Raw genomic sequence first — 45,656 nt, forward strand, 5'->3', positions numbered from 1 at the left:
AACGGCCCGGTGATCAGCCACGCGTATTCAGTCGAGCGGGGGCCGGTAAGGGGGCACGGGATGGCGGGTCGTGGCCCCACCGGCCCCCGCTCGACTGAATACGCGTGGCTGATCACCGGGCCGTTGGCCCTGATCGCCATCGTCTGCACGACGGCGGTCGGCTTGGTCGCGCCGCAGCCGTTCGGCGGGTGGTCGCTCGCGCTGCCACTTCTCGTGGCCATGGTGGCCGCCGGGATCCCGGTACTGAACTTCACCGTTCGGCGGCAGTCCCTCGGCGTGACGCTGACCGAGATCCCACTGGTCCTGGCGTTCTATCTCGTCGAACCGCTGACGGTTGTCATGATCTACACGGTCGCGTCGGCCGTGTCGCACCTCAGGCACCGGTTCGGCCCGACGAAGTTCTGGTTCAACGTGGGCCGCGCGGCCGCGGGTTCGTCCCTGGCCGTCCTCGTGCTCCAGGCCCTGCCGCCCGTCGAGGATGTCGGCCCGGCCACCTGGCTCAAGCTGTTCTTTGCGGCCAGCATGGTGAACCTGCTGAGCATGGCCTCGGTCGCCGGCGTGCACACACTGTTGCAGGGCTGGCAGGCGGGCCGGGGCGCGTTCCGGCAGTCGATGCCGGGGCTTCTGGCAGCGATGATCAATATTGCCATCGGCATCATCGTCCTCATCCTCATCGCGGCCACCTGGTGGTCGTTGCTGCTGCTGGGGGCGCTCCTCGTCGCGCTGGCCTTCGTCTACCGGGCGTACGCGCAGTTCTTCCGGCAGCACCGCACCCTCACCGACATGTACGAGCTGAGCCGCGCGGTCAGCGAGAGCGGTGAGTACGGCACGCTGCCCGACGCCCTCCTGGGCCGCGTACGGGCGCTCATGCAGGCCGAGTACGCGACGCTCTGGCTGCCCGCCCAGGGCCGGCACCCCGAGGTGCTGCTGACCGCGCGCAACGACGCCCCCGGCCTGCTCGACTTCGCCAAGACCCCGGCCGCCCTGCGGGAACGGGCCCGGGACGAGGGCCGCACCGTGGCCGTCGGTCGAGGACTGACGACCGACGGCGACCTGCGCGCCCCCCTCTCGACGCACCGGGTCAAGGACGTGATCGTCCTTCCACTGCGGTCCGGCCAGGCGGTCATCGGGACGCTGGAGGTGGCCAACCGGCTGGGGGACAGCAACTACTTCGTCCGCACCGACGTGCCGCTCTTCGAGACGGTGGCGGCGCACGCGGCGGTGGCGTTGGAAAACTCGCGGCTGGTCGACCGGCTCCGGCACGACGCCAGCCACGACACGCTGACCAGGCTGCCGAACCGGCGACGGATCACGGGCGCGCTGGAGGAGGCCGTCAAGATCCGGGCGCCCGGCGAGGTGGTGGCCCTGCTGCTGTTCGACGTCGACCGGCTGCGCCAGGTCAACGAGTCGCTCGGGCACGCCGCCGGCGACAAGGTCCTGGTGGAGGTCGCCAACCGGCTGCGCTCCTGCGTACCCTCGGCGGCCCTGGTCGGGCGGGCCGGCGGGGACGAGTTCCTGGTGACGCTGCGCCTGGAGAGCGCCGAGGCGGCGATGGAGCTGGCCGCGCAGCTGCGCGAGCAGATCCGCGACGAGATGGTCTTCGACGCGCTCACCCTCGACGTGGACACGGCCGTCGGTGTCGCCGTGCACCCCGACCACGGCAGCGACGCCGTCGCCCTGCTGCAACGGGTGGATCTGGCGGCGACGGCGGCCAAGTCCGTGCCGGGCAGCGTGCAGCTGTTCAGCCCGACGCTGGAGTCGCGGTCGCTGCGGCGGCTCGGCCTCGCCGGCGACCTGCGGCGCGCGCTGGACGCCGACGAGCTGGAGGTCTACTTCCAGCCCAAGGTGACGCTGCGCGACCGCCGGCTGGTCGGCGTGGAGTGCCTGGCCCGCTGGGAGCACCCGGCGCACGGCACGGTCGCCCCGGAGGACTTCGTCGCGGTGGCCGAGCACACCGGCCAGCTCGGCCGGTTCACCGAGTTCGTGCTCCGCGAGGGGCTGCGGCGCAGCCGGGACTGGACGCACGCCGGCCAGCCGCTCGCCGTCGCGGTCAACCTCTCCGCGCGTACGCTCACCGACCAGCACTTCCCGGCCCGCGTCAAGGAGCTGCTCGACGAGTACGGCGTGCCGCCGCAGCTGCTCACGCTGGAGATCAAGGAGGCCGGGGTGCTGGACGGCACCGACCGGCCCATCCCGACCCTGCGGCGACTGCGGGACCTCGGCGTACGGCTGTCGGTGGACGACTTCGGCACCGGCGACTCGTCCCTGGCCCACCTGCGCCGCCTGCCGGTGCACGAGGTGAAGGTCGACCGCTCCTTCGTGCAGGGCATGGCGACGGACCCGGGCGACCTGGCGATCGTCAACGCGGTGGTCACGCTCTCCCAGCAGTTCGGCCTGGCCGTGGTCGCCGAGGGCGTGGAGAGCGAGCTGACCCTGGAGCTGCTCCAGGACATCGGCTGCGAGATCGGCCAGGGCTTCCTGTTCAGCCGCCCGTTGCCGTACGAGCGGCTGGAGGCCTGGTTCGGCGCCCAGGTGGACCCGGAGACGATCTCCCCGGGGGAGCTGCCCCGGCTGCGGGCCGTGCCCTGAACTGCGGAGACGCGCCTGTGGGGGATCCGATTTCATCTCCGCCGCACGGCCGTGTAATGTATCCCCTGCGCGTCACCCCCGGGGAGATCGCGCAGGCCCCCTTAGCTCAGTCGGCAGAGCGTCTCCATGGTAAGGAGAAGGTCTACGGTTCGATTCCGTAAGGGGGCTCAGAGGGTCCGGCTGGACCCGCCACGGCGGTGTAGCTCAGATGGTAGAGCAAGCGGCTCATAATCGCTGTGTCGCCGGTTCAAGTCCGGCCACCGCTACTCTCGTCCACCGGGCCAGCTCCCGGCGGTCGGTGGGATGGGCGCCACTGGCGCCCACTTTGCATGTCCGCGCCGTCAGCGCGTAGGCTGATGCGCCGTAGTTGTTACCCGTAGCGAGGAAGGCACTCCGCCGTGGCGAAGGCGACCGATGTCCGGCCGAAGATCACTTTGGCGTGTGTGGAGTGCAAGGAGCGCAACTACATCACGCGCAAGAACCGTCGTAACGACCCCGACCGCATCGAGCTGAAGAAGTTCTGCCCGCGGGACGGCAAGCACACGGTCCACCGCGAGACCCGCTGACCCACGGCCGGCACCGCCGGCCCGGTCCTCAGGCACTTCCCGATCGCCGGTCCGTAGGGACGGCGCGGCTCCGGCCGCCGCCGACCGTACGGATCGGCGATCGGCGTTTGCGTGTAGGTTCGCGGCATGTCCCTGGACCCGTCCTTCGTCGGCCGGACGTATCCGCCGACCGCCCCCTACCAGGTGGGCCGAGAAAAGATCCGCGAGTTCGCCACGGCGATCGGCGCCGCCGATCCGGCCCACCACGATCCGGAGGCCGCCCGCGCGCTCGGCCACCCGGACGTGGTCGCCCCGCCGACCTTCCCCATCGTGCTCACGATGGCGGCCAACCAGCAGATCATCGACGACCCGGCCCTCGGCGTCGACTACAGCCGCGTCGTCCACGGCGACCAGCGCTTCGCCTACGCCCGGCCGGTGGTGGCGGGGGACGAGCTGGTCTGCGTCAGCGTCATCGACGACGTCAGCAGCCGTGGCGGGCACGGCTTCCTGACCACCCGCACCGAGGTCGCCACCCCGGCCGGTGAGCCGGTCGTGACCGTCTGGTCGAAGCTCGTCGTACGCGGGGAGGGCTGAGATGGAACTGCCAGCCAGGACGTTCCGGGTGACGCGCGCGGACCTGGTCCGCTACGCCGGCGCCTCGGGGGACTTCAACCCGATCCACTGGAACGACCGGACCGCCACGAAGGTGGGTCTGCCCGGCGTGATCGCCCACGGCATGTTCACCATGGCGCTGGTCGGCCGCGCGGTGGCGGAGTGGGCCGGGGCGCCCGACGCGATCGTCGACTACAACGTCCGCTTCACCCGGCCGGTGGTCGTCCCGGACGACGACGAGGGCACCGAGATCGAGGTCACGGCCGTGGTCCGGGAGGTCACCGAGGACGGCCTGACCAGGCTCGACGTGACCGCCGTCTGCCGGGGGGAGAAGGTGCTCTCGCAGGCTCGCGCGACCGTCCGGACGGCCCGCTGACCAGGCATCCGACGCGCGAGGGGCAGACCGGTTGGGAAAGTGGTGCCGCTACCCGTACACTGGTCCGCCGTGGGGCAAGTAACCCCTGCACGGTCGTGCATGACCGGGCGGGGTGAGCATTGCCGCACAGGGGTGTAGCTCAATTGGCAGAGCAGCGGTCTCCAAAACCGCAGGCTGCAGGTTCAAGTCCTGTCACCCCTGCGCCTCAGGCCTGACCGTTCCCGTGGGTCGCGCCGCCTTACGGCGGCGTCCGGCCCGTGGTGGTGGCATCGGCGGGGTGGCCCCGAGGCATTCGGGCCCTCCCGGCTGATCCGCCGGCCGCGGCCCGTCGCGGGACGGTTGGTCCGGCCGGCGTGACCAAGCGCCGCGCACGCCCGACAGCGTGCGACCCCGACATCCCGCGACGGAGGGCGAAGTGGCCGACAAGAAGCGGCGCGGCGAGGACGCCGGCGACGACCGTCTGCACGACGAGGTCGTTGACGACGTGGCCGATGACGACGCCACCGACGCCGAGGAGCCGGTATCCCGGGGCGGCACCGCGACGCGCTCGCGGGCGAAGGCGGATTCGGCGGACAGCAAGCCGAAGACCAAGGCGGAAACCGACCGGGTCGGTCTGTTCGGCCGCATCGCCCGATTCATCCGCGAGGTCGTGGCGGAACTGCGTAAGGTCATCTGGCCGACCCGCAAGGAACTGCTGACCTACACGGCCGTTGTGGTCGCCTTCGTCGCGGTGATGCTGACGATCGTGGCCGGCCTTGACTTCGCCTTCGCGAAGGGCGTGCTGTGGGTCTTCGGCAACCCCAGCTGACCGGCCGACTGAGCCGATAGTGACGGAAGTGAGCGAGCGTGCCTGAGTACGACGAGACCGCCGAGACCACGGACGAGCAGTCCACGGTGGCGACGGCGGCTGGTGACGAGTCGGTCGAGGCCGCCAGCGAGCCGGAGTTCCCCACCACCGAGCCCGCGCCGGACGAGGACTACGACCCGGTCGCCGAGCTGCGGCAGAAGCTGCGCTACGCGCCGGGCGACTGGTACGTGGTGCACTCGTACGCCGGCTACGAGAACAAGGTCAAGACCAACCTCGAGACCCGGATCACGAGCCTCGACATGGAGGACTACATCTACCAGGTCGAGGTGCCGACCCGGGAAGAGGTGGAGGTCAAGAACGGGAAGCGGTCGCAGATCCAGGCCAAGGTCTTCCCGGGCTACATCCTGGTCCGGATGGAGCTGACCGCCGAGTCCTACTCCTGCGTGCGCAACACGCCGGGTGTCACCGGCTTCGTGGGCGCGACGGACCGGGCCGACCGCCCGGCCCCGCTCTCCCTCGACGAGGTGCTGAAGTGGCTGGCGCCGGCCGTCGAGACCGAGCAGAAGAAGGCCAAGCCCGAGATCAAGGTCCTCGACTTCGAGGTCGGCGACTCGGTCACCGTCACCGACGGCGCCTTCGCCTCGCTGCCGGCGACGATCAGCGAGATCAACGCCGACCAGCAGAAGCTCAAGGTGCTGGTGTCGATCTTCGGTCGCGAGACGCCGGTGGAGCTGAACTTCAACCAGGTCGCCAAGATCTGACGTCGGGAGCGCCGGCGGTGGGCAGCGGCCGGCCGCCGGCGTACCTGTTCCGCCCCCCGCCCGACCTCGGCGCAGGCGGCGGCGGGACGCTGCGCTACTCTAGAACGTCGCCGCTGTCGCATCGCGCTGACCGTGCGCGCCTGCGGCCGGCACCTTTCCCAGTTCCAAGCCCCAGGAAGAGACATGCCTCCGAAGAAGAAGCTCGTCAAGACTTTCACGCTTCAGCTGAAGGCGGGCCAGGCCACGCCGGCGCCGCCGGTCGGCCCCGCGCTCGGCCAGCACGGCGTGAACATCATGGAGTTCTGCAAGTCCTACAACGCGCAGACCGAGGCTCAGCGGGGCGACATCGTCCCCGCCGAGATCAGCGTCTACGAGGACCGCAGCTTCACCTTCGTCCTGAAGACCCCGCCCGCCGCCCGGCTGCTGCTCAAGGCCGCCGGGGTGGAGAAGGGCTCGGGCGTCCCGCAGAAGGACAAGGTCGGCTCGGTGTCGCAGGCCCAGGTGCGTGAGATCGCCGAGAAGAAGATGGTCGACCTCAACGCCAACGACATCGACCAGGCTGCGAAGATCATCGCCGGCACCGCCCGGTCGATGGGCATTGTCGTCAACGACTGACCTCGGTCACCGCCAGATCCAGTTCGTGGGAGGGCGCGCGGGAAGCCGCGGCCCGCCATAGACCACAGGAGTACGTAGAAAATGCAGCGCAGCAAGAGCTACCGCAAGGCCGCCGAGGTCATCGACCGGTCGAAGCTCTACACCCCCGCCGAGGCCGTGAAGCTGGCCAAGGACACCACCTCCGCCAAGTTCGACGCCACGGTCGAGGTCGCCATGCGCCTCGGCGTCGACCCCCGCAAGGCGGACCAGATGGTCCGTGGCGTGGTCAACCTGCCGCACGGCACCGGTAAGACCGCCCGCGTGATCGTCTTCGCCGCCGGTGCGAAGGCCGAGGAGGCCGTCGCCGCCGGTGCGGACGAGGTGGGCACCGACGAGCTGGTCGCCCGGATCCAGGGCGGTTGGCTCGACTTCGACGCGGCGATCGCCACGCCGGACCAGATGGCCAAGATCGGCCGGATCGCGCGGATCCTGGGCCCGCGCGGTCTCATGCCGAACCCGAAGACCGGCACGGTGACCATGGACGTCACCAAGGCGGTCTCGGACATCAAGGGCGGTAAGATCACCTTCCGGGTGGACAAGCACTCCAACCTGCACCTGATCATCGGCAAGGCCTCGTTCTCCGAGACCCAGCTGATCGACAACTACGCGGCGGTCCTCGACGAGGTCCTGCGGGCCAAGCCGTCCGCCGCGAAGGGCAAGTACCTCAAGAAGGTCACCCTCACCACCACCATGGGCCCGGGCGTCCCGGTCGACCCCAACGTGGTGAAGAACCTGCAGGAGGCTCCGGCCGAGGCCTGAGCATCCGTACCCGTGACGGGGCGTCGCCACATCGTGGCGGCGCCCCGTTCCGTGTCGGTTGTGGCATGCTCGGCCGGTGCGCCTGGAGAACGTCTGGCTGCGCTACCGGCGGCGGGGCCCGTGGGTGCTGCGGGAAGCCGCGGTGCGGATCGGCCCCGGTGAGGTCGTGGTCGTCCTCGGCCGCAACGGTGTGGGCAAGTCGACCCTGCTCCAGGTGGCGGCCGGGGTGCTGCGGCCGAGCCGGGGGCGGGTCACCGGTCGACCCCGGCACGTCGGGTGGGTCCCGGAGCGCTTCCCGGCCGACCAACCCTTCACCGTCGAGCACTACCTGACCGCCATGGGACGTGTCGCCGGCCTCGACCCGGCGGCCGCCGGCCACGCGGTCGACCACTGGACCTCCCGGCTGGGCCTGTCCGGGTTCCGCCGGGTCCGCCTGCCGGAGCTGTCCAAGGGCACCGCCCAGAAGGTCGGCCTGGCCCAGGCGATGCTGCGTCCGCCCGGCCTGCTGGTCCTCGACGAGCCGTGGGAGGGCCTCGACGCCGCGACCCGGGACCTCGTGCCCGAGGTGATCGACGAGGTGGCGGCGGCGGGCGGTTCGGTGCTGGTCAGCGACCACCGGGGCGAGATCGCCCGGCTGCCGGGTGCCCGCCGGTGGACGGTGGCGGACGGCACGGTCACCGAGGCCGCCCCGTCGGCGGAGGCGGCGCTGGCGGTGGTCGAGGTCGCGGTCCCGGTGGCGCGGGTCGACGGCACCGTCGCCCGGCTGCGCGCCGAGGGGCACCGGATCCTTCGCGTACGCCGGCCCGCCCGACCCGGCGTGGCCGCCCCGGACGACGCCGAGGGGCCGCCGACGGCGACCGTGGACCCCGGCGCGCCGCCCGTCGCCTGGGCGCCAGAGGCCACGGGCGGGACCACCGGAGGGCCACGGTGACCGCACTGCTCCGGCTGCGGCTGGCGGGCTTCCTGCGTACGGGACGGGCGCTGGCCCCGCTGCTGGCCGGCCTGGTGGCTCTCGGCGTCCTCTACGGCGGCGGCCGGGCGCAGCCGGGGGAGGCGTACGGCGTCTCGGCGGTGGTGCTCTTCCCGGTGCTCGCCTGGCAGACCAAGGTGCTGCTGGACGTCGAGCCGGACGTGCAGCGCCGGCTGGCGCAGGCGCTCGTCGGGGTGCGCCGGGAGCGACTGGCCGGGCTGCTGGCGGCCGGCGTGGCCGGGCTCGGCACGGTGGCCGTCGCGCTGGTCTTCCCGTGGCTGGTGGGCGGGGTCGCCGGTCCGGTGGGACCGGGCGACCGGTCGGTGCCGGTGGGGATCGCCGTCGGGCTGTGGGCGCACCTGCTGGCCGTACCCGCGGCGGTGGCGCTCGGGGCGCTGGCCAGCCGCGCCTCCACGGGCAGCGCCGGCTACGGCGTCGCGGTGCTCGCGCTCGGCGGGGTCGGCGCGGTCACCCTCGGCCTGAGCGGCTCGGTGGCGCCGTGGCTGGCGCCGCCGGTGATGGCCACCGCGCGGGCCGCCGCCGACGGCCTGGCCGCGTCCACGGTGGGCCTGCTCACCGCCTGGGCCGTGGCCTGGAGCGCGGCGGCCGCAGCGGCGTACCTGTGGCGGCGGCGCCACCGACCCTGACCGTCGGCCCTCGGGTGTGGGGGAGTGACCCGGCCCACCGGGGGGCGATTTGGTGGTCGCGGGGCTCCTCGCGTAACCTAGGCCGCGAAGTTCCACCCAGAGACCGCTGGTCACCGTGCCCCGGCACGGTCGAAGGTCCCGCGACTACGGGCGACCCGCGCAGGGCGGTAAGCGAAAATCGGTGCTGAGCATGGTCCGCCGACCGTGTCCGTGTGCCGGCCCTCGCCCCGTGCGCCCTGCGCCGGGGCCTTTCTCGTTGTCGTGGCACCTGCGCCCCCGTCGAAAGCTCCGGCCGACGACGGTGACCGGCCTCGAGTAACGAGAGAGGAGGGACATGGCGGACAAGCCGATCCGGGCCGACAAGGCCACGGCCGTCGCTGAGCTGACCGAGAGCTTCCGCAACGCGGGTGCCACGGTGCTGACCGAGTACCGCGGTCTGACGGTTTCCCAGCTCACCCAGCTGCGGCGCTCGCTCGGCAAGGAGACCAGCTACACCGTTGCGAAGAACACGCTCGCGAAGCGTGCCGCGACCGACGCTGGTATCTCCGGCCTCGACGAGATGTTCTCCGGTCCTACCGCGCTGACTTTCGTTTCGGGCGACGTCGTCGAGGCGGCGAAGGGCCTTCGCGACTTCGCGAAGGCCAACCCGAAGCTCGTCATCAAGGGCGGTGTCTTCGAGGGCAAGGCCATTACCGCGGCCGAGGTCACGAAGCTCGCCGACCTGGAGTCCCGTGAGGTGCTGCTGGCCAAGCTGGCCGGCGCGATGAAGGGCAACCTGAGCAAGGCCGCGGCCCTGTTCCAGGCCCCGCTGTCGAAGACCGCCCGTCTGGCGGCCGCCCTGCAGGACAAGCGCGAGAAGGAGGGCGCCGAGGCGGCCTGAGGCCCCGCGGCGCACCCAGTTCTTACCTAACAGATTCAGGAAAGGACGCCAGACATGGCGAAGCTCAGCACCGACGAGCTGCTCGACGCGTTCAAGGAGATGACGCTGATCGAGCTCTCCGAGTTCGTGAAGCAGTTCGAGGAGACCTTCGAGGTCACCGCGGCCGCTCCGGTCGCCGTCGCCGGCCCGGCCGGCCCGGCCGCCGCCGCTCCGGTCGAGGAGGAGAAGGACGAGTTCGACGTCATCCTCGAGGCTGACGGCGGCAAGAAGATCCAGGTCATCAAGGTCGTGCGCGAGCTGACCGGCCTGGGCCTCAAGGAGGCCAAGGACCTGGTCGAGGCCGCTCCGAAGGCCGTCCTGGAGAAGGCCAACAAGGAGACCGCCGAGAAGGCGAAGACCAAGCTCGAGGGCGAGGGCGCCAAGGTCACCCTCAAGTGACCTGACGTACCACCAGGCGCGTGTCCGGCTCGGTGAGCCGGGGCACACCGCGTCACGGCGGGCGGTGATCCGACACTGGATCGCCGCCCGCCTTCGTGGTGGATCCGGCGACAGGGGCGGTGAGCAGGGCGTCGACGCGCCGCCACGGTCGGCGACCGGGGCCCGGGAGTAGCCCGTCGGTGGGAAAGAAGCGGCGACCCGGATGCCGGGCCTTGACGCGGCCCCGCACTGACAGGCACGCTGACACAGCAAGACCTTCCGCGCTTGCAACGGCCACCACTTGGGTAATGGCAGCGGCGACACCATCGGCCGCGGCACCTGAGCGGCCCGGCAGGAACGTCGCGTTCCGAGCGGCCCGGTTCGACCCCGGTTCAGGGGTCCCGAGGCACGTTCCGCGACGACCTGCGGGTTGGGCTGGACAGCGGTTAGCCTCTCGGCTACACTGCTAGTTTGCGCTGCCTTCCGACTTGACCCCTGCTCGGAAATGTCCGTTTACGGATATTTCTGGTGGGGTCATTGGAGTGCACGCGTACCAGCCGTTCTGCAGCACCGGTCCTCGGAAGGACGCATCTTGGCAGCTTCCCGCCCTGCGAAGACCAGTCGTACGTCGAGCGCATTCGCTCCCCGCCGAGTTTCATTCGGCAGGATCACCGAACACCTCGAGGTCCCCAACCTCCTCGCCATCCAGAACGAGTCCTTCGACTGGCTCGTCGGCAACGAGGCTTGGCAGGGCCGGTCGGCGGACGACCCGCACGCACGCTCGGGTCTCGCGGAGATCCTCGACGAGATCAGTCCCATTGAGGACTTCTCCGGCACCATGTCGCTCTCCTTCTCGGCTCCGCGCTTCGACGAGGTCAAGGCCTCGATCGAGGAGTGCAAGGAGAAGGACCTGACCTACTGCGCCCCGCTCTTCGTGACCGCGGAGTTCACCAACAACACCACCGGCGAGATCAAGAGCCAGACGGTGTTCATGGGTGACTTCCCGATGATGACGCCGAAGGGCACCTTCATCATCAACGGCACCGAGCGCGTCGTGGTCAGCCAGCTCGTCCGGTCCCCGGGCGTCTACTTCGACAAGCAGCCGGACAAGACCTCCGACCGCGACCTCACCAGCGTCAAGGTCATTCCCAGCCGGGGCGCCTGGCTGGAGTTCGACATCGACAAGCGCGACACGGTCGGCGTCCGCATCGACCGCAAGCGCCGGCAGGCCGTCACCGTCCTGCTCAAGGCCGTCGGTTGGTCGGCCGAGCGCATCCGCGAGCGGTTCGGCTGGTCCGAGCTGATGATGACCACGCTCGAGAAGGACCACATCGCCGGCGCGGACGAGGCGTTGCTCGACATCTACCGGAAGCTCCGCCCTGGCGAGCCGCCGACCCGCGAGAACGCCCAGACCCTGCTCGACAACCTCTTCTTCAACCCGAAGCGGTACGACGTCGCCAAGGTCGGTCGTTACAAGTTCAACAAGAAGCTCGAGCTGGAGGTGCCGATCACGACCGGCACCCTGACCGAGGACGACATCGTCGCCACCGTGGAGTACCTCTGCCGGCTGCACGCCGGTGAGGACGGCTACGAGGCCGACGACATCGACCACTTCGGCAACCGGCGCCTGCGTACCGTGGGTGAGCTGATCCAGAACCAGGTCCGGGTCGGTCTGTCCCGGATGGAGCGGGTCGTCCGCGAGCGGATGACCACCCAGGACGTCGAGGCGATCACGCCGCAGACCCTGATCAACATCCGTCCCGTGGTGGCGGCGATCAAGGAGTTCTTCGGCACGTCGCAGCTGTCCCAGTTCATGGACCAGACCAACCCGCTGGCGGGCCTGACCCACCGGCGCCGGCTGAGCGCGCTCGGCCCGGGTGGTCTGTCCCGGGAGCGGGCCGGCTTCGAGGTCCGCGACGTGCACCCGTCCCACTACGGCCGGATGTGCCCGATCGAGACGCCGGAAGGCCCGAACATCGGTCTGATCGGCGCGCTGTCCACCTTCGCCCGGGTCAACCCGTTCGGCTTCATCGAGACGCCGTACCGGAAGGTCGTCGACGGTCGGGTCACCGACCAGATCGACTACCTGACCGCGGACGAGGAGGACCGGTTCGTCAAGGCGCAGGCCAACGCGCCGCTGAAGGCCGACGGCACGTTCGCCGAGGACCGGGTCCTGTGCCGCCGTAAGGGCGGCGAGACCGAGGACGTGGTGCCGAGCGCCGTCGACTACATGGACGTGTCGCCGCGGCAGATGACCTCGGTCGCCACCGCGATGATCCCGTTCCTCGAGCACGACGACGCCAACCGGGCGCTGATGGGCGCCAACATGCAGCGCCAGGCGGTGCCGCTGGTCAAGGCCGAGTCCCCGCTCGTCGGCACCGGCATGGAATACCGTGCCGCGGTCGACGCCGGTGACGTGGTCGTCGCCGAGGTCGGCGGCGTCATCGAGGACCTCTGCGCCGACTACATCACCATCCACCAGGACGACGGCCACCGCCGCACGTACCTGCTGCACAAGTTCCGCCGCTCCAACGCCGGCTCCTGTGTCAACCAGAAGCCGGTCGTCTTCGAGGGCGACCGCGTCGAGGCCGGTCAGGTCATCGCCGACGGTCCGTGCACCGACGAGGGCGAGATGGCGCTCGGGCGCAACCTGCTCGTGGCGTTCATGTGCTGGGAGGGCCACAACTACGAGGACGCGATCATCCTGTCGCAGCGCCTCGTGCAGCAGGACGTGCTCACCTCGATCCACATCGAGGAGCACGAGGTCGACGCCCGGGACACCAAGCTGGGCCCGGAGGAGATCACCCGCGACATCCCGAACGTCAGCGAGGAGATGCTCGCCGACCTCGACGAGCGCGGCATCATCCGGATCGGCGCCGAGGTCGTCCCCGGCGACATCCTGGTCGGCAAGGTCACGCCCAAGGGCGAGACCGAGCTGACCCCGGAGGAGCGGCTGCTCCGCGCGATCTTCGGTGAGAAGGCGCGCGAGGTCCGCGACACCTCGCTGAAGGTGCCGCACGGCGAGACCGGCACGGTCATCGGCGTGCGTACCTTCTCCCGCGAGGACGGCGACGAGCTGCCGCCGGGCGTCAACGAGCTGGTCCGGGTCTACGTCGCCCAGAAGCGGAAGATCCAGGACGGCGACAAGCTCGCCGGCCGGCACGGCAACAAGGGCGTCATCTCCAAGATCCTGCCGATCGAGGACATGCCGTTCCTGGAGGACGGCACGCCCGTCGACATCGTGCTCAACCCGCTCGGTGTGCCGTCCCGGATGAACATCGGCCAGGTGCTGGAGACGCACCTTGGCTGGGTGGCGAAGACGGGCTGGAGCGTCGACGGCGACGACGCCGAGTGGAAGCGCCAGCTGCGCTCCATCGAGGCGCACGAGTCGGAGCCGGACACCAACGTGGCCACGCCGGTCTTCGACGGTGCCCGCGAGGAGGAGATCTCCGGCCTGCTGGCGTCGACCCTGCCCAACCGGGACGGCAAGCAGCTGATCGGTTCCACCGGCAAGGCGCAGCTGTTCGACGGTCGCTCCGGCGAGCCGCTGCCGGACCCGATCGCGGTCGGCTACATCTACATCCTGAAGCTCAACCACCTGGTCGACGACAAGATCCACGCCCGGTCGACCGGTCCGTACTCGATGATCACGCAGCAGCCGCTGGGTGGTAAGGCGCAGTTCGGTGGCCAGCGCTTCGGCGAGATGGAGTGCTGGGCGATGCAGGCGTACGGCGCCGCGTACGCCTTGCAGGAGCTGTTGACGATCAAGTCCGACGACGTCCTCGGCCGGGTCAAGGTCTACGAGGCCATCGTCAAGGGCGAGAACATCCCGGAGCCGGGCATCCCGGAGTCGTTCAAGGTGCTGCTCAAGGAGCTGCAGTCGCTGTGCCTCAACGTCGAGGTGCTGTCCAGCGACGGCGTGGCCCTGGAGATGCGCGAGACCGACGACGAGGTGTTCCGCGCCGCGGAGGAGCTGGGCATCGACCTGTCCCGGCGCGAGCCGAGCTCGGTCGAAGAGGTCTGAGGTGAGCGGTCGGGGGCCGGCTCGCCGGCTCCCGACCCCACCCACTAGCTAGCAGTACAGACGACGACATAGGGGACATAGTGCTCGACGTCAACTTCTTCGACGAGCTGCGCATCGGCCTCGCCACCGCTGACGACATCCGTCAGTGGTCGCACGGTGAGGTCAAGAAGCCTGAGACGATCAACTACCGCACCCTGAAGCCGGAAAAGGACGGGCTCTTCTGCGAGAAGATCTTCGGTCCGCAGCGGGACTGGGAGTGCTACTGCGGTAAGTACAAGCGGGTCCGGTTCAAGGGCATCATCTGCGAGCGCTGCGGCGTCGAGGTGACGCGGTCGAAGGTCCGCCGCGAGCGGATGGGGCACATCGAGCTCGCCGCGCCGGTGACCCACATCTGGTACTTCAAGGGCGTGCCGAGCCGGCTGGGCTACCTGCTGGACCTCGCCCCCAAGGACCTCGAAAAGATCATCTACTTCGCCTCGTACGTCGTGACGAGCGTGGACGCCGAGTCGCGTCACCGTGACCTCTCGACGATCGAGAACGAGATCCTGGCCGAGAAGCGGCAGGCCGAGAACAGCCGCGACTCGGAGATCGAGAAGCGGGCCACCAAGCTCGAGGCCGACCTGGCCGAGCTGGAGGCCGAGGGTGCCAAGGCGGACGTCCGGCGCAAGGTCAAGGAGGGCGGAGAGCGCGAGATGCGCCAGATCCGCGACCGGGCCCAGCGCGAGATCGACCGCCTGGACGAGGTGCTGGACACCTTCCGCAAGCTGGAGCCGAAGCAGCTCGTCACCGACGAACTGCTCTACCGCGAGTTGCGGGACCGGTTCGGCGAGTACTTCACCGGCGGCATGGGCGCCGAGGCCATCAAGGCGCTGGTCCAGAACATGGACCTCGACGCCGAGGCCGAGAACCTGCGCGAGACCATCCGCTCCGGCAAGGGCCAGCGGAAGATCCGGGCGCTCAAGCGGCTCAAGGTCGTCGCGGCGTTCCTGAACACCCGCAACTCGCCGCTCGGCATGGTGCTCGACTGCGTGCCGGTCATCCCGCCGGACCTGCGCCCGATGGTGCAGCTCGACGGTGGCCGCTTCGCGACCTCCGACCTGAACGACCTGTACCGCCGCGTGATCAACCGGAACAACCGCCTCAAGCGGCTGATCGACCTCGGCGCGCCCGAGATCATCGTCAACAACGAGAAGCGGATGCTCCAGGAGGCCGTCGACGCGCTGTTCGACAACGGCCGCCGCGGCCGGCCGGTCACCGGGCCGGGCAACCGCCCGCTGAAGTCGCTCTCCGACATGCTCAAGGGCAAGCAGGGCCGGTTCCGGCAGAACCTGCTGGGCAAGCGCGTCGACTACTCCGGCCGTTCGGTCATCGTCGTCGGCCCGAAGCTGAAGCTGCACCAGTGCGGCCTGCCCAAGCAGATGGCGCTGGAGCTGTTCAAGCCGTTCGTGATGAAGCGGCTGGTCGACCTCAACCACGCGCAGAACATCAAGTCCGCCAAGCGGATGGTCGAGCGGCAGCGCCCGGTCGTGTGGGACGTGCTCGAAGAGGTCATCGGCGAGCACCCGGTCCTGCTGAACCGGGCGCCGACCCTGCACCGCCTGGGCATCCAGGCCTTCGAGCCGCAGCTCGTCGAGGGCAAGGCCATCCAGATCCACCCGCTGGTCTGCACCGCGTTCAACGCCGACTTCGACGGTGACCAGATGGCGGTGCACGTGCCGCTGTCCGCCGAGGCCCAGGCCGAGGCGCGGATCCTGATGCTGTCGTCGAACAACATCCTCAAGCCGGCCGACGGCAAGCCCGTCACTATGCCCACCCAGGACATGGTCATCGGCCTCTACCACCTCACCCACCTCACGGCGGGCGAGAAGGGCGAGGGCCGGGCGTTCAGCTCGGACGCCGAGGCGCGGATGGCGTACGACAACGGCGAGCTGCACCTGCAGGCCCCGGTGAAGATCCGCCTGCGTGGCGTGGTCGGGGTCGACAACGGCGCCGGCGCCGAGGCGTGGACCGCCCCGGAGGGCTGGGTCGAGGGCGAGCCGCTGACCGTCGAGACGACCCTCGGTCGGGTGCTGTTCAACGAGACGCTGCCGCAGGGCTACCGCTTCGTGAACTACGAGATCCGCAAGGGTCAGCTCTCCGCGATCGTCAACGACCTCGCCGAGCGCTTCCCCAAGGTGGCGCTGGCCGCCACCCTGGACGGGCTCAAGGAGGCCGGCTTCCACTGGGCCACCTGGTCCGGCGTGACGATCGGCATGGAGGACGTCATCGCCCCGCCGCGCAAGCGGGAGATCCTGGAGCGGTACGAGAAGGAAGCCGACCAGATCGACAAGCAGTACCAGCGCGGTCTGATGACCCCGGAGGAGCGTCGCGGCGAGCTCATCCAGATCTGGACCAAGGCGACCAACGAGGTTGCCAAGGAGATGGACACCGCTCTGCCGCAGGAGAACCCGCTGTGGAAGATGATCAACTCGGGTGCTCGCGGTAACCTCCTCCAGCTCCGGCAGATCGCGGCGATCCGTGGTCTGGTGGCCAACCCGAAGGGCGAGATCATCCCGCGGCCGATCAAGGCCAGCTACCGGGAGGGTCTGTCCGTGCTGGAGTACTTCATCTCCACGCACGGTGCCCGTAAGGGTCTCGCGGACACCGCCCTGCGTACCGCCGACTCGGGTTACCTGACCCGTCGTCTGGTGGACGTCTCGCAGGACGTCATCATCCGCGAGGAGGACTGCGGCACCGACCGCGCCATCCCGATGCAGATCGGCGAGCGGATCGACGGCAAGCTGGTCGTGCACGAGCACGCCGAGACCAGCGTGCACGCCCGGACGCTGGCCGACGACATCAAGGGGCCGGACGGCGTCGTCGTCGCCGAGCGGGGTCAGGACATCAACTCGATCCTGGTCGACAAGATCGTCGCCGCCGGTACGGAGACGGTCCGGGTGCGCAGCGTGCTCACCTGCGAGTCGAAGCTGGGCGTCTGCGGTGCGTGCTACGGCCGCTCGCTGCCGACCGGCAAGACCGTGGACGTCGGCGAGGCGGTCGGCATCATCGCCGCCCAGTCGATCGGTGAGCCCGGTACGCAGCTGACGATGCGTACCTTCCACACCGGTGGCGTCGCGGGTGAGGACATCACCCAGGGTCTGCCCCGTGTCCAGGAGATCTTCGAGGCCCGGGTCCCGAAGGGCAAGGCGCCCATCGCCGACACCCCGGGTCGGATCCGGATCGAGGACGGCGAGCGCTCGCGGAAGATCATCGTGGTGCCGGACGACGGCAGCGACGAGATCGTCTACGACAAGATCTCCAAGCGGGTCCGGCTGCGGACCCACGACGGCGGTCACGTCGCGGTCGGCGAGAAGCTGACCGAGGGCACCATCGACCCGCACGAGCTGCTGCGGATCATGGGTCCGCGTGCGGTCCAGGTCCACCTGACCAGTGAGGTCCAGGAGGTCTACCGCTCGCAGGGTGTGCTCATCCACGACAAGCACATCGAGATCATCATCCGCCAGATGCTCAAGCGGGTGACGGTCATCGACTCCGGCTCGACCGAGTTCCTGCCGGGCGTGCTGGTCGACCGGGCGCTGTTCGAGTCGGAGAACCGCCGACTCGTCTCCGAGGGCGGCGAGCCCGCCGCCGGCCGTCCGGTGCTGATGGGTATCACCAAGGCCTCGCTGGCCACCGACTCCTGGCTCTCGGCGGCCTCCTTCCAGGAGACCACCCGGGTGCTGACCGACGCGGCGATCAACTCGCGCAGCGACTCGCTCGTCGGCCTCAAGGAGAACGTGATCATCGGTAAGCTCATCCCGGCCGGTACGGGCATCAGCAAGTACCGCAACGTCCGGGTCGAGCCGACCGAGGAGGCGAAGGCCAAGGTCTACTCGATGACCGGCTACCCGGAGACCGACTACGGCTTCGGGCCGGCCAGCGGCCAGGCGGTTCCGCTGGACGACTTCGACTTCGGGTCGTACCGCTAAGCAGCACGATCGACGAGGCCCCCGGCACGCGCCGGGGGCCTCGCCGCGTCCCGGGGCCTGGGTGGCCCGTGCGGGCGCCGCGGCGGAGCGCACCGGGGCATGATGGGGGCATGACGACCGCACCCGGGCAGGCGCCCGTCGCCCAGCCGGGGCTGCCCCGCCATCCGCTCGACCCGGACCCGGCCCGGGCCACCAAGGCGCGGGCGGTCTTCGCACTCGGCCTGATCGGCGCGCTGACCGGCCTGTTCATCGGCGGCGTGGTGCCGGCCACGGTGGCGCTCCAGCTCGCCCGCCAGGCGCGCCGGGAGGCGTACGCCTCGGGGGGTTTCCTGACCGGCTCCGCCTGGCTGCGGCGGGGGGAGCGGCTGGCCTGGACGGGCCTGGTGCTCGTCGCCGTCAGCGTGGTGGCCGCGGTGGTGCTCGGGGTGGTCCGGCTCGCCGACACGCCCTACGGGCAGGACTTCGCACCGAACATGGACTGACCGCCCGCCCGCGGGGAACGGGTCTCGCGCCGGGCGCGGGCCGTCAGGCCGGCGGCGGTAGCCTGGCCCGGTGTCCGTCGCGCGGCGGTGGACGCCGAGACGTCGACAGGAGGACCCGTGACGGAACCGGCGCGCTACCCGGGCGGCGATCCCGTGGCGCACCCCGCCGCGCATCCCGACGCCCCGCCCGGCGGGGCGCAGTGGGCGCGACCCGACGCGGGCACGCCGTCCGTCGCGCCGGGGTACCCGCCGTCGGTGGCGCCCATGAACGCCCCGTCCGGGGGAGGGGACCCGGGCCTGTCGCCGGCGTCGCCCTGGGGCGCCTCGCCCGGGGCAGGGGTCCCGGGCCCGTCGTCGGTGTCCCCGTGGGGCGCCTCGCCCGCGGCAGCGGGCCCGTCGCCGGCCCCGGGGTGGGGTCCGGGCCCGGTCGCCCCGCCACCGCCGCCGCGCGAGGCCGCCCGGCCGCCGAAGCGGGTCGACCCGGTCGCGGGCACGTCCTTCGGCGTGGTGCACCTCGACGTGCCGCCGGTCACCTCCGGCCTGGCCGTGGGTTCGCTGGTGGCCGGGATCGTCTCGACGCTTGTCGCGTTGCTCGTGATCTGTGTCGGCGCGGTCGGCGGCGTGGGCGGCGCCTGGGCGGCCGGCGCCTTCACGGTGCTGGGCGTCCTGGCCGGCGCGGGCGCCGTCGTGGCCGGCCTGCTGGGGATGCGGCAGATCCGGCGTCCGGCCGCCCCGCCGGCGGTCCGGTTCACCGGGCGGGGCCTGGCGGTGGCCGGCGTCAGCTGTGGCTGGGCGGGGCTGCTGCTCAGCCTGCTCGGCCTGGGGCTGGCGTTGCTGCTGACGCTCGGGTGACGCCCGCGCCCGCCCGTGAGGCGTGACGGCGGCCGTGACGGGGTCGACGGGCCGGTCCGCGCGGAAGCCGGTACACTTGGGTCCGTAGGTGCCCACCACGGGCGGGTAGGCGCGACGGGTTCGATCGGCAGGCGGTGGACGCTCCGCAGGCCGCTCCGTTTTGACCTGTGCGGTTGTGGTAGGTACTCTTTCCCCTTGTGCCCGGGCCAGCCCGGGCAACTCGTGCGTGCGCTGGATCCGGTGAGCCGGAGATCGCGTGGGAGCACGACAAAGCCAAAGATCCGGCGCGCGGCCTGCCGTGCGCCGGTGCAAGACCCCGTCGACAACGCGCGAGCGTCGGCGGCGGGGCCGTGAGCTGGGCGACACGCCCGACCGCGGGTGCCGGGACCACCGCGAGGTGGCCCTGGTCGGAATGTAGGAGAGTCGACCATCTGGTCGGCTACGGCAGACGGTGCGGCCGCCACCAGGCGGTCGAAGGGAGCGGAGAAACCCGGTGCCCACGATCCAGCAGCTGGTCCGAAAGGGCCGCCAGGCTAAGACGAGTAAGACCAAGACCCCGGCGCTGAAGGGTTCCCCTCAGCGGCGCGGCGTGTGCACCCGCGTGTACACCACCACCCCGAAGAAGCCGAACTCGGCGCTGCGCAAGGTCGCTCGTGTCAAGCTCAGCAGCCAGATCGAGGTGACCGCCTACATCCCGGGCGTCGGCCACAACCTGCAGGAGCACTCGATCGTGCTCGTCCGCGGCGGCCGGGTGAAGGACCTCCCCGGCGTGCGTTACAAGATCGTCCGCGGTTCGCTGGACACCCAGGGTGTCCGCAACCGCAAGCAGGCGCGCAGCCGTTACGGCGCGAAGAAGGAGAAGAGCTGACATGCCGCGTAAGGGACCCGCTCCGCGGAAGCCGCTGGTCGCTGACCCGGTGTACAACTCGCCGCTGGTCACCCAGTTGGTGAACAAGATCCTCCTGCGCGGTAAGCGTCAGCTCGCCGAGCGCATCGTCTACGCCGCCCTCGAGGGCTGCCGTGAGAAGTCCGGCACCGACCCGGTCGTCACCCTCAAGCGGGCGATGGACAACGTCAAGCCGACTCTCGAGGTGCGTAGCCGCCGCGTCGGTGGCGCCACCTACCAGGTCCCGGTCGAGGTCCGCCCCGCCCGGGCGACCACCCTGGGCCTGCGCTGGCTGGTCACCTACTCCCGCGCCCGTCGTGAGAAGACCATGATCGAGCGGCTGATGAACGAGCTGCTGGACGCGAGCAACGGCCTCGGTGCCGCCGTCAAGCGGCGCGAGGACACGCACAAGATGGCCGAGTCCAACAAGGCCTTCGCGCACTACCGCTGGTAACACCCTGGTTCCGGCGCCCTCGCGGGCGCCGGAACCGCCACCAGTTGTGTCGAGACGACGATAAGTAGGGATTGAAGTGGCCGCCGCAGACGCGCTCGCCAACGTACGCAACATCGGCATCATGGCCCACATCGATGCCGGTAAGACCACCACCACCGAGCGGATCCTGTTCTACACCGGCATCACGTACAAGATCGGTGAGGTCCACGAGGGCGGTGCCGTCATGGACTGGATGGAGCAGGAGCAGGAGCGTGGTATCACCATCACCTCCGCTGCTACCAAGTGTGAGTGGAAGGGCCACACGATCCAGATCATCGACACGCCCGGCCACGTCGACTTCACGGTCGAGGTCGAGCGGTCGCTGCGGGTGCTGGACGGGGCGGTCGCGGTCTACGACGGTGTCGCCGGCGTGGAGCCGCAGACGGAGAACGTCTGGCGGCAGGCGGACAAGTACAACGTGCCCCGGATGTGCTTCGTCAACAAGCTCGACCGGACCGGTGCCGACTTCTTCCGCTGCGTGCAGATGATGATCGACCGGCTCAACGCCACCCCGCTGGTCCTCCAGATCCCGATCGGCGCCGAGTCCGACTTCATCGGCGTGGTCGACCTGGTCGAGATGCGGGCCCTCACCTGGCGCGGCGAGACGCAGAAGGGTGAGGACTACGCGATCGAGGAGATCCCGGCCGACCTCGCCGACTCCGCCGCGGAGTGGCGCGAGAAGCTGGTGGAGACCCTGGCCGACGTCGACGACGCGGTGATGGAGAAGTACCTGGAGGGCGAGGAGATCTCCGTCGAGGAGATGAAGGACGCCATCCGTCGGGCCACCATCGCCGGCAAGGCCAACCCGGTCCTCACCGGCACCGCCTTCAAGAACAAGGGCATCCAGCCGATGCTGGACGCGGTCATCGCGTACCTGCCGTCGCCGCTGGACATCCCCGCGATCGAGGGTACGGCCACCGACGGCGAGACCCCGCTGCAGCGGAAGCCGTCGAAGTCGGAGCCCTTCTCGGGCCTCGCCTTCAAGATCCAGACGGACAAGCACCTCGGCAAGCTCACCTACGTGCGGATCTACTCCGGCACGCTCGAGTCCGGCTCCCAGGTGGTCAACTCCACCAAGGACCGCAAGGAGCGGATCGGCAAGATCTACCAGATGCACGCCAACAAGCGGGAAGAGCGCAGCTCAGCCCAGGCTGGCGACATCATCGCGGTGCAGGGTCTCAAGCAGACCACCACCGGTGACACCCTGTGCGACCCGGCGAACCCGGTCATCCTGGAGTCGATGACCTTCCCGGAGCCGGTCATCGAGGTCGCCATCGAGCCGAAGACCAAGGCTGACCAGGAGAAGCTCAGCACCGCCATCCAGCGGCTGGCCGAGGAGGACCCGACCTTCCGCGTCAAGCTGGACGACCAGACCGGTCAGACGGTCATCTCCGGCATGGGCGAGCTGCACCTGGACATCCTGGTCGACCGGATGCGCCGCGAGTTCAACGTCGAGGCCAACATCGGTAAGCCGCAGGTGGCGTACCGCGAGACCATCCGCCGCAAGGTGGACAAGGTCGAGTACACCCACAAGAAGCAGACCGGTGGTTCCGGCCAGTACGCCCGGGTGATCATCAGCCTGGAGCCGCTGCCGCTCGGCAACGACGCCCCGACCTACGAGTTCGCCAACGCCGTCACCGGTGGCCGCATCCCCCGGGAGTTCATCCCGTCGGTGGACGCGGGCGCGCAGGACGCCATGCAGTACGGCATCCTCGCCGGCTTCCCGCTGGTGGGTGTCAAGCTCACCCTGCTGGACGGCCAGTACCACGAGGTCGACTCGTCGGAAATGGCATTCAAGATCGCCGGCTCGATGGTGATGAAGGAGGCGGCCCGCAAGGCCGACCCCGCGCTCCTCGAGCCGATGATGGCCGTTGAGGTCACCACTCCTGAGGAGAACATGGGTGACGTCATCGGCGACCTCAACTCCCGCCGCGGCATCATCCAGGCGATGGAGGAGCGCAGCGGCGCCCGCGTCGTCAAGGCTCTGGTGCCGTTGTCGGAGATGTTCGGCTACGTCGGCGACCTGCGGTCGAAGACCCAGGGCCGGGCTAGCTACAGCATGCAGTTCGACTCCTACGCCGAGGTTCCGTCCTCGGTCGCGAAGGAGATCATCGCCAAGGCGACGGGTGAGTGACCCTCACCTGACGTGATCGATGATCCGAGGCGGTCGCGGGAGGGTGCTCCCGCCCGCGACCACCTCGGTCGGAACGCGTGAGACCGGGCCTGTAGGCTTCATCGCCGCAGAACCCACCAAAGCTCTCCGGCCGTCAGGCCGGAAAGGCTGTCGACAGAGTCCTAAGCGCCGACCGGCGCGCCGGGCGTACGAACCAAGAAGTCCACAGGAGGACCCAGTGGCGAAGGCGAAGTTCGAGCGGACTAAGCCGCACGTCAACATCGGCACCATTGGTCACATCGACCACGGTAAGACGACGCTGACGGCGGCCATCACCAAGGTCCTGCACGACCAGTACCCGGACCTGAACCCGTACACGCCGTTCGACGAGATCGACAAGGCGCCGGAGGAGAAGGCCCGCGGCATCACGATCTCCATCGCGCACGTCGAGTACCAGACCGAGGCGCGGCACTACGCGCACGTCGACTGCCCCGGTCACGCCGACTACATCAAGAACATGATCACCGGTGCCGCCCAGATGGACGGCGCGATCCTGGTGGTCGCGGCGACCGACGGCCCGATGCCGCAGACCCGCGAGCACGTGCTGCTGGCCCGCCAGGTCGGCGTGCCGTACATCGTCGTGGCGCTCAACAAGAGCGACATGGTCGACGACGAGGAGCTCCTGGAGCTCGTCGAGCTCGAGGTCCGTGAGCTGCTGTCGAACCAGGAGTACCCGGGCGACGACCTGCCGGTCGTGCGGGTCTCGGCGCTGAAGGCCCTCGAGGGTGACCCCGAGTGGACCGGCAAGCTGCTGGACCTGATGACCGCGGTCGACACCGCGATCCCGCAGCCGGAGCGCGAGACCGAGAAGCCGTTCCTCATGCCCATCGAGGACGTCTTCACGATCACCGGTCGTGGCACGGTCGTCACCGGCCGCGCCGAGCGTGGCGTGCTCAAGCCGAACGAGGAGGTGGAGATCGTCGGCATCCGCGAGAAGTCGATGAAGACCACCTGCACCGGCATCGAGATGTTCCGCAAGCTGCTCGACGAGGCCCGCGCGGGCGAGAACGTCGGTCTGCTGCTGCGTGGCATCAAGCGCGAGGACGTCGAGCGCGGCATGGTCGTCATCAAGCCGGGCACCACGACCCCGCACACGGAGTTCGAGGCGACGGTCTACATCCTCTCCAAGGAGGAGGGTGGCCGCCACACCCCGTTCTTCCAGAACTACCGTCCGCAGTTCTACTTCCGGACCACGGACGTCACCGGTGTCGTCACCCTCCCCGAGGGCACCGAGATGGTCATGCCGGGTGACAACACCACCATGACGGTGAAGCTGATCCAGCCCATTGCCATGGAGGAGAACCTCAAGTTCGCGATCCGCGAGGGTGGCCGCACCGTCGGCGCCGGGTTCGTCACCAAGATCATCAAGTGAGCTAGGTAACCCCGATTAGACCCGCCGCCGGTCGTGCGGCATACTAGTCAGGTTGCGTAACGACAGTTCGCTGCCTGTGTTCGGCTTTCGCTGAACCTCCGGGTGGCAGAGCAGTCGAGCGTAGGGTGGTTGGCGGCCCGTCCGCCAACCACCCTCGCACGGCGTTCAGGTCGCGGTAGTGCGATCGACGCCTTGACCCACCGCGCGGTCAGAGTCGCTCCGGAGTCCCGGGGCGGAGCCTGGCCCGAGGGCGCGACACGCCCGACCGCGGGGGTCGGCGAAGTGGGCCTGTGCCAGCCGGTACAGGCGCCCGCAACACAGCGGCATCGAGAGAAGGAACAGAAGCCACCATGGCGGGACAGAAGATCCGCATCCGGCTCAAGGCCTATGACCACGAGGTCGTCGACTCCTCGGCTCGGAAGATCGTCGAGACGGTGACGCGTACCGGGGCGCAGGTCGCGGGCCCGGTGCCGCTGCCCACGGAGATCAACCGTTTCTGCGTTATCCGCTCGCCGCACAAGTACAAGGACTCGCGCGAGCACTTCGAGATGCGCACGCACAAGCGGCTGATCGACATCATCGACCCGACCCCGAAGACGGTCGACTCGCTCATGCGCCTCGACCTGCCGGCTGGCGTCGACATCGAGATCAAGCTGTAGGGACCGGACAAATGGACAGGCAAGTCAAGGGGATCCTGGGCGCCAAGCTCGGCATGACCCAGGTCTGGGACAACAACCGTGTTGTCCCGGTGACCGTGGTCGAGGCCGGCCCGTGCGTCATCAGCCAGGTTCGTAGCGCCGAGAAGGACGGTTACTCCGCGGTCCAGCTCGCGTACGGCACGATCGACCCGCGCAAGGTCAAGAAGCCGATCAGCGGGCACTACGCGAAGGCCGACGTCGCGCCGCGCCGGCACATCGTCGAGCTGCGCACCGCCGACGCGGCGGACTACTCGCTCGGCCAGGAGATCACGGTCGAGGAGTTCCCGGTCGGCGTCTCCATCGACGTGACCGGCAAGACCAAGGGCAAGGGCTACGCCGGCCCGATGAAGCGGCACGGCTTCCACGGTCTGCGCGCCAGCCACGGTGTCGAGCGCAAGCACCGCTCGCCGGGCTCCATCGGCGCCTGCGCCACCCCGGGTCGTGTCTTCAAGGGCACCCGGATGGCCGGCCGCATGGGTGGCGTGCGCTACACCGTGCAGAACCTGACCGTCCAGGCGGTCGACACCGAGAACAACCTCCTGCTCGTCCGTGGCGCCATTCCCGGCCCCAAGGGCGCGCTGGTCCTGGTCCGTACCGCGGCCAAGACCAAGGCGAAGAAGGGCGGTGCGGCCAAGTGACCACCGTTGACGTCCTCACCGTCGAAGGCTCCAAGAGCGGCTCCGTCGAGCTGCCCGCCGACATCTTCGACGTCCAGGCCAACGTCGCGCTGATGCACCAGGTCGTGGTGGCCCAGCTCGCGGCGGCCCGGCAGGGCACGCACAAGGTCAAGACCCGCGGCGAGGTCGCCGGTGGCGGCAAGAAGCCGTACAAGCAGAAGGGCACCGGTCGCGCCCGGCAGGGCTCGATCCGCGCGCCGCAGTTCGCCGGCGGTGGCGTCGTGCACGGCCCCGTGCCGCGCGACTACAGCCAGCGGACCCCGAAGAAGATGAAGGCCGCCGCCCTGCGTGGCGCCCTCTCCGACCGGGCCCGCGCCGGGCAGGTGCACGTCGTCGAGGCGTTCGTCTCGGGTGAGAAGCCGTCGACCAAGGCCGCCCTGGCCACGCTGACCAAGCTGACCGAGGCCCGTCGGGTCCTGGTCGTGCTGAGCAGCACCGACGAGCTGAACTGGGTGTCGCTGCGCAACGAGCCGCGGGTGCACCTGATCGAGGCCGGCCAGCTCAACACGTACGACGTGCTGGTGGCCGACGACGTGGTCTTCACCAAGGACGCCCTGGACGAGTTCCTGGGTGTTCCCGCCGAGACCACCGAGGAGGGTGGCAAGTGAGCACGATCGCCGACCCGCGCGACATCATCGTGGCGCCGGTCGTCTCGGAGAAGAGCTACAGCGAGCTGAACCGCAACTGGTACACCTTCCTGGTGCACCCGGACGCGAACAAGACCGAGATCAAGATCGCGATCCAGCAGATCTTCGACGTCCGCGTCCTGACGGTCAACACGCTCAACCGCCAGGGCAAGCGCAAGCGGACCAAGACCGGTTTCGGGCAGCGTAAGGCCACCAAGCGGGCGATCGTGAAGCTGGCTGACGGTGACCGTATCGAGGCCTTCGGCGGCCCGGTCAGCTGAGGGGTGTAGACAATGGCTATCCGTAAGTACAAGCCGACGACGCCGGGCCGGCGTGGCTCCAGCGTCGCCGACTTCGCTGAGATCACCCGGTCGACGCCCGAGAAGTCGCTGCTGGCTCCGCTGCCGAAGAAGGGCGGGCGTAACGCCCACGGCCGGATCACCGCGCGGCACCACGGTGGCGGCCACAAGCGCCAGTACCGTCTGATCGACTTCAAGCGGGTCGACAAGGACGGCGTGCCGGCGAAGGTCGCCCACATCGAGTACGACCCGAACCGCACCGCGCGCATCGCGCTGCTGCACTACGCCGACGGCGAGAAGCGCTACATCCTCGCGCCGAAGGACATGAAGCAGGGCGACCGCGTCGAGTCGGGTCCGGGCGCCGACATCAAGCCGGGCAACAACCTGCCGCTGCGCAACATCCCGGTCGGTACCACGATCCACAACGTGGAGCTGCGTCCGGGCGGCGGCGCCAAGCTGGCCCGCTCGGCCGGCGTCGGCATCCAGCTGCTCGGCCGTGAGGGTGTGTACGCGACCCTGCGCATGCCGTCCGGCGAGATCCGGCGGGTCGACGTCCGCTGCCGCGCCAGCATCGGCGAGATCGGCAACGCCGACCAGTCGAACATCAACTGGGGCAAGGCCGGCCGTATGCGGTGGAAGGGCAAGCGCCCGACCGTCCGTGGTGTCGCGATGAACCCGGTCGACCACCCGCACGGTGGTGGTGAGGGTAAGACCTCCGGTGGTCGCCACCCGGTCAACCCGCAGGGTAAGCCCGAGGGCCGCACCCGTCGTAAGGGCCAGCCGAGTGACCGGCTGATCGTCCGCCGCCGCTACGCCACGCGTAAGCGCGGCTGAGGGAGATAAGACATGCCTCGCAGCCTGAAGAAGGGCCCGTTCATCGACGACCACCTGCTCAAGAAGGTGGAGACGCAGAACGACAAGGGCTCGAAGAACGTCATCAAGACCTGGTCGCGGCGCTCGACGATCATCCCCGAGATGCTGGGCCACACGATCGCCGTGCACGACGGACGCAAGCACGTCCCGGTGTTCGTGACCGAGGCGATGGTCGGGCACAAGCTCGGCGAGTTCGCGCTGACCCGCACGTTCAAGGGTCACGAGAAGGACGACCGGAAGAGCCGTCGGCGCTGACGCCGCGGGCATACGGATAGAGGAACAAGGGGTTACAGCGATGCCAGGAAAGGGCGACGCTCCGGTGCTTCCGGGCGCGCGGGCGATTGCGCGGCACGTGCGCATCTCGCCGATGAAGGCGCGCCGGGTGGTCAACCTCGTCCGCGGCCTGCCCGCGAAGGAGGCGCTCACGGTGCTGCAGTTCGCGCCGCAGGCTGCGAGCGAGCAGGTGTACAAGGTGCTCGCGAGCGCCATCGCCAACGCGGAGAACAACGAGCGGCTGGACCCCGACGCGCTGCTCGTCAGCGAGGCGTACGTCGACGAGGGCCCGACCATGAAGCGGTTCCAGCCGCGGGCGCAGGGCCGGGCGTACCGGATCCGCAAGCGCACCTGCCACATCACCGTCGCGGTGGAGGCGGTGGCGCCGGCCGCGCCGAAGAAGGCGGCCGCGAAGAAGGCTGCCCCGGCGAAGCAGGCGGAGCCGGCCGAGACGCAGAGCAAGACGGAGGGCGCCGAGTAATGGGTCAGAAGGTTCACCCGCACGGGTTCCGGCTCGGCATCTCGACCGACTGGAAGTCCCGCTGGTTCGCGGACAAGCTCTACAAGGACTACATCGGCGAGGATGTCAAGATCCGCCGCATGATGTCCAAGGGCCTCGAGCGCGCCGGCATCTCCAAGGTCGACATCGAGCGCACCCGCGACCGGGTCCGCGTCGACATCCACACCGCCCGGCCGGGCATCGTCATCGGCCGTAAGGGTGCGGAGGCCGACCGGATCCGCGGCGAGCTCGAGAAGCTGACCGGCAAGCAGGTCCAGCTGAACATCATCGAGGTGAAGAACCCCGAGTCGGACGCGCAGCTCGTCGCACAGGGTGTGGCCGAGCAGCTCTCCAGCCGGGTCAGCTTCCGTCGGGCGATGCGCAAGGCCATGCAGTCCGCGATGAAGAACCCGGTCTGCAAGGGCATCCGGGTCCAGGTCTCGGGTCGCCTCGGCGGCGCCGAGATGAGCCGGACCGAGTTCTACCGCGAGGGCCGGGTTCCGCTGCACACGCTGCGGGCCAACATCGAGTACGGCTTCTTCGAGGCCCGTACGAGCTTCGGCCGGATCGGCGTGAAGGTCTGGATCTACAAGGGCGACGCGGTGCCGGGCCGGGAGACCCCGACCGAGGCTCCGTCGCGTCCGCGCCGTGACCGTGGCGACCGCCCGGAGCGGCCGCGCCGTGGTCGGTCCGGCTCGTCCGGCACGACCGCCGGCGGGACCGAGGCCGGCCGGGCCGCCGCCGCGACGACCATCGCGCAGCAGGCCGAGACGCCGAGTGGTGACGCGGTGGATCCCGCCGCCGTCGCCGCCGCGGCAGAAACGCAGCAGGAGGGCTGACAGATGCTGATGCCGCGCAAGCCCCCGAAGGGCTTCCGCAAGCCGCACCACCCGGACCGCAGTGGCGCGTCCAAGGGTGGTAACCGGGTGGTGTTCGGCGAGTTCGGGATCCAGGCTCTCGAGCCGGCGTACGTGACGAACCGCCAGATCGAGTCGGCGCGTATCGCGATGACCCGCCACATCAAGCGTGGTGGCAAGGTCTGGATCACGATCTTCCCGGACCAGGCTCTCACCAAGAAGCCGGCGGAGACCCGGATGGGTTCCGGTAAGGGCTCGCCCGAGTGGTGGGTCGCCAACGTCAAGCCGGGGCGGGTTCTCTTCGAGATGTCCTTCCCCAACGAGCAGATCGCGCGAGAGGCGATGCGTCGCGCGATCCACAAGCTCCCGATGAAGTGCCGCATTGTTACGCGCGAAGTGGGTGAATCCTGATGGCAGCGGGCGTTAAGGCCTCCGAGCTGCGTGAGCTCTCCGAGGAGGAGCTGGTCACGAAGCTGCGCGAGGCCAAGGCGGAGCTGTTCAACCTCCGCGTGCAGGCCGCGACCGGCCAGCTGGACAACAACCGGCGGTTGCAGGTCATCCGTCGGGAGATCGCCCGGATCTACACGATCATGCGTGAGCGCGAGCTGGGTCTCTCGGCCGCGCCGACTGAGGTGACTGCATCATGAGCGAGAACACCACCACCGCCGCCGCGCGGGCCCGCCGCAAGGTGCGTGAGGGCCTCGTGGTCAGCGACAAGATGGAAAAGACCGTCGTCGTCGAGGTCGAGGACCGGGTCAAGCACGCGCTGTACGGCAAGATCATGCGCCGTACGCGCAAGTTGAAGGTGCACGACGAGCAGAACACCGCCGGCATCGGCGACCGGGTCATGATCATGGAGACCCGGCCGCTGTCCGCCACGAAGCGGTGGCGGATCGTGGAGATCCTGGAAAAGGCCAAGTAGCGAAGGCTCGAGCTCGCCCGGCGTCAGTCGGGCGCGGGTTCCGCCAGGCTCCGGCCGCCATGCGCGGCCGGAGAACCGGCAGACATAGGAGATAGACGTGATTCAGCAGGAGTCGCGACTGCGCGTCGCCGACAACACGGGTGCCCGGGAGATCCTGTGCATCCGGGTTCTCGGTGGCTCCGGTCGGCGCTACGCGAGTATCGGCGACGTCATCGTGGCCACCGTCAAGGACGCGATCCCGGGTGCCGGTGTGAAGAAGGGCGACGTCGTCAAGGCCGTCGTCGTTCGCACCGCCAAGGAGAGGCGGCGGCCGGACGGTTCGTACATCCGCTTCGACGAGAACGCCGCCGTCATCATCAAGGACGGCGGGGACCCGCGCGGTACCCGCATCTTCGGCCCGGTGGGCCGGGAGCTGCGGGACAAGCGGTTCATGAAGATCATCTCTCTCGCGCCGGAGGTGTTGTGACCGTGAAGGTCAAGAAGGGCGACACGGTCGTCGTCATCGCCGGCAAGGACAAGGGTGCCAAGGGTAAGGTCATCGCGGCCTACCCGCGGCAGGACAAGGTCCTGGTCGAGGGCGTGAACCGGGTCAAGAAGCACACCCGCATCAGCACCACCCAGCGTGGCGCCAAGACCGGTGGCATCGTCACCCAGGAGGCCCCGATCCACGTCTCGAACGTGCAGGTCCTGGACTCCGACGGCAAGCCGACCCGCGTCGGTTACCGGATCGACGACAACGGCCAGAAGGTCCGCATCGCGCGTAGCACCGGTAAGGACCTGTGATGACCACGGCTACCGAAACCAAGACCATGCCGCGCCTCAAGGAGCGGTACCGCAACGAGATCGTGGCGCAGCTGCAGGAGCAGCACCAGTTCGGCAACCCGATGCAGGTGCCGCGGCTCGTCAAGATCGTCGTCAACATGGGTGTCGGCGAGGCCGCCCGGGACGCCAAGCTGATCGACGGCGCCGTCCGGGACCTGGCCACCATCACCGGCCAGAAGCCGCAGGTGCGGCGGGCGACCAAGTCCATCGCGCAGTTCAAGCTCCGCGAGGGCATGCCGATCGGCGCGAAGGTGACCCTCCGCGGCGACCGGATGTGGGAGTTCCTGGACCGGCTGCTGTCGATCGCGCTGCCGCGTATCCGCGACTTCCGCGGTCTGGACGGGCGCAAGCTCGACGGGCACGGCAACTACACGTTCGGTCTGACCGAGCAGTCGGTGTTCCACGAGATCGACCAGGACAAGATCGATCGGCAGCGGGGCATGGACATCACGGTGGTCACGACCGCCACGACCGACGACGAGGGCCGGGCGCTGCTCAAGCTCCTGGGCTTCCCGTTCAAGGAGAACTGAGATGGCCAAGAAGGCGCTGATCATCAAGGCGGCCGCGAAGCCGAAGTTCTCGGTTCGCGCGTACACCCGCTGCCAGCGGTGCGGGCGCCCCAAGGCGGTCTACCGCAAGTTCGGTCTCTGCCGGGTCTGCATCCGGGAGATGGCCCACCGCGGTGAGCTGCCGGGCGTGTCCAAGGCTTCCTGGTAAGGGCGACCGCGTCCCGGCCTTCGGGCCGGGACCCCTTGCACCGATCACGTATTGCTCTTCGCCGTAGGCCCGGGGCGTGTCGCCTCGGGAACCCCGGCGAGAAAGGCTGACGAAATCCATGACGATGACCGACCCGATCGCAGACATGCTCACGCGTCTGCGTAACGCCAACCAGGCGTACCACGACCAGGTGACGATGCCCTACTCGAAGATCAAGGCGAACATCGCCGAGGTCCTCAAGGCCGAGGGCTACATCGCCACCTGGTCGGTCGAGGAGCCCGAGGAGGGCGCCGTCGGCAAGCGACTGGTCGTCGAGCTGAAGTACGGCCAGAACCGGGAGCGGAGCCTGGCCGGCATCAAGCGAGTGTCCAAGCCCGGTCTGCGGGTTTACGCCAAGTCGGACGGGCTCCCGCGGGTGCTCGGCGGGCTGGGCGTGGCGATCATTTCGACGTCCCAGGGGCTGCTGACCGACCGGCAGGCCCGCAAGCGGAGCGTTGGCGGGGAAGTCCTCGCCTTCGTCTGGTAACGGGAGACAGGTAGAAATGTCGCGTATTGGACGTAAGTCGATCCCGGTGCCGACCGGCGTCGACATCACGATCGACGGGCAGACCGTCAAGGTCAAGGGCCCGAAGGGCGAACTCTCGCACACCCTGGCCGAGCCGATCACGATCGACCGGGCCGAGGACGGGCAGCTGAACGTCAACCGCCCGAACGACGAGCGCAAGGCCAAGGAACTGCACGGCCTCAGCCGTACCCTGGTCGCCAACATGATCGTCGGCGTCACCGAGGGGTACCGCAAGAGCCTGGAGATCGCCGGCACCGGTTACCGCGTGACCGCCAAGGGCAAGGACCTGGAGTTCGCGCTCGGGTTCTCGCACCCGGTGCACGTGCCGGCGCCGGACGGCATCACCTTCACGGTGGAGAGGCCGACGCTGTTCCACGTGGCCGGCATCGACAAGCAGCTCGTCGGTGAGGTTGCCGCCAACATCCGGAAGATCCGCCCGCCGGAGCCCTACAAGGGCAAGGGCGTGAAGTACCAGGGCGAGGTCATCCGCCGCAAGGCTGGAAAGGCAGGTAAGAAGTGAGCGCCACGCTGCTCAAGCGCCGCCGCGGCGTCGCCGCCAAGCGTGCCGTCGGGCGTGCGCGCCGGCACTTCCGGGTCCGCAAGAACGTCAGCGGCACCGCCGAGCGTCCCCGCCTCGTGGTCACCCGCTCCCTGCGGCACATCGTGGCCCAGATCGTGGACGACACCAAGGGTCACACCCTGGCGTCGGCCTCGACCCTGGACGCCTCGCTGCGCGGCACGGAGGGCGACAAGAGCGCCCTGGCCGGCAAGGTCGGCGCCCTGCTCGCCGAGCGTGCCAAGGCCGCCGGCGTCTCCAAGGTCGTCTTCGACCGCGGTGGCAACCGGTACGCGGGGCGGGTCGCCGCGCTTGCCGACGCCGCCCGCGAAGCCGGGCTCGAGTTCTAGAAACCCCGTCACGAGAGAGAAGGAAGGCTGCTGATGCCAGGTCAACAGCGCCGTGGCGGCGGGTCCGGTGGCAACGAGGGTGGTCGCCGCGACAACCGCCGTGAGGGCGGCCGCGGAAACGCGCCCGTCGAGAAGACCCCGCACCTCGAGCGGGTCGTCGCGATCAACCGCGTCGCCAAGGTCGTGAAGGGCGGTCGTCGCTTCAGCTTCACCGCCCTGGTGATCGTGGGCGACGGCGACGGCACCGTCGGTGTGGGCTACGGAAAGGCCAAGGAGGTGCCCGCGGCGATCGCCAAGGGCGTCGAGGAGGCCAAGAAGCACTTCTTCAAGGTGCCGCGGATCGCCGCGTCGATCCCGCACCCGGTGACGGGTGAGGCCGCGGCCGGTGTGGTGCTGCTCAAGCCGGCGTCCGCCGGTACGGGTGTCATCGCCGGTGGCCCGGTGCGTGCCGTGCTGGAGTGCGCGGGTATCCACGACGTGCTCTCCAAGAGCCTCGGTTCGTCGAACCCGATCAACATCGTGCACGCCACCGTGGCGGCGCTGAAGGGGCTCGAGTCCCCCGAGGCCGTCGCCGCCCGTCGTGGCCTGCCGGTCGAGGACGTCGCGCCGGCCGCCATGCTGGCGTCGCGGGCGGGGGTGGCTTCCTGATGGCTCGCCTGAAGGTCACCCAGGTCCGGTCCGGGATCGGGACCAAGCAGAACCAGCGTGACTCGCTGCGTTCGCTCGGTCTCAAGCGGATCAACGACGTGGTGGTCAAGGAGGACCGTCCGGAGATCCGCGGCATGATCTTCACGGTCAACCACCTCGTGAAGGTCGAGGAGGTCGAGTAATGACGATCAAGGTCCACCACCTGCGCCCGGCGCCCGGTGCCAAGACCGCGAAGACCCGTGTGGGTCGCGGTGAGGGCTCCAAGGGCAAGACCGCCGGTCGCGGTACCAAGGGTTCCAAGGCCCGCAAGAACATCTCGGCGGCGTTCGAGGGTGGGCAGATGCCCATCCACATGCGCCTGCCGAAGATGAAGGGCTTCAAGAACAAGTTCAAGGTGGTCTTCCAGGTGGTCAACCTGGACCGGCTCGCCGAGCTGTTCCCGAACGGCGGCCAGGTCGGCCCGCTCGAGCTGGTCGAGGCCGGCGCGGTCCGCAAGGGCCACCCGGTCAAGGTCCTCGGCACCGGGGACCTGGGCGGGGTCGCTCTCCAGGTGTCGGCGCACGCGTTCAGTGCGTCGGCCAAGGAGAAGATCACCGCCGCCGGTGGCTCCGTCACCGAGCTGTAAGGGCTGCACGATCCAAGGCGCCCGCTCAGTTCTCGAAACTGGGCGGGCGTCATGGTCTGCCTGGCATGTGTGCGCCGGGTAACATCGGATTCGGTTTATGTAGCCGGGCACATCTGCCCGGACGGGGATCGGGCTGTTAGAGTCCCTTCCCAGCCATGGATATCGGGCACTCGCCCGGCACCCAACCCGCCCCGCCAGGGATCACCGGCGGCCCGCCTCGCGCAGGAGGAAGAAGTTGCTGTCCGCCTTTCTCAGTGCGTTCCGTACGCCTGACCTGCGCAAGAAGCTGCTGTTCACAGTAGGCATCATCGCGGTCTACCGGCTCGGGGCGACGCTGCCCAGCCCGGGTGTCTCGTACGGCAACGTCCAGAAGTGCATCGACGCCATGGAGAACGGCTCCACGGGCGTGATGAACCTGCTCAACCTCTTCTCCGGCGGCGCGCTGCTGCAGCTCTCGGTCTTCGCGCTGGGCATCATGCCCTACATCACAGCGTCGATCATCCTGCAGCTGCTGACGGTGGTGATCCCCCGGCTGGAGCAGCTCCGCAAGGAGGGCCAGTCCGGCCAGGCGAAGATCACCCAGTACACCCGCTACCTGACCCTGGGCCTGGGTGTCCTCCAGGCGTCGGCGTTCGTGGCGCTGGCCCGCTCCGGGCAGCTCTTCAACAACCAGTGCGACCAGTTCCCGATCATCCCCGAGGGGACCGGGATCCCGGACTGGCTGACCCTCAGCCTCCTGGTCATGACGATGACCGCCGGCACCGGCGTGGTGATGTGGCTCGGTGAGCTGATCACCGACCGCGGCGTCGGCAACGGCATGTCCGTCCTGATCTTCACCTCGATCGCCGCCCGGCTCCCCAGCGAGGGCTGGCAGATCAAGCAGACCGGTGGCTGGGGCAAGTTCCTCCTCGTCATCGCGCTGGTCCTGGTGGTCATCACCGCGGTCACCTTCATCGAGCAGGCGCAGCGCCGGATCCCGGTGCAGTACGCCAAGCGCATGATCGGCCGGCGGATGTACGGCGGCACCTCGACCTACATCCCGCTGAAGGTCAACCAGGCGGGTGTCATCCCGGTCATCTTCGGCTCCTCGCTGCTCTACCTGCCCCAGCTGGCGCTGCAGTTCTTCGACCAGAACAACCCGGGCAAGACGCAGGCGTGGATCCAGAACAACCTGGTGGACCCGACCAGCCCGATCTACATCGCGGTCTACTTCCTGCTGATCATCTTCTTCACGTACTTCTACGTCTCGATCACGTTCAACCCGACCGAGGTCGCGGACAACATGAAGAAGTACGGCGGCTTCGTGCCAGGCATCCGCCCGGGCAAGCCGACCGCCGACTACCTCGACTTCATCCTCAGTCGGATCACGCTGCCGGGCGCCCTCTACCTGGGCATCATCTCGATCCTGCCGAACTTCTTCTTCATCTGGCTGGACAAGCAGCAGTACCTGAACTTCCCGTTCGGCGGCACCGCTGTGCTGATCATGGTCGGCGTCGGTCTGGAGACCACGAAGCAGATCGAGAGCCAACTCATGCAGCGGAACTACGAAGGGTTCCTGCGGTAGATGAGACTCGTTCTGGTTGGCCCGCCGGGTGCGGGCAAGGGCACGCAGGCCGAGTTCATCGCCGCGCACCTCTCGGTCCCGAAGATCTCGACCGGCGACATCTTCCGGTCGAACGTCTCGCAGGGCACCCCGCTCGGCGTCGAGGCGAAGCGCTACATGGACGCCGGTGAGCTGGTGCCCGACGAGGTCACCATCAACATGGTGCGGGACCGGCTCGCCGAGCCGGACGCCTCCGAGGGCTTCCTGCTCGACGGCTTCCCGCGCACGACGCCGCAGGCCGCCGCGCTGGACAAGCTCCTCGCCGACCTGGGCACCGCGCTGGACCTGGTGCTGGAGCTGGTCGTCGACGACGACGAGGTGATCCGGCGGCTCTCCGGTCGGCGTACCTGCCGGGGGTGCGGCAAGATCTGGCACGTCGAGTTCGACGCCACCTCGCGTGACGGCATCTGCGACCGGTGCGGCGCCGAGCTGTTCCAGCGCGACGACGACAAGCCGGAGACCATCGCCACCCGCCTGCGCGAGTACGCGGACAAGACCGCGCCGCTGGTCGACTACTACGGCGCCCAGGGCAAGCTGGTGGGCATCGACGCCACCGGCCCGGTGGAGGACGTCACCGTCCGCGCCATCGACGCCCTGCGCTCGTACGGCGGCTGACGTCCCGCCGGGGTCCGGCGGATAGAGTGCGAAGAGCGGGGTACGCCTGACGTGCCCCGCTCTTCGGCATCTGCAACGAAAGGTAACGGCTCCATGCGTCGTCCCCAGCTGGACATCCAGCTGAAGACCCCTGACCAGATCGAGAAGATGCGGGCCGCCGGGCTGGTGGTCGCCGAGGCGCTGCGTCGGATGCGGGAGGCGGTTGCCCCAGGGGTCAGCACCGCCGACCTGGACGCCATCGCCGAGTCGACCATCCGCGAGGCCGGTGCCGCCCCCTCCTTCAAGGGCTACCACGGCTTTCCCGCGTCGATCTGCTCGTCGGTCAACGAGCAGGTCGTGCACGCCATCCCGTCGGCGCGGCAGGTGCTCCGCGACGGGGACATGATCTCCATCGACTGCGGTGCGGTGCTCGACGGCTGGCACGGCGACGCCGCCATCACCGTCGGGGTGGGCGAGGTTGAACCGGCGCTGCTGAAGATGGCGGCGGTGGCCGAGGACGCCATGTGGGCGGGCATCGCCGCAGCCGCCCGCGGCGCGGCCAGCGGCAAGGGCCGGCTCACCGACATCTCGCACGCCGTCGAGGACGCGGTCCGCAAGGGCGGGCGGTACGGCATCGTCGACGGCTACGGCGGGCACGGCATCGGCACCGAGATGCACCAGGACCCGCACGTGCTCAACCACGGGCGGCCGGGCAAGGGTCCGCGTCTGGTGCCGGGCATGGCGCTGGCCATCGAGCCGATGATCACGATGGGCTCGCCCCGGACGGTCGAGCTCTCCGACGGCTGGACCGTGATCACCCGGGACCGGTCGATGGCGGTGCACGTCGAGCACACGATGGCGCTGCTCCCGGACGGCGTCTGGGTGCTGACCGCGCCGGACGGCGGGCGCGCCCGCCTGGGCGAGCTGGTCACCTCCCGGCAGCCCGCGGACTCGCCGGCTCGCTGAGCCCCAGCAGCGCCCCGCCGGGCGCCGCATCCCGTCCTCCCGCCCTCTGAGGCACGCACCAGCCGCCCAAGGGGCCGGAGGGCGACGTGCCTCAAGGACCTGGACGGCGACCGCCCCACAGGGACCGGAGGGCGACCGCACCGAGGGCCGGAGTCGCGGGGCCCGGCTGCGCGATGCCGGACCGGCACGAGTCGGGGCTCCGACGCGCCGCCGCCTCGACCGCCGGCCGGGGCGCCCGCCCGGGTCCCGGACGCGCAGCGGCGGGAGGGGCAGCGGCTGGTGGAGCGGTGGCATGCTTGCGGGCATGGAGGGACGCGACGGGATGCGGGCCGCTGACGCCGACCGCCAGGCGGTGGCGGAGCGGCTGCGGGTGGCCGTCGACGAGGGCCGGCTGGACCTGCACGAGTACGACGAGCGGTTGCAGCGGGCGTACGCCGCGCGCACGTACGGCGAGCTGGACGTGCTGGTGATCGACCTGCCGGCGCCGGCGTCCCCGGCGGCGTCGGAGCTCGCCACGCGGCCGGAGACCGTCCCGTCGCCGGCGGAGGGTGTCCGGTCGTCGGCGACCTCGTCCGTGACGGCCCGGTGGCTGGCCGAGGTCTGGCTGCCGTACCTGCGGGTGGTCGCGATCACGGTGACCGTCTGGGCGGTGACGTCCGCGCTCTCCACGGACCTGCTCTACTTCTGGCCCGTCTGGGTGGCCGGGCCGTGGGGAGGGGTGCTCGTGGTGCGCACGGTCGCCGGTCTCGTCAGCGGGGAGCCGCGGCGGGAGGCTGAGCAGCGGGAGCGACGGCGCGAGCGCCGCCGGGCCAAGCGGGCGCGCAAGCGGGAGCTGGCTGCCGCCGAGGAGAGGCACCGGAGCCCGGTGGGGGAGCTGCCGGCGGCCCAGCGGGAGGGCCGGCCCGGCGGGGCCGACGCCGAGGTGTGAATGGCCCGTTCCGTCCGGTTCGACGCACCGATTCCCGGCCGGTTTGGCGACGGCCCGCAGGCGGGCGTACACTTTCTGATCGGCGCACAGCGTCCACTCCGGCATGCCCACCCTGCGCTTCGGTGGGAGTCGGAGCCGCGGCTGGCGCGGGCAAGCTGATCTTGATCGGTGGCCCGTGTAAGACGTTGTGGGCCGTCCGGAGTAACCGACGTCAGGACAGCGGAGGACATGCCGAAAAAAGACGGAGCCATCGAGATCGAGGGTCGGGTCATCGAGCCCCTGCCGAACGCCATGTTCCGGGTGGAGCTCGCGAACGGCCACAAGGTGCTGGCTCACATCAGCGGCAAGATGCGGCAGCACTACATCCGCATCCTGCCGGAGGACCGGGTCGTCGTCGAACTCTCGCCGTACGACCTGACCCGCGGGCGCATCGTCTACCGCTACAAGTAAGCCTGACGGCGGCCGGGACGTCCCCGTGTCCGTCTTCGACGTCCGGTGTCGCGCCTCGGCGCGTCGTCGGGCCAGATGGGAAGTAAGGCAACCGTGAAGGTCAAGCCGAGCGTCAAGAGGATCTGCAACAAGTGCCGGGTCATTCGCCGGCACGGCCGGGTCATGGTCATCTGCACCGACCCGCGCCACAAGCAGCGCCAGGGCTGAACCAGTTCCGGCCGGTCGTGTGACAACGGTCGGTCGAAATCGGTCCGGGCCGCAGATCCAGACACCGAATCACATGCTCGTCCCAGCCGCGGGCGGTGCGCGTCGCGTACCTCATCGTGGTTGACCCCCGGTCGGAGGCCGGGGCCCGCTCGGGCAGCGACCGACCTGGTCGCCGGCGCACGACGCCGGTGGCGGAACGGTCGGTAGCGGGGTGGGACGGGTCCACACCTCCGCCAGAACATCACGAGGAGTACGCCCGCACATGGCACGTCTAGTCGGCGTCGACCTCCCCCGCGAGAAGCGGATGGAGATCGCGCTCACCTACATCTTCGGCGTGGGTCGCACCCGGGCCCTGGAGACGCTCTCTGCCACCGGCATCTCGCCGGACAAGCGCGTCCGGGACCTCACGGACGAGGAGCTGGTCCAGCTCCGTAACCACATCGAGGGCAACTACAAGGTTGAAGGCGACCTGCGCCGCGAGGTCGCCGCTGACATCCGCCGCAAGGTCGAGATCGGCTGCTACGCGGGTATCCGGCACCGCCGGGGCCTGCCCGTGCGTGGCCAGCGGACCAAGACCAACGCGCGGACCCGCAAGGGCCCGAAGCGGACCGTGGCCGGCAAGAAGAAGCCCGGCAAGAAGTAGGACGTAAACCGGAATCCGGGTCTATGTCGGATCGAGGCAGGCCCGGATCTCGCGGTCCGTTCCGGAAAGTCAACTAGGAGCGCACAGACTTATGCCACCGAAGGCTCGTGCCGGAGCCGCTGTCAAGAAGGTCCGGCGCAAGGAACGCAAGAACGTCGCCCACGGGCAGGCGCACATCAAGAGCACCTTCAACAACACCATCGTGTCGATCACCGACCCGACCGGTGCGGTCATCTCCTGGGCCTCCTCGGGCCAGGTGGGCTTCAAGGGCTCCCGCAAGTCGACCCCGTTCGCCGCGCAGCTGGCCGCCGAGGCCGCCGCGCGTCGGGCGATGGAGCACGGCATGCGCAAGGTCGACGTGTTCGTCAAGGGACCCGGCTCCGGCCGGGAGACCGCCATCCGTTCGCTGCAGGCAGCCGGGCTCGAGGTCGGGCAGATCGCCGACGTCACGCCGCAGCCGCACAACGGGTGCCGTCCGCCGAAGCGTCGCCGGGTCTGAGAGGTTAGAGAGAGATGGCTCGTTACACCGGTGCTGACTGCCGCCGTTGCCGGCGGGAGAAGATGAAGCTGTTCCTCAAGGGCAGCAAGTGCGATGGTCCGAAGTGCCCGTTCGAGTCCCGGCCGTTCCCGCCCGGGCAGCACGGCCGCGGCCGCACGAAGGAGACGGAGTACCTGCTCCAGCTCCGTGAGAAGCAGAAGGCCCGCCGCGTGTACGGCGTGCTGGAGAAGCAGTTCCGCGGCTACTACGAAGAGGCCGTGGGCAAGAAGGCCAAGACCGGTGAGGTTCTCCTGCAGATCCTCGAGTCGCGGCTGGACAACGTGGTCTACCGGGCTGGCTACGCCCAGTCCCGGGACATGGCCCGCCAGCTCGTCAAGCACGGTCACTTCACCGTGAACGGCAAGAAGGTCGACATCCCGTCGTACCGCGTCAAGGAGCACGACATCATCGAGGTCCGGGGCAAGAGCAAGGAGCTCACCCCGTTCATCGTCGCGCAGGCTCAGGCCGGCTCGAAGTCGGTTCCGGCGTGGCTGGAGGCTATCCCCAGCCAGATGAAGGTGCTCGTGCACTCGCTCCCGGCCCGCCAGGTCATCGACACGCAGGTCCAGGAGCAGCTGATCGTCGAGCTCTACTCCAAGTAGTCGGAGCTCGTTGCGGTGGCCCGCCCTTCCGGGGCGGGCCACCGGAACACTTTGTCGTGGGCGTCATATGGCGGGCGCCCCGGAAGAGAAGAGAAGACATGCTCATCAGCCAGCGACCGACTCTCTCCGAGGAGTCGATCAACGAGACCCGGTCCCGGTTCACCATCGAGCCGCTGGAGCCGGGCTTCGGGTACACCCTGGGCAACTCGCTGCGGCGCACGCTGCTGTCGTCGATCCCGGGTGCGGCGGTCACCTCGATCAAGATCGACGGCGTGCTGCACGAGTTCACCACGATCCCCGGTGTCAAGGAGGACGTGGTCGAGCTCGTCATGAACATCAAGGAGCTCTGCGTCAGCTCCGAGCACGACGAGCCGGTCAGCATGTACCTGCGCAAGCAGGGCCCGGGCGACGTGACGGCGGGCGACATCCAGCCGCCGGCCGGCGTCTCGGTGCACAACCCGGACCTGAAGCTCGCCACCCTCAACGGCAAGGGCCGGCTCGACATGGAGCTGACCGTCGAGCGGGGTCGCGGCTACGTCACGGCGGCGCAGAACAAGCAGGCCGGCGCCGAGATCGGCCGGATCCCGGTCGACTCGATCTACTCGCCGGTGCTGAAGGTGACGTACCGCGTCGAGGCGACCCGTGTCGAGCAGCGGACCGACTTCGACCGGCTGATCATCGACGTCGAGACCAAGCCGTCGATGGGCCCGCGTACCGCGCTGGCCTCCGCCGGCTCGACGCTGGTGGAGCTGTTCGGTCTGGCCCGGGAGCTGGACGAGACCGCCGAGGGCATCGACATCGGGCCGTCCCCGCAGGACGCCCAGCTCGCGGCCGACCTGGCGCTGCCGATCGAGGAGCTGGACCTGACCGTCCGCTCCTACAACTGCCTCAAGCGCGAGGGCATCAACTCCGTTGGTGAGCTCATCGGGCGTACCGAGGCCGACCTCCTCGACATCCGCAACTTCGGTCAGAAGTCGATCGACGAGGTCAAGATGAAGCTCGCCGGGATGGGTCTGGGGCTGAAGGACTCGGCCCCGAACTTCGACCCGGCGCACGTCGTGGACGCCTTCGGCGAGGCCGACTACGACACCGACGACTATCGCGAGACCGAGCAGCTCTAGTCCGCGCTGCCGCCACACCTGAGGAGCACCAAGCATGCCCACGCCCACCAAGGGCCCCCGCCTCGGCGGCAGCCCCGCGCACGAGCGGCTGATGCTGGCCAACCTGGCCACTGCGCTGTTCCAGCACGGCAAGATCAAGACCACCGAGACGAAGGCCCGGCGGCTGCGTCCGCTGGCCGAGCAGCTCATCACCAAGGCCAAGCGCGGCGACCTGGCGTCCCGCCGGCGGGTGCTGGGCGTCGTCAAGGACAAGGACGTGGTCTACGCCCTGTTCGACCAGATCGCCCCCCGGTTCGCCACCCGCAACGGTGGCTACACCCGGATCGTGAAGACCGGTCCGCGCAAGGGTGACAACGCGCCGATGGCGATCATCGAGCTGGTCGAGGAGCTTCAGGTCGCCGAGCCGAAGGCGAACAAGAAGACCGCCGCCCGCAAGGCCGCGCAGCAGGACAAGGTCGAGGCGCTCGCCCCGGCCGAGGAGGCCCCGAAGTCGAACTCGGGCGACCAGGACGCCGAGGCGCCCGTGTCGGCGTCCGGCGACACCGCCGCCGCCCGCGAGGACAGCGACGAGGCCGGCGAGAACGACAAGGCCTGATCCAGGCCACCGTCGGGCCCGGCACCCCTCGTGGGGTGCCGGGCCCGACCCCGTGAGGCGGAGGTACGAGTGGACGAGCGCACCCGGCTGCGGCTGGACGTCGCGTACGACGGGTCGGGCTTCTCCGGCTGGGCCGCCCAGCCCACCCGGCGCACGGTCGCCGGGGTGCTCGTGGAGACCCTCGACCTGGTCCTCGGCGCGGGTACGGCGACCGGCCTGACCGTGGCGGGCCGCACCGACGCCGGGGTGCACGCCACCGGGCAGGTCTGCCACCTCGACCTGCCGGCCGCCGTGTGGCGGGAGCACGACGGACGGCTGCTGCGCCGACTGGCCCGGCTGCTCCCCACCGACGTCCGGGTACGCGCGATGGCCGAGGTGCCCGCCGACTTCGACGCCCGGTTCTCGGCCACCTTCCGCCGCTACGAGTACCGCGTGACCGACGCGCCGTGGGGCGCCGAGCCGCTGCGCCGGCACGAGATCCTGGCCTGGCCGAAGCCGCTCGACCTGGCCGCGCTGAACGCCGCCGCCGCCGGGCTGGTGGGGGAGCACGACTTCGCCGCGTACTGCCGGCGCAAGGAGAACGCCACCACGCTGCGCGAGGTGACCCGGCTGGACTGGCGGCGGGACCCGGACGGGATCCTCGTGGCCACCGTGCAGGCCGACGCGTTCTGCCAGGCGATGGTGCGCAGCCTCGTCGGCGCCATGCTGGTCGCCGGCGACGGGCGCCGGCCGGTCGAGTGGCCGGGCAGCCTGCTCGTACACCGGGAACGCTCCAGCGAGGTGACCGTGGCGCCGGCGCACGGGCTGACCCTGGTCGCCGTCGGCTACCCCGAGGACCCGGCCGAGTACGCCCACCGCGCCGAGGCGACCCGCCGGCTGCGCGTACCCGTGGAGGGCTGACCGCCCGGGGCCTGCCTCCCGGCACCCGGCAGAGCATCGTCGAGCGTCAAGGAGTGGAAGCCGTGCAGGAACCTCGCCGTGGACGGGACCTCGGCATCGTCGTCGGGACGCTGCCGACGGGACCGCTGAACGCCGTCACCGACGTGCCCGGCGTGCGGGTGGGCCACACCACGCTGGTCGAGGGGGACAGCATCCGCAGCGGGGTGACGGCGATCGTCCCGGACCAGTTGACCGACCGTCGGTCGCTGCCGGCGGGGCTGTTCGTGGGCAACGGGCACGGCAAGATGGTCGGCTCGACCCAGGTGGCCGAGCTGGGCGAGATCGAGACGCCCGTGGTGCTGACCGCGACGCTGTCGACGTTCCGGGCCGCGGACGCGCTGGTCACGTACATGCTCGGGCAGCCGGGCCGGGAGACGGCCGAGTCGCTGAACCCGGTGGTGGCGGAGACCAACGACGGGTTCCTGTCCGACATCCGGGCCCGGCCGGTGCGGGAGCAGCACGTCCTCGCGGCGCTGGCGGAGGCCCGCGGCGGACTGCCAGCGGAGGGTGCCGTCGGCGCCGGTACGGGCACGGCGGCCCTCGGCTTCAAGGCCGGCATCGGCACGTCCTCGCGGCTCGCCACGACCTCCCGTGGCTCCGTCACCGTCGGTGTGCTGGTGCAGTCCAACTTCTCCGGCCTGCTACAGGTGTGCGGGGTGCCGATCCGCCCCGAGCAGGTGGGAGTGCCGAGCCTGTCGCTGCCGGGCCGGCCGGAGCAACCGGGGAACTCCTGCGTCATCGTGGTCGCCACGGACGGCCGCCTCGACGCGCGGCAACTGGGTCGGGTGGCCCGTCGGGCCGTCTTCGCCATGGCGCGGGTCGGTTCGGACTTCGCCGGCGGCAGCGGCGACTACGCCCTGGCGTTCTCCACCGCCGACACGCAGGCACCGACGGCGCCGGAGTCCGACCTGGAGCCGGTCTTCGCGGCGGTGCTGGAGGCCGTGGAGGAGGCACTGCTGAACTCGCTGTTCATGGCGCGCACCACCGTCGGGGTCAAGGGGCGGGTCAAGCACGCGGTGCCGCACGACCGGATGCTCGACCTGTTGCGGGCACACCGGGTCGAGCTCCGGACGTAGGTGGCCGGGGGCGGGACGCGGAACGGGTACGCGGCCGTGGCCCACGTACCCGTTGCGCGCGCTCGCCGTCGCGGCCCGGTCAGTCGCCCCCGTCCTGCCTGCCGGTGTCGCTCGCGCCCTCGTCGGTCGGCTGGCCGGCCGTGCCGCCGTCCGCCCGGCGCTCCAGCACGCCCCGATTGAGGTGCAGCTCGATCATGTCGAAGAGGATCTCCCGGGCCTTCGTGTCGCCGGACCCGATCGTCTCGCCGTCGCTGCGGATGACCACCGCGTACGCGAGGTAGTGGCCGCGCACCTGCCAGCCGACGCGGGCCGGCGCGGTGGCGATCGCCGCGCTGTCCTCGTCGGCCGCCATGCCCCGGAACCGGCCCTCGCGCTCGTCGAGCAGCAGGCGGATCCGGTCGCGGGCGCGTTCGGCGTTGGCCCGGTCGGTCAGGTTGAACAAGCCGGTGGTGACGAGGTGGCCGCCGTCGGGCGTCCGCAGCGTGGCCCGGACCACCTGGGTGCAGCCGAGGCGGACCAGCAGGTCGGCGACCTCACCGGTGGCCGCCACCGCGCAGGCGGCGCTGGACTGGCTCTTCAACACCTTGTAGGCGGGCTCCCCGTCCGCGACGACGAGCTGCTTGCCGGGGAAGAGTTCCTTGGCGGTCAGCGGCGCCTGGTCGGTGTCCCGCGAGTCGAGCGGCTGCGCCCCGACGTCGGCGGACTCGGCCGCCTCCGGTCGGGACGTGGGCGTGTTCTGCGGCGTCCCGTTGCGCTCGGCCAGCAGGGCGGCGGCACCGAGGCCGCAGAGCGCCAGCAGCGCGAGGACGGCCGCGCCGCCGACCACGACCTGCCACAACCTGCCACCGCCACCCCGCTGCGGCCGCCCGGCTGAGGGCGGCGGCTCGACCGGCGCGGCCGGCTCGACTTGCGGAGAGGGCTCGACCGGCGCGGGCGGCCGGGCCGGCGACTGCCCCTCGGCGGGCGTCCGCACGTGGGCGGACGGCGGTGGCGACACCTGCGCCGCGGCCCGGACCGGCTCCGGCGCGGCGGCGGGCGGCGGCGATACCTGCGCCGCGGCGCGGACCGGTTCCGGCGCGGCGGAGGGCAGCGCGATCCGGTTGGCACGGGGCAGCGACG

The 45,656-nt window shown here is 69.8% G+C and carries 55 protein-coding genes and 3 tRNA genes; 57 read left to right on the top strand and 1 reads right to left on the bottom strand.

The annotated features are described in order from the left end of the window. Nucleotides 1-60 precede the first annotated feature (60 nt). The 57 genes from F6X68_RS05935 to F6X68_RS06215 all read left to right on the top strand — a co-directional run bounded on the left by F6X68_RS05935 (nucleotide 61) and on the right by F6X68_RS06215 (nucleotide 44,537). Nucleotides 61-2,589, top strand: a complete 2,529-nt coding sequence (locus F6X68_RS05935) for a bifunctional diguanylate cyclase/phosphodiesterase (RefSeq protein ID WP_151453319.1) — start codon at nucleotides 61-63, stop codon at nucleotides 2,587-2,589. Nucleotides 2,590-2,684: 95 nt separating this feature from the next. Next, a tRNA-Thr gene (locus tag F6X68_RS05940) sits at nucleotides 2,685-2,757 on the top strand. Nucleotides 2,758-2,782: 25 nt separating this feature from the next. Then, nucleotides 2,783-2,855 (top strand) — tRNA-Met (locus tag F6X68_RS05945). A 132-nt stretch (nucleotides 2,856-2,987) separates the two neighbouring features. Next, the gene (rpmG, locus tag F6X68_RS05950) at nucleotides 2,988-3,155 is read left to right on the top strand and encodes a 50S ribosomal protein L33 (protein ID WP_013288652.1); all 168 of its coding nucleotides are present in this window, start codon (nucleotides 2,988-2,990) and stop codon (nucleotides 3,153-3,155) included. Nucleotides 3,156-3,281: 126 nt separating this feature from the next. Beyond that, nucleotides 3,282-3,728, top strand: a complete 447-nt coding sequence (locus F6X68_RS05955; RefSeq protein ID WP_151453320.1) for a MaoC family dehydratase N-terminal domain-containing protein — start codon at nucleotides 3,282-3,284, stop codon at nucleotides 3,726-3,728. A 1-nt stretch (nucleotide 3,729) separates the two neighbouring features. Then, nucleotides 3,730-4,122, top strand: a complete 393-nt coding sequence (locus F6X68_RS05960; RefSeq protein ID WP_132230891.1) for a MaoC family dehydratase — start codon at nucleotides 3,730-3,732, stop codon at nucleotides 4,120-4,122. 128 nt (nucleotides 4,123-4,250) lie between these two features. Next, a tRNA-Trp gene (locus F6X68_RS05965) sits at nucleotides 4,251-4,323 on the top strand. Between the two features lie 214 nt (nucleotides 4,324-4,537). Beyond that, nucleotides 4,538-4,930, top strand: a complete 393-nt coding sequence (gene secE / locus F6X68_RS05970; RefSeq protein WP_088998337.1) for a preprotein translocase subunit SecE — start codon at nucleotides 4,538-4,540, stop codon at nucleotides 4,928-4,930. Between the two features lie 38 nt (nucleotides 4,931-4,968). After that, nucleotides 4,969-5,691: a transcription termination/antitermination protein NusG gene (nusG, locus tag F6X68_RS05975; RefSeq protein ID WP_088998338.1), complete on the top strand. Its 723-nt coding sequence runs from the start codon at nucleotides 4,969-4,971 to the stop codon at nucleotides 5,689-5,691. A gap of 183 nt (nucleotides 5,692-5,874) precedes the next feature. Continuing rightward, nucleotides 5,875-6,306, top strand: a complete 432-nt coding sequence (gene rplK, locus F6X68_RS05980) for a 50S ribosomal protein L11 (RefSeq protein ID WP_151453321.1) — start codon at nucleotides 5,875-5,877, stop codon at nucleotides 6,304-6,306. Between the two features lie 81 nt (nucleotides 6,307-6,387). Next, nucleotides 6,388-7,104 carry a 50S ribosomal protein L1 gene (rplA, locus tag F6X68_RS05985; protein WP_132230893.1) on the top strand — a complete coding sequence of 239 codons (717 nt, stop codon included), beginning with the start codon at nucleotides 6,388-6,390 and terminating at the stop codon, nucleotides 7,102-7,104. A 76-nt stretch (nucleotides 7,105-7,180) separates the two neighbouring features. Beyond that, a complete protein-coding gene (locus tag F6X68_RS05990; protein ID WP_151453322.1) occupies nucleotides 7,181-8,035 on the top strand; it encodes an ATP-binding cassette domain-containing protein in 855 nt (284 codons plus the stop codon). After that, nucleotides 8,032-8,721, top strand: coding sequence for a hypothetical protein (locus F6X68_RS05995; RefSeq protein WP_151453323.1), 690 nt, complete (start codon nucleotides 8,032-8,034; stop codon nucleotides 8,719-8,721). Before F6X68_RS05990 ends, F6X68_RS05995 begins: the two co-directional genes overlap by 4 nt. Before the next feature lie 334 nt (nucleotides 8,722-9,055). Further along, nucleotides 9,056-9,601: a 50S ribosomal protein L10 gene (gene rplJ, locus F6X68_RS06000; protein WP_132230896.1), complete on the top strand. Its 546-nt coding sequence runs from the start codon at nucleotides 9,056-9,058 to the stop codon at nucleotides 9,599-9,601. 54 nt (nucleotides 9,602-9,655) lie between these two features. Then, on the top strand, nucleotides 9,656-10,039 hold the full coding sequence (gene rplL, locus F6X68_RS06005; protein ID WP_132230897.1) for a 50S ribosomal protein L7/L12: 384 nt from the start codon (nucleotides 9,656-9,658) through the stop codon (nucleotides 10,037-10,039). A 571-nt stretch (nucleotides 10,040-10,610) separates the two neighbouring features. Next, nucleotides 10,611-14,042 carry a DNA-directed RNA polymerase subunit beta gene (locus F6X68_RS06010; RefSeq protein ID WP_132230898.1) on the top strand — a complete coding sequence of 1,144 codons (3,432 nt, stop codon included), beginning with the start codon at nucleotides 10,611-10,613 and terminating at the stop codon, nucleotides 14,040-14,042. An 80-nt stretch (nucleotides 14,043-14,122) separates the two neighbouring features. Then, on the top strand, nucleotides 14,123-18,010 hold the full coding sequence (locus tag F6X68_RS06015) for a DNA-directed RNA polymerase subunit beta' (RefSeq protein WP_151453324.1): 3,888 nt from the start codon (nucleotides 14,123-14,125) through the stop codon (nucleotides 18,008-18,010). A 110-nt stretch (nucleotides 18,011-18,120) separates the two neighbouring features. Further along, a complete protein-coding gene (locus F6X68_RS06020; RefSeq protein WP_132230900.1) occupies nucleotides 18,121-18,492 on the top strand; it encodes a hypothetical protein in 372 nt (123 codons plus the stop codon). Nucleotides 18,493-18,996: 504 nt separating this feature from the next. After that, complete coding sequence (locus F6X68_RS06025; RefSeq protein WP_151453338.1) at nucleotides 18,997-19,344, top strand: hypothetical protein; 348 nt, start codon at nucleotides 18,997-18,999, stop codon at nucleotides 19,342-19,344. A 493-nt stretch (nucleotides 19,345-19,837) separates the two neighbouring features. Continuing rightward, nucleotides 19,838-20,212, top strand: a complete 375-nt coding sequence (gene rpsL / locus F6X68_RS06030; RefSeq protein ID WP_014440718.1) for a 30S ribosomal protein S12 — start codon at nucleotides 19,838-19,840, stop codon at nucleotides 20,210-20,212. A 1-nt stretch (nucleotide 20,213) separates the two neighbouring features. Further along, nucleotides 20,214-20,684: a 30S ribosomal protein S7 gene (gene rpsG / locus F6X68_RS06035; RefSeq protein ID WP_077938296.1), complete on the top strand. Its 471-nt coding sequence runs from the start codon at nucleotides 20,214-20,216 to the stop codon at nucleotides 20,682-20,684. A 76-nt stretch (nucleotides 20,685-20,760) separates the two neighbouring features. After that, nucleotides 20,761-22,857, top strand: a complete 2,097-nt coding sequence (fusA, locus tag F6X68_RS06040) for an elongation factor G (RefSeq protein ID WP_151453325.1) — start codon at nucleotides 20,761-20,763, stop codon at nucleotides 22,855-22,857. A gap of 217 nt (nucleotides 22,858-23,074) precedes the next feature. Next, nucleotides 23,075-24,268, top strand: a complete 1,194-nt coding sequence (tuf, locus tag F6X68_RS06045; RefSeq protein WP_151453326.1) for an elongation factor Tu — start codon at nucleotides 23,075-23,077, stop codon at nucleotides 24,266-24,268. Between the two features lie 350 nt (nucleotides 24,269-24,618). Further along, a complete protein-coding gene (rpsJ, locus tag F6X68_RS06050) occupies nucleotides 24,619-24,927 on the top strand; it encodes a 30S ribosomal protein S10 (RefSeq protein WP_007073037.1) in 309 nt (102 codons plus the stop codon). 11 nt (nucleotides 24,928-24,938) lie between these two features. After that, complete coding sequence (rplC, locus tag F6X68_RS06055) at nucleotides 24,939-25,604, top strand: 50S ribosomal protein L3 (RefSeq protein ID WP_151453327.1); 666 nt, start codon at nucleotides 24,939-24,941, stop codon at nucleotides 25,602-25,604. Beyond that, nucleotides 25,601-26,251, top strand: a complete 651-nt coding sequence (gene rplD / locus F6X68_RS06060) for a 50S ribosomal protein L4 (protein WP_151453328.1) — start codon at nucleotides 25,601-25,603, stop codon at nucleotides 26,249-26,251. Before rplC ends, rplD begins: the two co-directional genes overlap by 4 nt. Next, on the top strand, nucleotides 26,248-26,550 hold the full coding sequence (rplW, locus tag F6X68_RS06065) for a 50S ribosomal protein L23 (RefSeq protein WP_088998352.1): 303 nt from the start codon (nucleotides 26,248-26,250) through the stop codon (nucleotides 26,548-26,550). The genes rplD and rplW overlap by 4 nt, the downstream gene beginning before the upstream one ends. Nucleotides 26,551-26,562: 12 nt before the next feature. Next, entirely contained in the window at nucleotides 26,563-27,402 is an 840-nt protein-coding gene (gene rplB / locus F6X68_RS06070) for a 50S ribosomal protein L2 (protein ID WP_091627702.1), read from the top strand. Between the two features lie 12 nt (nucleotides 27,403-27,414). Continuing rightward, a complete protein-coding gene (rpsS, locus tag F6X68_RS06075) occupies nucleotides 27,415-27,696 on the top strand; it encodes a 30S ribosomal protein S19 (RefSeq protein ID WP_088647003.1) in 282 nt (93 codons plus the stop codon). Between the two features lie 40 nt (nucleotides 27,697-27,736). Continuing rightward, nucleotides 27,737-28,195, top strand: a complete 459-nt coding sequence (rplV, locus tag F6X68_RS06080) for a 50S ribosomal protein L22 (RefSeq protein ID WP_151453329.1) — start codon at nucleotides 27,737-27,739, stop codon at nucleotides 28,193-28,195. Then, nucleotides 28,195-29,052 (top strand): 30S ribosomal protein S3, encoded by an 858-nt coding sequence (gene rpsC / locus F6X68_RS06085; protein ID WP_151453330.1) that lies wholly within the window; start codon nucleotides 28,195-28,197, stop codon nucleotides 29,050-29,052. Before rplV ends, rpsC begins: the two co-directional genes overlap by 1 nt. Before the next feature lie 3 nt (nucleotides 29,053-29,055). After that, nucleotides 29,056-29,481: a 50S ribosomal protein L16 gene (rplP, locus tag F6X68_RS06090; RefSeq protein ID WP_007465292.1), complete on the top strand. Its 426-nt coding sequence runs from the start codon at nucleotides 29,056-29,058 to the stop codon at nucleotides 29,479-29,481. Beyond that, nucleotides 29,481-29,717: a 50S ribosomal protein L29 gene (gene rpmC / locus F6X68_RS06095; protein ID WP_007073028.1), complete on the top strand. Its 237-nt coding sequence runs from the start codon at nucleotides 29,481-29,483 to the stop codon at nucleotides 29,715-29,717. Before rplP ends, rpmC begins: the two co-directional genes overlap by 1 nt. Further along, complete coding sequence (gene rpsQ, locus F6X68_RS06100; protein WP_151453331.1) at nucleotides 29,714-29,992, top strand: 30S ribosomal protein S17; 279 nt, start codon at nucleotides 29,714-29,716, stop codon at nucleotides 29,990-29,992. The genes rpmC and rpsQ overlap by 4 nt, the downstream gene beginning before the upstream one ends. A gap of 97 nt (nucleotides 29,993-30,089) precedes the next feature. After that, nucleotides 30,090-30,458 (top strand): 50S ribosomal protein L14, encoded by a 369-nt coding sequence (gene rplN / locus F6X68_RS06105; protein WP_007465279.1) that lies wholly within the window; start codon nucleotides 30,090-30,092, stop codon nucleotides 30,456-30,458. Next, complete coding sequence (rplX, locus tag F6X68_RS06110) at nucleotides 30,455-30,775, top strand: 50S ribosomal protein L24 (protein ID WP_007465276.1); 321 nt, start codon at nucleotides 30,455-30,457, stop codon at nucleotides 30,773-30,775. The genes rplN and rplX overlap by 4 nt, the downstream gene beginning before the upstream one ends. Then, nucleotides 30,775-31,344 (top strand): 50S ribosomal protein L5, encoded by a 570-nt coding sequence (gene rplE, locus F6X68_RS06115; RefSeq protein WP_132230905.1) that lies wholly within the window; start codon nucleotides 30,775-30,777, stop codon nucleotides 31,342-31,344. The genes rplX and rplE overlap by 1 nt, the downstream gene beginning before the upstream one ends. A gap of 1 nt (nucleotide 31,345) precedes the next feature. Then, complete coding sequence (locus tag F6X68_RS06120) at nucleotides 31,346-31,531, top strand: type Z 30S ribosomal protein S14 (RefSeq protein ID WP_007465272.1); 186 nt, start codon at nucleotides 31,346-31,348, stop codon at nucleotides 31,529-31,531. A gap of 118 nt (nucleotides 31,532-31,649) precedes the next feature. Continuing rightward, nucleotides 31,650-32,057 (top strand): 30S ribosomal protein S8, encoded by a 408-nt coding sequence (gene rpsH / locus F6X68_RS06125; protein WP_073828943.1) that lies wholly within the window; start codon nucleotides 31,650-31,652, stop codon nucleotides 32,055-32,057. A 16-nt stretch (nucleotides 32,058-32,073) separates the two neighbouring features. Further along, the gene (gene rplF, locus F6X68_RS06130) at nucleotides 32,074-32,616 is read left to right on the top strand and encodes a 50S ribosomal protein L6 (RefSeq protein ID WP_132230906.1); all 543 of its coding nucleotides are present in this window, start codon (nucleotides 32,074-32,076) and stop codon (nucleotides 32,614-32,616) included. 8 nt (nucleotides 32,617-32,624) lie between these two features. Beyond that, on the top strand, nucleotides 32,625-33,002 hold the full coding sequence (gene rplR / locus F6X68_RS06135; protein WP_172896629.1) for a 50S ribosomal protein L18: 378 nt from the start codon (nucleotides 32,625-32,627) through the stop codon (nucleotides 33,000-33,002). Between the two features lie 33 nt (nucleotides 33,003-33,035). Next, nucleotides 33,036-33,650 carry a 30S ribosomal protein S5 gene (rpsE, locus tag F6X68_RS06140; RefSeq protein WP_132230907.1) on the top strand — a complete coding sequence of 205 codons (615 nt, stop codon included), beginning with the start codon at nucleotides 33,036-33,038 and terminating at the stop codon, nucleotides 33,648-33,650. Further along, entirely contained in the window at nucleotides 33,650-33,832 is a 183-nt protein-coding gene (gene rpmD, locus F6X68_RS06145) for a 50S ribosomal protein L30 (RefSeq protein WP_074314584.1), read from the top strand. Before rpsE ends, rpmD begins: the two co-directional genes overlap by 1 nt. Further along, nucleotides 33,832-34,275: a 50S ribosomal protein L15 gene (gene rplO / locus F6X68_RS06150; protein WP_121399885.1), complete on the top strand. Its 444-nt coding sequence runs from the start codon at nucleotides 33,832-33,834 to the stop codon at nucleotides 34,273-34,275. Before rpmD ends, rplO begins: the two co-directional genes overlap by 1 nt. 235 nt (nucleotides 34,276-34,510) lie before the next feature. Beyond that, complete coding sequence (secY, locus tag F6X68_RS06155) at nucleotides 34,511-35,839, top strand: preprotein translocase subunit SecY (protein WP_132230908.1); 1,329 nt, start codon at nucleotides 34,511-34,513, stop codon at nucleotides 35,837-35,839. Beyond that, nucleotides 35,840-36,493, top strand: a complete 654-nt coding sequence (locus F6X68_RS06160) for an adenylate kinase (protein WP_151453332.1) — start codon at nucleotides 35,840-35,842, stop codon at nucleotides 36,491-36,493. It abuts the gene before it with no gap. Nucleotides 36,494-36,586: 93 nt separating this feature from the next. Beyond that, nucleotides 36,587-37,438 carry a type I methionyl aminopeptidase gene (map, locus tag F6X68_RS06165; RefSeq protein ID WP_151453333.1) on the top strand — a complete coding sequence of 284 codons (852 nt, stop codon included), beginning with the start codon at nucleotides 36,587-36,589 and terminating at the stop codon, nucleotides 37,436-37,438. Nucleotides 37,439-37,742: 304 nt separating this feature from the next. Then, complete coding sequence (locus tag F6X68_RS06170; RefSeq protein ID WP_151453334.1) at nucleotides 37,743-38,366, top strand: DUF1707 domain-containing protein; 624 nt, start codon at nucleotides 37,743-37,745, stop codon at nucleotides 38,364-38,366. A 228-nt stretch (nucleotides 38,367-38,594) separates the two neighbouring features. Further along, nucleotides 38,595-38,816: a translation initiation factor IF-1 gene (gene infA, locus F6X68_RS06175; protein ID WP_007073013.1), complete on the top strand. Its 222-nt coding sequence runs from the start codon at nucleotides 38,595-38,597 to the stop codon at nucleotides 38,814-38,816. Nucleotides 38,817-38,909: 93 nt separating this feature from the next. Then, nucleotides 38,910-39,023: a 50S ribosomal protein L36 gene (gene rpmJ, locus F6X68_RS06180; RefSeq protein WP_012184307.1), complete on the top strand. Its 114-nt coding sequence runs from the start codon at nucleotides 38,910-38,912 to the stop codon at nucleotides 39,021-39,023. A 262-nt stretch (nucleotides 39,024-39,285) separates the two neighbouring features. Next, nucleotides 39,286-39,666: a 30S ribosomal protein S13 gene (rpsM, locus tag F6X68_RS06185; protein ID WP_088998365.1), complete on the top strand. Its 381-nt coding sequence runs from the start codon at nucleotides 39,286-39,288 to the stop codon at nucleotides 39,664-39,666. 91 nt (nucleotides 39,667-39,757) lie between these two features. Beyond that, a complete protein-coding gene (gene rpsK / locus F6X68_RS06190; RefSeq protein ID WP_020513613.1) occupies nucleotides 39,758-40,165 on the top strand; it encodes a 30S ribosomal protein S11 in 408 nt (135 codons plus the stop codon). Between the two features lie 14 nt (nucleotides 40,166-40,179). After that, nucleotides 40,180-40,806 (top strand): 30S ribosomal protein S4, encoded by a 627-nt coding sequence (rpsD, locus tag F6X68_RS06195; protein ID WP_151453335.1) that lies wholly within the window; start codon nucleotides 40,180-40,182, stop codon nucleotides 40,804-40,806. A 98-nt stretch (nucleotides 40,807-40,904) separates the two neighbouring features. Continuing rightward, entirely contained in the window at nucleotides 40,905-41,927 is a 1,023-nt protein-coding gene (locus tag F6X68_RS06200; RefSeq protein WP_013735931.1) for a DNA-directed RNA polymerase subunit alpha, read from the top strand. Nucleotides 41,928-41,961: 34 nt separating this feature from the next. Next, nucleotides 41,962-42,522 carry a 50S ribosomal protein L17 gene (rplQ, locus tag F6X68_RS06205; RefSeq protein WP_132230911.1) on the top strand — a complete coding sequence of 187 codons (561 nt, stop codon included), beginning with the start codon at nucleotides 41,962-41,964 and terminating at the stop codon, nucleotides 42,520-42,522. Between the two features lie 69 nt (nucleotides 42,523-42,591). After that, the gene (gene truA, locus F6X68_RS06210) at nucleotides 42,592-43,422 is read left to right on the top strand and encodes a tRNA pseudouridine(38-40) synthase TruA (protein WP_151453336.1); all 831 of its coding nucleotides are present in this window, start codon (nucleotides 42,592-42,594) and stop codon (nucleotides 43,420-43,422) included. 62 nt (nucleotides 43,423-43,484) lie between these two features. Continuing rightward, nucleotides 43,485-44,537, top strand: coding sequence for a P1 family peptidase (locus tag F6X68_RS06215; protein ID WP_225852014.1), 1,053 nt, complete (start codon nucleotides 43,485-43,487; stop codon nucleotides 44,535-44,537). A 79-nt stretch (nucleotides 44,538-44,616) separates the two neighbouring features. Here the strand turns inward: F6X68_RS06215 and F6X68_RS06220 are convergent. Further along, a partial coding sequence (locus tag F6X68_RS06220; protein WP_192581297.1) for a hypothetical protein occupies nucleotides 44,617-45,656 on the bottom strand: 1,040 nt, incomplete at its 5' end.

The sequence above is a fragment of the Micromonospora sp. AMSO12t genome (assembly GCF_008806585.1).
Taxonomy (GTDB): Bacteria; Actinomycetota; Actinomycetes; order Mycobacteriales; family Micromonosporaceae; genus Micromonospora; species Micromonospora reichwaldensis.

Excerpts from the sequence above, each read along its gene's own strand:
- F6X68_RS05935 (WP_151453319.1), top strand. The coding sequence starts at position 61 with ATGGCGGGTCGTGGCCCCACCGGCCCCCGCTCGACTGAATACGCGTGG.
- F6X68_RS05955 (WP_151453320.1), top strand. The coding sequence starts at position 3,282 with ATGTCCCTGGACCCGTCCTTCGTCGGCCGGACGTATCCGCCGACCGCC.
- F6X68_RS05960 (WP_132230891.1), top strand. The coding sequence starts at position 3,730 with ATGGAACTGCCAGCCAGGACGTTCCGGGTGACGCGCGCGGACCTGGTC.
- rplK (WP_151453321.1), top strand. The coding sequence starts at position 5,875 with ATGCCTCCGAAGAAGAAGCTCGTCAAGACTTTCACGCTTCAGCTGAAG.
- rplA (WP_132230893.1), top strand. The coding sequence starts at position 6,388 with ATGCAGCGCAGCAAGAGCTACCGCAAGGCCGCCGAGGTCATCGACCGG.
- rplJ (WP_132230896.1), top strand. The coding sequence starts at position 9,056 with ATGGCGGACAAGCCGATCCGGGCCGACAAGGCCACGGCCGTCGCTGAG.
- rplL (WP_132230897.1), top strand. The coding sequence starts at position 9,656 with ATGGCGAAGCTCAGCACCGACGAGCTGCTCGACGCGTTCAAGGAGATG.
- F6X68_RS06020 (WP_132230900.1), top strand. The coding sequence starts at position 18,121 with ATGACGACCGCACCCGGGCAGGCGCCCGTCGCCCAGCCGGGGCTGCCC.
- rpsG (WP_077938296.1), top strand. The coding sequence starts at position 20,214 with ATGCCGCGTAAGGGACCCGCTCCGCGGAAGCCGCTGGTCGCTGACCCG.
- rpsJ (WP_007073037.1), top strand. The coding sequence starts at position 24,619 with ATGGCGGGACAGAAGATCCGCATCCGGCTCAAGGCCTATGACCACGAG.
- rplC (WP_151453327.1), top strand. The coding sequence starts at position 24,939 with ATGGACAGGCAAGTCAAGGGGATCCTGGGCGCCAAGCTCGGCATGACC.
- rplB (WP_091627702.1), top strand. The coding sequence starts at position 26,563 with ATGGCTATCCGTAAGTACAAGCCGACGACGCCGGGCCGGCGTGGCTCC.
- rpsS (WP_088647003.1), top strand. The coding sequence starts at position 27,415 with ATGCCTCGCAGCCTGAAGAAGGGCCCGTTCATCGACGACCACCTGCTC.
- rplV (WP_151453329.1), top strand. The coding sequence starts at position 27,737 with ATGCCAGGAAAGGGCGACGCTCCGGTGCTTCCGGGCGCGCGGGCGATT.
- rpsC (WP_151453330.1), top strand. The coding sequence starts at position 28,195 with ATGGGTCAGAAGGTTCACCCGCACGGGTTCCGGCTCGGCATCTCGACC.
- rplP (WP_007465292.1), top strand. The coding sequence starts at position 29,056 with ATGCTGATGCCGCGCAAGCCCCCGAAGGGCTTCCGCAAGCCGCACCAC.
- rpmC (WP_007073028.1), top strand. The coding sequence starts at position 29,481 with ATGGCAGCGGGCGTTAAGGCCTCCGAGCTGCGTGAGCTCTCCGAGGAG.
- rpsQ (WP_151453331.1), top strand. The coding sequence starts at position 29,714 with ATGAGCGAGAACACCACCACCGCCGCCGCGCGGGCCCGCCGCAAGGTG.
- rplE (WP_132230905.1), top strand. The coding sequence starts at position 30,775 with ATGACCACGGCTACCGAAACCAAGACCATGCCGCGCCTCAAGGAGCGG.
- F6X68_RS06120 (WP_007465272.1), top strand. The coding sequence starts at position 31,346 with ATGGCCAAGAAGGCGCTGATCATCAAGGCGGCCGCGAAGCCGAAGTTC.
- rpsH (WP_073828943.1), top strand. The coding sequence starts at position 31,650 with ATGACGATGACCGACCCGATCGCAGACATGCTCACGCGTCTGCGTAAC.
- rplF (WP_132230906.1), top strand. The coding sequence starts at position 32,074 with ATGTCGCGTATTGGACGTAAGTCGATCCCGGTGCCGACCGGCGTCGAC.
- rpsE (WP_132230907.1), top strand. The coding sequence starts at position 33,036 with ATGCCAGGTCAACAGCGCCGTGGCGGCGGGTCCGGTGGCAACGAGGGT.
- rpmD (WP_074314584.1), top strand. The coding sequence starts at position 33,650 with ATGGCTCGCCTGAAGGTCACCCAGGTCCGGTCCGGGATCGGGACCAAG.
- rplO (WP_121399885.1), top strand. The coding sequence starts at position 33,832 with ATGACGATCAAGGTCCACCACCTGCGCCCGGCGCCCGGTGCCAAGACC.
- F6X68_RS06160 (WP_151453332.1), top strand. The coding sequence starts at position 35,840 with ATGAGACTCGTTCTGGTTGGCCCGCCGGGTGCGGGCAAGGGCACGCAG.
- map (WP_151453333.1), top strand. The coding sequence starts at position 36,587 with ATGCGTCGTCCCCAGCTGGACATCCAGCTGAAGACCCCTGACCAGATC.
- F6X68_RS06170 (WP_151453334.1), top strand. The coding sequence starts at position 37,743 with ATGGAGGGACGCGACGGGATGCGGGCCGCTGACGCCGACCGCCAGGCG.
- infA (WP_007073013.1), top strand. The coding sequence starts at position 38,595 with ATGCCGAAAAAAGACGGAGCCATCGAGATCGAGGGTCGGGTCATCGAG.
- rpsM (WP_088998365.1), top strand. The coding sequence starts at position 39,286 with ATGGCACGTCTAGTCGGCGTCGACCTCCCCCGCGAGAAGCGGATGGAG.
- rpsK (WP_020513613.1), top strand. The coding sequence starts at position 39,758 with ATGCCACCGAAGGCTCGTGCCGGAGCCGCTGTCAAGAAGGTCCGGCGC.
- rpsD (WP_151453335.1), top strand. The coding sequence starts at position 40,180 with ATGGCTCGTTACACCGGTGCTGACTGCCGCCGTTGCCGGCGGGAGAAG.
- F6X68_RS06200 (WP_013735931.1), top strand. The coding sequence starts at position 40,905 with ATGCTCATCAGCCAGCGACCGACTCTCTCCGAGGAGTCGATCAACGAG.
- rplQ (WP_132230911.1), top strand. The coding sequence starts at position 41,962 with ATGCCCACGCCCACCAAGGGCCCCCGCCTCGGCGGCAGCCCCGCGCAC.